The sequence below is a fragment of the Marinobacterium mangrovicola genome (assembly GCF_004339595.1).
Taxonomy (GTDB): Bacteria; Pseudomonadota; Gammaproteobacteria; order Pseudomonadales; family Balneatricaceae; genus Marinobacterium_D; species Marinobacterium_D mangrovicola.
This window is the reverse complement of sequence record NZ_SMFU01000009.1, coordinates 400,118-455,449: the sequence shown is the minus strand read 5'-3', so window position 1 is coordinate 455,449 and position 55,332 is coordinate 400,118. Positions and strand designations below refer to the sequence as shown.

General features: G+C 55.8%; 65 protein-coding genes (2 of these 65 only partly in view). 59 read left to right on the top strand and 6 right to left on the bottom strand.

All coding sequences use genetic code 11. The features are described 5' to 3' along the window. The 34 genes from rpoB to rplQ form a co-directional block, all read left to right on the top strand. Positions 1-1,634 carry the 3' end of a DNA-directed RNA polymerase subunit beta gene (rpoB, locus tag CLV83_RS14565; protein ID WP_132293786.1) on the top strand. 2,470 nt of this gene lie to the left of the window's left edge, so the window shows 1,634 of its 4,104 coding nt (coding positions 2,471-4,104); its start codon lies beyond the left edge, outside the window; it ends in the stop codon at positions 1,632-1,634. 79 nt (positions 1,635-1,713) lie between these two features. Continuing rightward, complete coding sequence (gene rpoC, locus CLV83_RS14560; RefSeq protein ID WP_132293783.1) at positions 1,714-5,940, top strand: DNA-directed RNA polymerase subunit beta'; 4,227 nt, start codon at positions 1,714-1,716, stop codon at positions 5,938-5,940. 126 nt (positions 5,941-6,066) lie between these two features. Continuing rightward, complete coding sequence (rpsL, locus tag CLV83_RS14555; RefSeq protein WP_027855536.1) at positions 6,067-6,441, top strand: 30S ribosomal protein S12; 375 nt, start codon at positions 6,067-6,069, stop codon at positions 6,439-6,441. Positions 6,442-6,595: 154 nt separating this feature from the next. Beyond that, a complete protein-coding gene (rpsG, locus tag CLV83_RS14550) occupies positions 6,596-7,066 on the top strand; it encodes a 30S ribosomal protein S7 (RefSeq protein WP_132293780.1) in 471 nt (156 codons plus the stop codon). Between the two features lie 18 nt (positions 7,067-7,084). Then, complete coding sequence (gene fusA / locus CLV83_RS14545; protein ID WP_132293777.1) at positions 7,085-9,178, top strand: elongation factor G; 2,094 nt, start codon at positions 7,085-7,087, stop codon at positions 9,176-9,178. A 36-nt stretch (positions 9,179-9,214) separates the two neighbouring features. Continuing rightward, a complete protein-coding gene (tuf, locus tag CLV83_RS14540) occupies positions 9,215-10,408 on the top strand; it encodes an elongation factor Tu (RefSeq protein WP_132293774.1) in 1,194 nt (397 codons plus the stop codon). Positions 10,409-10,617: 209 nt separating this feature from the next. Beyond that, positions 10,618-10,929 carry a 30S ribosomal protein S10 gene (gene rpsJ, locus CLV83_RS14535; protein ID WP_132293771.1) on the top strand — a complete coding sequence of 104 codons (312 nt, stop codon included), beginning with the start codon at positions 10,618-10,620 and terminating at the stop codon, positions 10,927-10,929. A 111-nt stretch (positions 10,930-11,040) separates the two neighbouring features. Continuing rightward, positions 11,041-11,679, top strand: a complete 639-nt coding sequence (gene rplC, locus CLV83_RS14530; RefSeq protein WP_132293768.1) for a 50S ribosomal protein L3 — start codon at positions 11,041-11,043, stop codon at positions 11,677-11,679. Positions 11,680-11,690: 11 nt separating this feature from the next. Next, positions 11,691-12,296: a 50S ribosomal protein L4 gene (gene rplD, locus CLV83_RS14525; protein ID WP_132293765.1), complete on the top strand. Its 606-nt coding sequence runs from the start codon at positions 11,691-11,693 to the stop codon at positions 12,294-12,296. Further along, positions 12,293-12,589 carry a 50S ribosomal protein L23 gene (gene rplW, locus CLV83_RS14520; protein WP_104004647.1) on the top strand — a complete coding sequence of 99 codons (297 nt, stop codon included), beginning with the start codon at positions 12,293-12,295 and terminating at the stop codon, positions 12,587-12,589. The genes rplD and rplW overlap by 4 nt, the downstream gene beginning before the upstream one ends. A gap of 14 nt (positions 12,590-12,603) precedes the next feature. After that, positions 12,604-13,431, top strand: a complete 828-nt coding sequence (rplB, locus tag CLV83_RS14515) for a 50S ribosomal protein L2 (protein ID WP_132293762.1) — start codon at positions 12,604-12,606, stop codon at positions 13,429-13,431. A gap of 12 nt (positions 13,432-13,443) precedes the next feature. Further along, positions 13,444-13,722 carry a 30S ribosomal protein S19 gene (gene rpsS, locus CLV83_RS14510; RefSeq protein WP_104004645.1) on the top strand — a complete coding sequence of 93 codons (279 nt, stop codon included), beginning with the start codon at positions 13,444-13,446 and terminating at the stop codon, positions 13,720-13,722. 7 nt (positions 13,723-13,729) lie between these two features. Then, entirely contained in the window at positions 13,730-14,062 is a 333-nt protein-coding gene (gene rplV / locus CLV83_RS14505; protein WP_456085546.1) for a 50S ribosomal protein L22, read from the top strand. Between the two features lie 25 nt (positions 14,063-14,087). Further along, positions 14,088-14,768: a 30S ribosomal protein S3 gene (rpsC, locus tag CLV83_RS14500; RefSeq protein ID WP_104004643.1), complete on the top strand. Its 681-nt coding sequence runs from the start codon at positions 14,088-14,090 to the stop codon at positions 14,766-14,768. Positions 14,769-14,779: 11 nt separating this feature from the next. Continuing rightward, complete coding sequence (gene rplP, locus CLV83_RS14495) at positions 14,780-15,193, top strand: 50S ribosomal protein L16 (protein WP_104004642.1); 414 nt, start codon at positions 14,780-14,782, stop codon at positions 15,191-15,193. After that, complete coding sequence (gene rpmC, locus CLV83_RS14490) at positions 15,193-15,387, top strand: 50S ribosomal protein L29 (protein WP_104004641.1); 195 nt, start codon at positions 15,193-15,195, stop codon at positions 15,385-15,387. Before rplP ends, rpmC begins: the two co-directional genes overlap by 1 nt. After that, a complete protein-coding gene (gene rpsQ / locus CLV83_RS14485) occupies positions 15,384-15,647 on the top strand; it encodes a 30S ribosomal protein S17 (RefSeq protein WP_132293759.1) in 264 nt (87 codons plus the stop codon). The genes rpmC and rpsQ overlap by 4 nt, the downstream gene beginning before the upstream one ends. A gap of 80 nt (positions 15,648-15,727) precedes the next feature. Then, on the top strand, positions 15,728-16,096 hold the full coding sequence (gene rplN, locus CLV83_RS14480; protein WP_132293756.1) for a 50S ribosomal protein L14: 369 nt from the start codon (positions 15,728-15,730) through the stop codon (positions 16,094-16,096). Positions 16,097-16,196: 100 nt separating this feature from the next. Then, positions 16,197-16,520, top strand: coding sequence for a 50S ribosomal protein L24 (gene rplX, locus CLV83_RS14475; protein WP_104004639.1), 324 nt, complete (start codon positions 16,197-16,199; stop codon positions 16,518-16,520). 15 nt (positions 16,521-16,535) lie between these two features. Then, entirely contained in the window at positions 16,536-17,075 is a 540-nt protein-coding gene (gene rplE / locus CLV83_RS14470) for a 50S ribosomal protein L5 (RefSeq protein ID WP_104004638.1), read from the top strand. Positions 17,076-17,090: 15 nt separating this feature from the next. After that, positions 17,091-17,396: a 30S ribosomal protein S14 gene (gene rpsN / locus CLV83_RS14465; protein ID WP_132293753.1), complete on the top strand. Its 306-nt coding sequence runs from the start codon at positions 17,091-17,093 to the stop codon at positions 17,394-17,396. A gap of 92 nt (positions 17,397-17,488) precedes the next feature. Continuing rightward, positions 17,489-17,881: a 30S ribosomal protein S8 gene (rpsH, locus tag CLV83_RS14460; RefSeq protein ID WP_132293750.1), complete on the top strand. Its 393-nt coding sequence runs from the start codon at positions 17,489-17,491 to the stop codon at positions 17,879-17,881. 11 nt (positions 17,882-17,892) lie between these two features. After that, positions 17,893-18,426, top strand: a complete 534-nt coding sequence (gene rplF / locus CLV83_RS14455) for a 50S ribosomal protein L6 (protein WP_132293747.1) — start codon at positions 17,893-17,895, stop codon at positions 18,424-18,426. Positions 18,427-18,435: 9 nt separating this feature from the next. Next, a complete protein-coding gene (gene rplR, locus CLV83_RS14450) occupies positions 18,436-18,786 on the top strand; it encodes a 50S ribosomal protein L18 (RefSeq protein ID WP_132293744.1) in 351 nt (116 codons plus the stop codon). A gap of 11 nt (positions 18,787-18,797) precedes the next feature. Then, entirely contained in the window at positions 18,798-19,301 is a 504-nt protein-coding gene (gene rpsE / locus CLV83_RS14445; RefSeq protein ID WP_104004633.1) for a 30S ribosomal protein S5, read from the top strand. Between the two features lie 3 nt (positions 19,302-19,304). Next, positions 19,305-19,487, top strand: a complete 183-nt coding sequence (rpmD, locus tag CLV83_RS14440; RefSeq protein ID WP_132293741.1) for a 50S ribosomal protein L30 — start codon at positions 19,305-19,307, stop codon at positions 19,485-19,487. Positions 19,488-19,500: 13 nt separating this feature from the next. After that, a complete protein-coding gene (rplO, locus tag CLV83_RS14435; protein WP_132293738.1) occupies positions 19,501-19,935 on the top strand; it encodes a 50S ribosomal protein L15 in 435 nt (144 codons plus the stop codon). Beyond that, entirely contained in the window at positions 19,936-21,261 is a 1,326-nt protein-coding gene (gene secY, locus CLV83_RS14430; RefSeq protein ID WP_104004630.1) for a preprotein translocase subunit SecY, read from the top strand. Between the two features lie 17 nt (positions 21,262-21,278). Further along, complete coding sequence (gene rpmJ, locus CLV83_RS14425; protein ID WP_027853981.1) at positions 21,279-21,395, top strand: 50S ribosomal protein L36; 117 nt, start codon at positions 21,279-21,281, stop codon at positions 21,393-21,395. Between the two features lie 148 nt (positions 21,396-21,543). Further along, a complete protein-coding gene (rpsM, locus tag CLV83_RS14420) occupies positions 21,544-21,900 on the top strand; it encodes a 30S ribosomal protein S13 (protein WP_104004629.1) in 357 nt (118 codons plus the stop codon). A 19-nt stretch (positions 21,901-21,919) separates the two neighbouring features. Beyond that, entirely contained in the window at positions 21,920-22,309 is a 390-nt protein-coding gene (rpsK, locus tag CLV83_RS14415; RefSeq protein ID WP_027853983.1) for a 30S ribosomal protein S11, read from the top strand. Positions 22,310-22,324: 15 nt separating this feature from the next. Next, positions 22,325-22,945, top strand: a complete 621-nt coding sequence (gene rpsD / locus CLV83_RS14410; protein ID WP_132293735.1) for a 30S ribosomal protein S4 — start codon at positions 22,325-22,327, stop codon at positions 22,943-22,945. A 27-nt stretch (positions 22,946-22,972) separates the two neighbouring features. Beyond that, a complete protein-coding gene (locus tag CLV83_RS14405) occupies positions 22,973-23,977 on the top strand; it encodes a DNA-directed RNA polymerase subunit alpha (protein ID WP_132293732.1) in 1,005 nt (334 codons plus the stop codon). Positions 23,978-24,016: 39 nt separating this feature from the next. Further along, entirely contained in the window at positions 24,017-24,409 is a 393-nt protein-coding gene (rplQ, locus tag CLV83_RS14400) for a 50S ribosomal protein L17 (RefSeq protein ID WP_104004626.1), read from the top strand. Positions 24,410-24,544: 135 nt separating this feature from the next. Here rplQ and uvrA read toward each other — a convergent pair whose 3' ends face one another. Beyond that, complete coding sequence (uvrA, locus tag CLV83_RS14395; RefSeq protein WP_132293729.1) at positions 24,545-27,364, bottom strand: excinuclease ABC subunit UvrA; 2,820 nt, start codon at positions 27,362-27,364, stop codon at positions 24,545-24,547. A gap of 162 nt (positions 27,365-27,526) precedes the next feature. Here uvrA and ssb point away from each other — a divergent pair, with 162 nt between their 5' ends. The 3 genes from ssb (at position 27,527) to rfbD (ending at position 30,649) form a co-directional block, all read left to right on the top strand. Continuing rightward, entirely contained in the window at positions 27,527-28,039 is a 513-nt protein-coding gene (ssb, locus tag CLV83_RS14390) for a single-stranded DNA-binding protein (protein WP_132293726.1), read from the top strand. A gap of 255 nt (positions 28,040-28,294) precedes the next feature. Further along, entirely contained in the window at positions 28,295-29,491 is a 1,197-nt protein-coding gene (locus tag CLV83_RS14385; protein WP_132294385.1) for an MFS transporter, read from the top strand. Positions 29,492-29,674: 183 nt separating this feature from the next. Further along, a complete protein-coding gene (rfbD, locus tag CLV83_RS14380; RefSeq protein ID WP_243642404.1) occupies positions 29,675-30,649 on the top strand; it encodes a dTDP-4-dehydrorhamnose reductase in 975 nt (324 codons plus the stop codon). On the opposite strand, the gene CLV83_RS14375 is transcribed toward rfbD, so the two are convergent. Continuing rightward, on the bottom strand, positions 30,587-30,976 hold the full coding sequence (locus CLV83_RS14375) for a SirB2 family protein (protein ID WP_132293708.1): 390 nt from the start codon (positions 30,974-30,976) through the stop codon (positions 30,587-30,589). The two genes, rfbD and CLV83_RS14375, sit on opposite strands and share 63 nt — an antisense overlap. 92 nt (positions 30,977-31,068) lie before the next feature. Between CLV83_RS14375 and moaA the strand changes: the two genes are divergently transcribed. The 7 genes from moaA to CLV83_RS14340 all read left to right on the top strand — a co-directional run bounded on the left by moaA (position 31,069) and on the right by CLV83_RS14340 (position 36,542). Next, positions 31,069-32,067 (top strand): GTP 3',8-cyclase MoaA, encoded by a 999-nt coding sequence (gene moaA, locus CLV83_RS14370; RefSeq protein ID WP_132293705.1) that lies wholly within the window; start codon positions 31,069-31,071, stop codon positions 32,065-32,067. A 41-nt stretch (positions 32,068-32,108) separates the two neighbouring features. Continuing rightward, complete coding sequence (gene moaB, locus CLV83_RS14365; RefSeq protein ID WP_132293702.1) at positions 32,109-32,651, top strand: molybdenum cofactor biosynthesis protein B; 543 nt, start codon at positions 32,109-32,111, stop codon at positions 32,649-32,651. Then, positions 32,648-33,862, top strand: coding sequence for a molybdopterin molybdotransferase MoeA (locus CLV83_RS14360; protein ID WP_207894905.1), 1,215 nt, complete (start codon positions 32,648-32,650; stop codon positions 33,860-33,862). Before moaB ends, CLV83_RS14360 begins: the two co-directional genes overlap by 4 nt. Positions 33,863-33,946: 84 nt before the next feature. After that, a complete protein-coding gene (locus CLV83_RS14355) occupies positions 33,947-35,068 on the top strand; it encodes a 1-acyl-sn-glycerol-3-phosphate acyltransferase (protein WP_132293699.1) in 1,122 nt (373 codons plus the stop codon). Further along, entirely contained in the window at positions 35,065-35,547 is a 483-nt protein-coding gene (gene moaC / locus CLV83_RS14350; RefSeq protein ID WP_132293696.1) for a cyclic pyranopterin monophosphate synthase MoaC, read from the top strand. The genes CLV83_RS14355 and moaC overlap by 4 nt, the downstream gene beginning before the upstream one ends. Then, positions 35,547-35,798 carry a molybdopterin converting factor subunit 1 gene (gene moaD / locus CLV83_RS14345; protein WP_132293693.1) on the top strand — a complete coding sequence of 84 codons (252 nt, stop codon included), beginning with the start codon at positions 35,547-35,549 and terminating at the stop codon, positions 35,796-35,798. The genes moaC and moaD overlap by 1 nt, the downstream gene beginning before the upstream one ends. 6 nt (positions 35,799-35,804) lie before the next feature. Then, entirely contained in the window at positions 35,805-36,542 is a 738-nt protein-coding gene (locus CLV83_RS14340) for a lysophospholipid acyltransferase family protein (RefSeq protein ID WP_132293690.1), read from the top strand. Positions 36,543-36,627: 85 nt separating this feature from the next. Here CLV83_RS14340 and fabB read toward each other — a convergent pair whose 3' ends face one another. Beyond that, entirely contained in the window at positions 36,628-37,845 is a 1,218-nt protein-coding gene (fabB, locus tag CLV83_RS14335; protein ID WP_132293687.1) for a beta-ketoacyl-ACP synthase I, read from the bottom strand. Between the two features lie 108 nt (positions 37,846-37,953). Beyond that, positions 37,954-38,469: a 3-hydroxyacyl-[acyl-carrier-protein] dehydratase FabA gene (fabA, locus tag CLV83_RS14330; protein ID WP_132293684.1), complete on the bottom strand. Its 516-nt coding sequence runs from the start codon at positions 38,467-38,469 to the stop codon at positions 37,954-37,956. 166 nt (positions 38,470-38,635) lie between these two features. Between fabA and CLV83_RS14325 the strand changes: the two genes are divergently transcribed. Further along, positions 38,636-39,268, top strand: coding sequence for a thiopurine S-methyltransferase (locus CLV83_RS14325; RefSeq protein WP_132293681.1), 633 nt, complete (start codon positions 38,636-38,638; stop codon positions 39,266-39,268). Between the two features lie 140 nt (positions 39,269-39,408). Here the strand turns inward: CLV83_RS14325 and ispB are convergent, their stop codons facing one another. Next, positions 39,409-40,377 (bottom strand): octaprenyl diphosphate synthase, encoded by a 969-nt coding sequence (gene ispB / locus CLV83_RS14320; RefSeq protein WP_132293678.1) that lies wholly within the window; start codon positions 40,375-40,377, stop codon positions 39,409-39,411. Between the two features lie 274 nt (positions 40,378-40,651). Here ispB and rplU point away from each other — a divergent pair, with 274 nt between their 5' ends. The 4 genes from rplU to proB all read left to right on the top strand — a co-directional run bounded on the left by rplU (position 40,652) and on the right by proB (position 43,700). Further along, complete coding sequence (gene rplU, locus CLV83_RS14315) at positions 40,652-40,963, top strand: 50S ribosomal protein L21 (RefSeq protein ID WP_104004598.1); 312 nt, start codon at positions 40,652-40,654, stop codon at positions 40,961-40,963. Between the two features lie 18 nt (positions 40,964-40,981). After that, the gene (gene rpmA, locus CLV83_RS14310) at positions 40,982-41,239 is read left to right on the top strand and encodes a 50S ribosomal protein L27 (protein ID WP_132293675.1); all 258 of its coding nucleotides are present in this window, start codon (positions 40,982-40,984) and stop codon (positions 41,237-41,239) included. 97 nt (positions 41,240-41,336) lie between these two features. Continuing rightward, positions 41,337-42,542 carry an Obg family GTPase CgtA gene (cgtA, locus tag CLV83_RS14305; protein ID WP_132293672.1) on the top strand — a complete coding sequence of 402 codons (1,206 nt, stop codon included), beginning with the start codon at positions 41,337-41,339 and terminating at the stop codon, positions 42,540-42,542. 33 nt (positions 42,543-42,575) lie between these two features. After that, positions 42,576-43,700, top strand: a complete 1,125-nt coding sequence (gene proB / locus CLV83_RS14300) for a glutamate 5-kinase (protein ID WP_132293669.1) — start codon at positions 42,576-42,578, stop codon at positions 43,698-43,700. Between the two features lie 200 nt (positions 43,701-43,900). Here proB and rpsT read toward each other — a convergent pair whose 3' ends face one another. Further along, positions 43,901-44,164, bottom strand: a complete 264-nt coding sequence (gene rpsT, locus CLV83_RS14295; protein ID WP_132293666.1) for a 30S ribosomal protein S20 — start codon at positions 44,162-44,164, stop codon at positions 43,901-43,903. A 276-nt stretch (positions 44,165-44,440) separates the two neighbouring features. On the opposite strand from rpsT, the gene murJ reads away from it, so the two are divergent. From murJ to CLV83_RS14245, 10 genes are all read left to right on the top strand, one after another. Continuing rightward, the gene (murJ, locus tag CLV83_RS14290) at positions 44,441-45,934 is read left to right on the top strand and encodes a murein biosynthesis integral membrane protein MurJ (RefSeq protein WP_132294376.1); all 1,494 of its coding nucleotides are present in this window, start codon (positions 44,441-44,443) and stop codon (positions 45,932-45,934) included. A 114-nt stretch (positions 45,935-46,048) separates the two neighbouring features. After that, complete coding sequence (gene ribF / locus CLV83_RS14285) at positions 46,049-46,978, top strand: bifunctional riboflavin kinase/FAD synthetase (RefSeq protein ID WP_132293663.1); 930 nt, start codon at positions 46,049-46,051, stop codon at positions 46,976-46,978. 28 nt (positions 46,979-47,006) lie between these two features. Then, positions 47,007-49,823, top strand: a complete 2,817-nt coding sequence (ileS, locus tag CLV83_RS14280) for an isoleucine--tRNA ligase (protein ID WP_132293660.1) — start codon at positions 47,007-47,009, stop codon at positions 49,821-49,823. Next, positions 49,823-50,332 carry a signal peptidase II gene (lspA, locus tag CLV83_RS14275; RefSeq protein WP_132293657.1) on the top strand — a complete coding sequence of 170 codons (510 nt, stop codon included), beginning with the start codon at positions 49,823-49,825 and terminating at the stop codon, positions 50,330-50,332. Before ileS ends, lspA begins: the two co-directional genes overlap by 1 nt. Then, positions 50,329-50,757 carry an FKBP-type peptidyl-prolyl cis-trans isomerase gene (locus CLV83_RS14270; protein WP_132293654.1) on the top strand — a complete coding sequence of 143 codons (429 nt, stop codon included), beginning with the start codon at positions 50,329-50,331 and terminating at the stop codon, positions 50,755-50,757. The genes lspA and CLV83_RS14270 overlap by 4 nt, the downstream gene beginning before the upstream one ends. A gap of 64 nt (positions 50,758-50,821) precedes the next feature. Next, positions 50,822-51,241 (top strand): type IV pilin protein, encoded by a 420-nt coding sequence (locus CLV83_RS14265; protein WP_207894901.1) that lies wholly within the window; start codon positions 50,822-50,824, stop codon positions 51,239-51,241. A gap of 5 nt (positions 51,242-51,246) precedes the next feature. Continuing rightward, positions 51,247-51,759 carry a GspH/FimT family pseudopilin gene (locus CLV83_RS14260; RefSeq protein WP_132293648.1) on the top strand — a complete coding sequence of 171 codons (513 nt, stop codon included), beginning with the start codon at positions 51,247-51,249 and terminating at the stop codon, positions 51,757-51,759. 10 nt (positions 51,760-51,769) lie between these two features. Then, positions 51,770-52,504, top strand: coding sequence for a PilW family protein (locus CLV83_RS14255; RefSeq protein ID WP_165900319.1), 735 nt, complete (start codon positions 51,770-51,772; stop codon positions 52,502-52,504). Positions 52,505-52,515: 11 nt separating this feature from the next. Beyond that, on the top strand, positions 52,516-53,616 hold the full coding sequence (locus CLV83_RS14250) for a hypothetical protein (protein ID WP_132293642.1): 1,101 nt from the start codon (positions 52,516-52,518) through the stop codon (positions 53,614-53,616). A gap of 1 nt (position 53,617) precedes the next feature. Beyond that, on the top strand, positions 53,618-55,332 hold the 5' portion of the coding sequence (locus CLV83_RS14245) for a type IV pilus modification PilV family protein (protein ID WP_132293639.1). 82 nt of this gene lie beyond the right edge of the window; the window shows 1,715 of its 1,797 coding nt (coding positions 1-1,715); it begins with the start codon at positions 53,618-53,620; the stop codon falls past the right edge of the window.

Here is a 55,332-nt window from a genome sequence, read left to right as displayed (position 1 = left end):
TCTCTGAGCGTGTGGTTCAGGAAGATCGTTTCACCACCATCCACATTCAGGAACTGACCTGTGTGGCGCGTGACACCAAGCTGGGGCCTGAGGAAATTACTTCCGATATCCCGAACGTGGGTGAAGCCGCTCTGGCGAAGCTGGATGAGTCCGGTATCGTTCACATCGGTGCTGAAGTAGGCCCGGGTGACATCCTGGTTGGTAAGGTAACGCCGAAGGGCGAAACCCAGCTGACCCCGGAAGAGAAGCTGCTGCGTGCGATCTTCGGTGAGAAGGCGTCCGACGTTAAGGACACCTCCCTGCGCGTTAAGACCGGTACCCTGGGTAAGGTTATCGACGTTCAGGTCTTCACCCGTGACGGTGTTGCCAAGGATGAGCGTGCGCTCTCCATCGAGAAGTCCGAGCTGGATGCTATCCGCAAGGACCTCAACGAAGAGCTGCGTATCGTTGAGCAGGCAGTGTTCGAGCGTCTCGAACGCACCCTGGTTGGTCTGAAGGCTGACGGCGGCGCAGGTCTGAAGAAGGGTGACGAGATCACCTCCGAGTTCCTGCACACCCTGAAGAAGTCTGACTGGTTCAAGATCCGTGTAGCGGACGAGGCCGCTCAGGAGATGCTGGAACTGGCACAGAAGCAGCTGGAAGAGCGTAGCGAGAATCTGGACAAGCGTTTCGAAGACAAGAAACGCAAGCTGCAGACTGGTGACGATCTGGCGCCGGGCGTACTGAAGATCGTCAAGGTTTACGTGGCTACCAAGCGTCGCGTACAGCCGGGTGACAAGATGGCCGGTCGTCACGGTAACAAGGGTGTTATCTCCGTTATCATGCCGGTCGAAGACATGCCGTACGACGAGCATGGCGAGCCTGTGGATATCGTGCTGAACCCGCTGGGTGTACCGTCGCGTATGAACGTCGGTCAGATCCTCGAAACCCACCTGGGTATGGCTGCTACCGGTCTGGGTCGCAAGATCAACGTGATGCTGGACAAAGAGCGCGCCAAGGCTGAAACCGTGCAGGAAGTGCGTGGTTTCCTCGGCGAGATCTACAACGGTGTTCACGGTGAACTGGAGTGCTCCCGTAAGGAAGCGCTGGACAGCTTCAGCGATGATGAAGTTATCGAACTGGCCAATAACCTGAAGCGCGGCGTACCGCTGGCAACACCGGTATTCGACGGTGCCAAGGAAGCCGAGATCAAGGCGCTGCTGCGTCTGGCAGATCTCGACGACTCCGGTCAGTTCACTCTGTACGACGGCCGTACCGGCGATCAATTCGACCGTTCGGTGACTGTCGGCTACATGTATATGCTGAAACTGAACCACCTGGTCGACGACAAGATGCACGCGCGTTCTACCGGTTCCTACAGTCTGGTTACTCAGCAGCCGCTGGGTGGTAAGGCGCAGTTCGGTGGCCAGCGCTTCGGTGAGATGGAGGTCTGGGCGCTGGAAGCATACGGCGCAGCCTACACTCTGCAGGAGATGCTGACCGTTAAGTCGGACGACGTGAACGGCCGTACGAAGATGTACAAGAACATCGTCGATGGCGATCACAGAATGGAACCGGGTATGCCGGAATCGTTCAACGTGTTGATCAAGGAGATCCGCTCTCTCGGTATCGATATCGAGCTCGAGAGCGAGTAAGTCCCTAACGATCACCAGCCGATGTTCCCTAGTCGCGGGGGACATCGGCGCTGAGAACTCCGCGTAGGAGCTATAGACAATGAAAGATCTGCTGAATCTGCTGAAGTCCCAGGGCCCGTCCGACGAGTTTGATTCCATTCGAATCTCGCTGGCCTCGCCGGAGATGATCCGTTCCTGGTCTTACGGTGAAGTGAAAAAGCCGGAGACCATCAACTACCGTACGTTCAAGCCTGAGCGTGACGGTCTGTTCTGTGCCAAGATCTTTGGCCCGATCAAGGACTACGAGTGCCTGTGCGGTAAGTACAAGCGCATGAAGCACCGTGGTGTTATCTGTGAGAAGTGTGGCGTCGAAGTCACCATGACCAAGGTGCGTCGTGAGCGCATGGGTCATATCGAGCTGGCTTCTCCGGTTGCGCATATCTGGTTCCTGAAGTCGCTGCCGTCCCGCATCGGTCTGATGCTGGATATGACGCTGCGCGATATCGAGCGCGTGCTGTATTTCGAATCTTTCGTCGTGATCGATCCGGGTATGACTACGCTTGAACGTGGCCAGATGCTCAACGACGAACAGTACTTCGAAGCGCTGGAAGAGTTCGGTGACGAATTCGACGCGCGTATGGGTGCTGAAGCTGTCAAAGAGCTGCTCGTATCCATCGACCTGGAAGAAGAGATCCAGCGTCTGCGTGAAGAGATCCCGCAGACCAACTCTGAAACCAAGCTGAAGAAGCTGTCCAAGCGTCTTAAGCTGATCGAAGCGTTCCACAAGTCCGGTAACGATCCGCAGTGGATGATCATGGAAGTACTGCCGGTACTGCCGCCTGATCTGCGTCCGCTGGTACCGCTGGACGGCGGTCGGTTTGCGACTTCTGACCTGAACGACCTGTACCGCCGCGTTATCAACCGTAACAACCGTCTGAAGCGTCTGCTGGACCTCAATGCGCCGGATATCATCGTGCGCAACGAGAAGCGCATGCTGCAGGAATCCGTTGATGCGCTGCTGGATAACGGTCGTCGCGGTCGTGCGATCACCGGTTCCAACAAGCGCCCGCTGAAATCCCTGGCTGACATGATCAAGGGTAAGCAGGGTCGTTTCCGTCAGAACCTGCTCGGTAAGCGTGTCGACTACTCCGGTCGTTCCGTTATCGTGGTCGGTCCGTACCTGCGTCTGCATCAGTGCGGTCTGCCGAAGAAAATGGCGCTGGAACTGTTCAAGCCGTTCATCTTCTCCAAGCTTGAGCTGCGTGGCTATGCCACCACCATCAAAGCTGCCAAGAAGATGGTCGAGCGCGAAGAGCCGCTGGTCTGGGATATCCTCGACGAAGTGATTCGTGAGCACCCGGTTCTGCTGAACCGTGCACCGACGCTGCACCGTCTCGGTATCCAGGCATTTGAGCCGGTACTGATCGAAGGTAAGGCGATCCAGCTGCACCCGCTGGTGTGTGCTGCGTACAACGCCGACTTTGACGGTGACCAGATGGCTGTTCACGTACCGCTGACGCTGGAAGCCCAGCTGGAAGCGCGTGCGCTGATGATGTCCACCAACAACATCCTGTCACCGGCGAACGGTGAGCCTATCATCGTACCGTCTCAGGACGTGGTACTGGGTCTGTACTACATGACCCGTGAGCGCGTTGCTGCTCAGGGTGAAGGCATGATGTTCTCCGACATCAAGGAAGTGCAGCGTGCATATGGTGCTGGCCAGGTTCACCTTCAGGCTCGTATCAAGGTACGTATCCACGAAACTATTCGTGATATCGAAGGTAACGTAGAGAAGCGTTACGGACTGCAGGAGACCACCGTTGGTCGTGCCATGCTGTTCGATATCGTGCCGGCTGGCCTGCCGTTCGAGCTGGTTAACCAGGCAATGAAGAAAAAGGCGATCTCTCGCCTGTTGAACGAGGCTTATCGTCGCTGTGGTCTGAAAGATACCGTTATCTTCGCTGACCAGCTGATGTACATGGGCTTCCGTCAGGCAACCGTGTCCGGCGCTTCCATCGGTGTTAACGACTTCGTTATCCCGGACGAGAAGGTTGGCATCATCGCCGAAGCCGACGCAGAAGTTAAAGAGATCGAGCGTCAGTTCGGTGACGGCCTGGTAACTCAGGGCGAGAAGTACAACAAGGTTGTGGATATCTGGTCCCGCGCTAACGAAGTGCTGGCCAAGAAGATGATGGACAACCTGAAGGTCGATCTGGTCACCAACTCTGAAGGCGTTGCTGTAGAGCAGGAGTCTTTCAACTCCGTCTACATGATGGCCGACTCCGGTGCGCGTGGTAGCGCCGCTCAGATCCGTCAGCTGGCGGGTATGCGTGGTCTGATGGCGAAGCCGGATGGCTCTATCATCGAAACGCCGATCGTGGCGAACTTCCGTGAAGGTCTGAACGTACTCCAGTACTTCATCTCGACCCACGGTGCTCGTAAAGGTCTGGCGGATACCGCACTAAAAACTGCGAACTCCGGTTACCTGACTCGTCGTCTGGTCGACGTGGCGCAGGACGTGGTGATCACCGAAAACGATTGTGGCACCGACGAAGGTATGGTCGTGCAGCCGATGATCGAAGGCGGCGATATCGTTGTACCGCTGGGTGAGCGAGTGCTGGGTCGTGTCGTAGCCGATGACGTCCTCAACCCTGCGGGTGACGATGTACTGATTCCGTCTGGAACGCTGATCGATGAAGCCTGGGTTGCGCGCCTCGAAAACGAAGAAGCGTACAGCAGCATCGATGAGATCAAGGTGCGCTCTCCGATCACCTGTCAGTCCCGTCACGGTATCTGTTCGTCCTGTTACGGTCGTGACCTGGGTCGCGGTCATCAGGTGAACATCGGTGAATCTGTCGGTGTTATCGCTGCGCAGTCCATCGGTGAGCCGGGTACACAGCTGACCATGCGTACGTTCCACATCGGTGGTGCGGCATCCCGAGCTGCGGCGGTGGATAGCATCCAGGTTAAGAACGGCGGTACCGTACGTCTGCATAACCTGAAGTACGTAGAACGTACAGACAGCACCATCGTGGCGACTTCTCGTTCCGGTGAGCTGGGTGTGACCGATGAGCACGGCCGTGAGCGCGAGCGCTACAAGCTGCCGTACGGCGCGATCATCAAGGTGCGCGACGGCGACTTCGTTGAGCCCGGCGCGATCGTTGCGAACTGGGACCCGCATACCCACCCGATCATCACCGAGGTGGCTGGTCGACTGCAGTTCGTGGGCATGGAAGACGGTATCACCATCAAGCGTCAGACAGATGAGCTGACCGGTCTGTCCACCATCGAGGTTCTCGATGCGAAGGATCGTCCGCAGGCGGGTAAAGATATCCGTCCGATGATCAAGCTGGTTGATGCCAACGGTAACGACGTGTTCCTCGCGGGCACCGAGATGCCTGCGCAGTACCTGCTGCCGGCCAAGTCCATCGTTACCTTGAACGATGCGTCCGAAGTACAGATCGGTGACATCCTGGCGCGTCTGCCGCAGGAAGGCACCGTCAACAAGGACATCACCGGTGGTCTGCCGCGCGTTGCCGACCTGTTCGAAGCGCGTAAGCCGAAAGAATCTGCAGTACTGGCTGAAGTCTCCGGTACCGTAACCTTCGGTAAGGAGACCAAGGGCAAGCGTCGTATCGTGATCACTCCGCAGGATGGTTCCGATCCGCACGAAACGATGATTCAGAAGTGGCGTAACCTGAACGTATTCGAAGGTGAAACCGTGGAGAAGGGTGAGGTTATCTCCGATGGCCCGTCCAACGCTCACGATATCCTGCGAGTACTGGGTGTACCTGCTCTGGCCAACTACATCGTCAGCGAGATCCAGGACGTTTACCGTCTGCAGGGTGTAGGTATCAACGATAAGCACATCGAGACCATCGTGCGTCAGATGCTGCGTAAGGTTGAGATTACCGAAACCGGCGATTCCAGCCTGATCCAGGGTGAGCAGGTCGAGTACGCCGCGGTTGTTGAAGAGAACGAACGACTGGAAGCTGAAGGCAAAATGCCGGCGAAGTTCGATCGTGTACTGCTGGGTATCACCAAGGCATCTCTGGCGACCGAGTCCTTCATCTCCGCGGCCTCCTTCCAGGAGACAACCCGCGTACTGACCGAAGGTGCGGTAACTGGCAAGAAAGACTACCTGCGTGGTCTGAAAGAAAACGTGGTCGTGGGTCGTCTGATCCCGGCCGGTACTGGTCTGGCGTATCACAACGAGCGTAAGCGCAAGCGTGCTACCCAGGGCGGTGAAGGCGTTACTGTCAGCGCAGAAGAAGTTCAGCAGGCTCTGACCGAGGCTCTGAACGCTTCTATCAACGACACTGAGTAAAAACTGCTCAAAATTTGACGTCTTGGGTCGGAATTGATTAAAATTCCGGCCCTTTCGCGACTGGGCTCGAAAACGGGCCCGGTCTTTTTAGTATGGTGCTAATAAACCAAACGTGGAGTTTGCTTAATGGCAACAATTAACCAGCTGGTGCGCAAGCCGCGCAAGCGTGCTGTACAGAAGAGCGACGTTCCGGCGCTCCAGGCATGCCCCCAGCGTCGTGGCGTATGTACTCGTGTGTACACCACTACCCCGAAGAAACCGAACTCGGCACTGCGTAAAGTCTGCCGTGTGCGTCTGACCAACGGTTACGAAGTATCTTCCTACATCGGTGGTGAAGGTCATAACCTGCAGGAGCACTCTGTAGTTCTGATCCGTGGCGGTCGTGTAAAGGACCTCCCGGGTGTGCGTTACCACACTGTTCGTGGTTCCCTGGACTGCTCCGGTGTTAACGGCCGTAAACAGGGTCGTTCCAAGTACGGTGCTAAACGTCCGAAGTCTTAATCCCTCGTTAGACGGCGAGGCTTTGCCAGTCAGGTGCCCGAAGAAACCGGCCCTAAGCTGTTTGGCTAACCCGAAAGACGATAAGAGTAAGGCCAGGTGTCATAAGACATCCTGATGAACCTGAAGACCTTTTACAATTTTAGAGGGCTTATCAATGCCTAGAAGACGCGTTGCTGCGAAGCGTGAAATCCTGCCGGATCCTAAATTCGGTAACATTACCCTGGCAAAATTTATCAACCATCTGATGGTCAGCGGCAAAAAGTCCGTCGCTGAACGCATCGTGTATGGCGCACTGAGCAAGGTCGAAGAGCGCACCAAAGGTGACGCACTCGAACTGTTTGACAAGGCGCTCGAAACTGTCCAGCCGGCTGTGGAAGTTAAGTCCCGCCGTGTTGGTGGTGCTACCTACCAGGTCCCCGTTGAAGTTCGCCCGTCCCGCCGCACAGCTCTGGCTATGCGCTGGCTGGTTGACGCTGCACGCAAGCGTGGTGAGAAATCCATGTCTCTGCGTCTGGCCGGTGAACTGATCGACGCGGCTGAAGGCCGTGGTGCTGCTGTCAAGAAACGCGAAGACGTGCATCGTATGGCTGAAGCCAACAAGGCTTTCGCCCACTATCGCTTCTAAACATCAGAGGAATCTGTCGTGGCTCGTAAAACTCCTATCGAGCGCTACCGTAATATCGGTATTTGCGCTCACGTAGACGCCGGCAAAACCACCACTACCGAGCGTGTCCTGTTCTACACAGGCCTGTCTCACAAGATCGGTGAAGTGCATGAAGGTGCGGCTACCATGGACTGGATGGAGCAGGAGCAGGAGCGTGGTATCACTATCACCTCCGCTGCCACCACCTGTTTCTGGCAGGGCATGAACCAGCAGTTCGACCAGCACCGCGTAAACATCATCGATACTCCGGGACACGTTGACTTCACTATCGAAGTAGAACGTTCCCTGCGTGTGCTTGATGGCGCCGTTGTTGTTCTGTGTGCTTCCTCTGGTGTTCAGCCGCAGACCGAGACTGTATGGCGTCAGGCCAACAAGTATGAAGTTCCCCGTATGGTATTCGTCAACAAGATGGACCGTGCCGGCGCTGACTTCTACATGGTTGAAAGCCAGCTGAAGAACCGTCTGGGTGCTACCGCTGTTCCGGTCAACCTGCCGATCGGTGCTGAAGACGACTTCAAAGGTGTTGTTGACCTGGTTGTCATGAAGGCGATCTGGTGGAACGAAGACGACATGGGTATGACCTACGAACTGGGTGATATTCCTGCCGAACTTCAGGCTAAAGCAGAAGAATACCGTGAGCACATGGTAGAAGCGGCTGCTGAAGCTAACGAAGAGCTGATGGAAAAATACCTCGAAGAGGGTGACCTCAGCGTTGAAGAGATCAAGGCTGGCCTGCGTGCCCGTACCCTGGCTAACGAAGTTGTTCTGATGCTGGCTGGTTCCGCATTCAAGAACAAAGGCGTTCAGGCAGTGCTGGATGCGGTTGTCGAATACCTGCCGTCGCCGGTAGAAGTTAAGGCGATCGAAGGTACTCTCGATGACGCGGCTGAAACTGTTGCGACTCGTGAAGCCGACGACAGCGCGCCGTTCTCGTCACTGGCGTTCAAGATCGCTACCGACCCGTTCGTTGGTACCCTGACCTTTATCCGTGTCTACTCTGGTGTGCTGAACTCCGGCGACAGCGTCTACAATTCTGTGAAGCAGAAGAAAGAACGCGTAGGTCGTATGGTTCAGATGCACGCTAACAGCCGTGAAGAGATCAAAGAAGTGCTGGCAGGCGACATCGCTGCACTGATCGGTCTGAAGGACGTCACCACTGGTGATACCCTGTGCGACCTGGATAACAAGATTGTCCTCGAGCGCATGGAATTCCCGGATCCGGTTATCTCCGTAGCGGTTGAGCCGAAGTCCAAAGCGGACCAGGAAAAAATGGGTATCGCTCTGGGCAAGCTGGCTCAGGAAGACCCCTCTTTCCGCGTTGAAACCGACGAGGAAACCGGCCAGACCATTATCTCTGGTATGGGTGAGCTTCACCTGGACATCATCGTCGACCGTATGCGTCGTGAGTTCAAGGTAGAAGCAAACATCGGTAAGCCGCAGGTTGCTTACCGCGAGAAGATCCGTAAGCCGGTTGTGGCTAACCACAAGTTTGCCCGTCAGTCCGGTGGTCGCGGTCAGTACGGCCACGTTGTCGTTGAGTTCTCTCCGTCCGATGAGGAAGGGTTGGAATTCGTCAGCGAAATCGTTGGTGGTTCTATTCCGAAGGAATACATCCCGGCGGTTCAGAAAGGTATCGAAGAACAGATGCAGAACGGCGTTATCGCGGGCTACCCGCTGATCGGCCTGAAAGCACGTCTGTACGACGGTTCTTTCCATGAAGTTGACTCCAACGAGATGGCGTTTAAAATCGCGGCATCCCAGGCGCTCAAGAAATACGCGATGGAAGCCAGCCCCTGTCTGCTGGAACCGATCATGAAGGTCGAAGTCGTGACACCTGAGGAATACATGGGTGACGTGATGGGTGACCTGAACCGTCGTCGTGGTCTGGTGCAGGGTATGGAAGACAGCACATCCGGTAAGGTGATTAACGCCGAAGTGCCGCTGGGTGAAATGTTCGGTTACGCAACCGATCTGCGCTCCGCGTCTCAGGGTCGTGCTACCTATTCTATGGAGTTCAAAGGCTATGCCGAAGCTCCGCAGAATATTGCCGAAGCTGTAACTAAGCAGAACTAATTTAAGCCTAATTGCTTGATTTAAGAGGATATACTCGTGGCTAAAGAAGCTTTTTCCCGTAGCAAGCCGCACGTAAACGTCGGCACTATCGGTCACGTTGACCATGGTAAAACCACTCTGACCGCTGCGCTGACTCGCGTGTGTGCAGAAGTTTGGGGCGGCGCTGCCGTTGCTTTTGACGGTATCGACAAGGCACCGGAAGAGCGTGATCGTGGTATCACCATCAACACTTCTCACGTTGAGTACGAGTCCCCGACTCGCCACTACGCGCACGTTGACTGCCCGGGACACGCCGACTACGTCAAGAACATGATCACCGGTGCTGCTCAGATGGACGGCGCTATCCTGGTATGTTCCGCAGCTGACGGCCCCATGCCGCAGACTCGTGAGCACATCCTGCTGTCCCGTCAGGTTGGCGTACCGTACATCGTTGTCTTCCTGAACAAGGCAGACATGGTTGATGACGAAGAGCTGCTCGAGCTGGTCGAAATGGAAGTCCGCGAACTTCTGGACAACTACGACTTCCCGGGTGACGACACTCCGATCATCACCGGTTCCGCACTGATGGCGCTGAACGGCGAAGACGACAAAGAAATGGGTACTACCGCTGTTAAGAAGCTGGTTGAAACCCTGGACGAATACATCCCGGAACCGGAGCGTGCGGTAGACCTGCCGTTCCTGATGCCGATCGAGGACGTATTCTCTATCTCTGGTCGTGGTACCGTTGTTACCGGTCGTATCGAGCGTGGCATCCTGAAAACTGGCGACGAAATCGAAATCGTTGGTATCAAGGACACCACCAAGACTACCTGTACTGGTGTTGAGATGTTCCGCAAGCTGCTGGACGAAGGTCGTGCAGGCGAGAATGTTGGTGCGCTGCTGCGTGGTACCAAGCGTGACGAAGTTGAGCGTGGTCAGGTCCTGGCTAAGCCGGGTTCCATCACTCCGCACACTGGCTTCGAAGGCGAAGTATACGTACTGAGCAAAGAAGAAGGCGGTCGTCACACTCCGTTCTTCAAAGGCTACCGTCCGCAGTTCTACTTCCGTACTACCGATATCACTGGTGCGGTTGAGCTGCCGGAAGGCGTTGAGATGGTAATGCCGGGCGACAACGTCCAGATGAACGTTACCCTGATCAACCCGATCGCGATGGAAGAAGGTCTGCGCTTCGCTATCCGTGAAGGCGGCCGTACTGTTGGTGCTGGCGTGGTTTCTAAAATCACTGCTTAATCCAATAAGCTGATCGCTTAGAAAAGGCCCTCATTCGAGGGCCTTTTTGTTGTCCCGCCGAAATCGCAGCGCTCTCTACTGCGTATTGATCAAAATTTGTACCTTTCTTGTTGACGCTGGCTCAGCCCCTGAGTAAAATTTGCGTCCCCTTTAACCGAGGGGAGGTCGGCTATTGCCGTAATGAAACTTACAGGAAATGCGTGATCAGAATGCAGAACCAAAAAATCAGAATTCGTCTGAAGGCTTTTGATCATCGCCTGATCGACTCATCCGCTCTGGAGATCGTTGAGACTGCAAAGCGGACTGGTGCTCAGGTGTGTGGTCCGATCCCACTTCCTACCCGCAAAGAGCGTTACACCGTCCTGATTTCTCCGCACGTCAACAAAGACGCGCGTGATCAGTACGAGATCCGTACGCACAAGCGAGTCCTCGACATCGTTGAGCCGACAGAAAAAACTGTCGACGCGCTGATGAAGCTGGATCTGGCTGCGGGTGTCGAAGTGCAGATCAGCCTCGGCTAATCAGCACTGCGCAGAATTATTAACTTAATGAAGCGCTATTTGTGGAATGCACCTGAAAAGGGCAGCCATAGCGGGTGACAGCCCCGTACACAACTGGCAAGAGGTAAAAAAATGTCTGTAGGACTTATCGGACGTAAAGCGGGTATGACTCGCATCTTCACAGATGAGGGCGTGTCCGTGCCAGTCACCGTCATCGAGGTGGAACCGAACCGTGTAACCAGCGTTAAGTCAGTTGATGCTGACGGCTACGCTGCTGTGCAGGTGACTACCGGTGCTAAGAAGGCTAACCGCCTGTCCAAGCCGGAAGCTGGTCACTTTGCCAAGGCTGGCGTCGAAGCCGGTCGCGGTTTGTGGGAGTTCCGCGTGAATGGTGATGAGGGAATCAACGTCGGCGACGCGCTGACAGTTGAGCGCTTCGAAGCAGGTCAGAAAGTTGACGTAACTGGTCAGTCTAAGGGTAAAGGTTTCCAGGGCGGCGTTAAGCGCTGGAACTTCCGTACCCAGGATATGACTCACGGTAACTCTCTTTCTCACCGTGCTCCGGGTTCCATTGGTCAGTGCCAGACCCCGGGTCGTGTCTTCAAAGGTAAAAAGATGGCAGGTCACATGGGCGCTGAGCGCTGCACAGTCCAGACTCTGGAAATCGTGCGCGTTGACGCTGAGCGTAATCTGCTGATCGTCAAGGGTGCCATTCCTGGTGCTCCGGGCGGTGACGTCATCGTTAAACCTGCTGTTAAAGCACGCGGCTGAGGGAGGTCTCCATGAATCTGAATCTGACTGGAGCCAACGGTTCGGTTGAAGTATCCGAACTGGCTTTTGGTAAAGAGTTCAATGAGGCACTGGTACACCAGGTCGTGACTGCTTACATGGCAGCCGGTCGTCAGGGTACCAAAGCCCAGAAAAACCGCTCTGCCGTCTCCGGCGGTGGTGCGAAGCCCTTCCGTCAGAAGGGTACCGGTCGTGCTCGTCAGGGTACTACCCGTTCGCCGATCTGGCGCACCGGTGGTGTTACTTTCGCTGCACAGCCGCGCGACTTCGCTCAGAAAGTGAACAAGAAGATGTACCGCGCTGCAATGCGTTGCATCCTGTCTGAGCTGGTGCGTCAAGAGCGTCTCGTTGTTGTAGAAGAGTTCGCTGTTGAAGCTCCGAAGACCAAGCCGTTTATCGCCAAGCTGAAAGAGCTTGAGCTGGATAACGCGCTGCTGATCACTGAAGACGTAGAGCAGAACCTGTATCTGGCTGCCCGTAACGTTCCGCACGTGGACGTTCGTGATGCGGCTGGTATCGACCCGGTTAGCCTGGTTGGTTTTGAAAAGGTTCTGATCACCGTGCCGGCACTCAAGAAGATCGAGGAGGTGTACGCATGAACCCGGAACGCATCTATAAAGTGCTGCTCGGTCCGCACATCTCTGAAAAGGCCACTATCGTCGCTGAGGGTACCCAGCAGGTAGTGTTCCGCGTTTCTTCAGACGCGACCAAGCCGGAAATCAAGAAAGCGGTTGAAGAGCTGTTCAACGTAAAAGTTGAAGGCGTCAACGTACTGAACATCAAGGGCAAAACCAAGCGCACTCAGCGTGGCATGGGTAAGCGCTCTGATGTTCGCAAAGCGTACGTTCGACTGGCCGACGGTTCTGAGATCGATTTCCTGGCTGGCGAATAAGAGGGGTTTGAATAATGGCAATCGTTAAAGCAAAGCCGACCTCTGCCGGACGTCGTCACGTCGTTAAGGTAAGCAGTGCTGACCTGTACAAGGGTAAGCCGCACGCTGCTCTGGTCGAAAAAAACTCGAAGTCCGGTGGTCGTAACAACAATGGACGGATCACTACCCGTCACATTGGCGGTGGTCACAAGCATCACTACCGCGTTATCGACTTCCGTCGTAACAAGGATGGTATCCCCGCTGTAATCGAGCGCGTGGAATACGATCCGAACCGTTCTGCGCACATTGCTCTGCTGAAATACGCTGATGGCGAGCGTCGCTACATCATCGCTCCCAAAGGCCTGAAAGCTGGTGCTGTCGTGCAGTCTGGTGAAATCGCCGACATCAAGCCGGGTAACTCTATGCCCCTGCGCAACGTGCCGCTGGGTAGTACCGTGCATTGTGTCGAACTGAAGCCTGGTAAAGGTGCACAGCTGGCTCGCTCTGCGGGTGCCTCTGCTCAGCTGGTCGCTCGCGAAGGCGCCTACGCAACTCTGCGTCTGCGTTCTGGCGAAATGCGCAAGGTTCTGACCGAGTGCCGCGCGACTCTGGGTGAAGTTAGCAACTCTGAACACAGCCTGCGTCAGCTGGGTAAAGCCGGTGCCAAGCGCTGGCGTGGTGTTCGTCCGACCGTTCGCGGTGTTGCGATGAACCCGGTTGATCACCCGCATGGTGGTGGTGAGGGTCGTACCTCTGGTGGTCGTCACCCGGTTACTCCGTGGGGCGTGCCGACCAAGGGTCAGAAAACCCGCAAGAACAAGCGTACCGATAAACTGATCGTACGCCGTCGTCAGGCTAAATAAGAGGAATCAGCTGTGCCACGTTCACTGAAGAAAGGTCCGTTTATCGACCTTCACCTGCTGAAAAAGGTAGAAGCTGCAATCGAAGCTAACGAGCGTCGTCCGATCAAGACCTGGTCACGTCGTTCTACTGTCTTCCCGAACTTTGTCGGGCTGACGATTGCAGTACATAACGGCCGTCAGCATGTCCCGGTGTTCATCACCGAAGACATGGTCGGTCATAAACTAGGTGAGTTCGCTGCTACTCGTACATACCGCGGTCATGCAGCCGACAAGAAGGCCAAGAAGAAGTAAGGGGTAGATGATGGAAGTTATCGCCAAGCATAAAGGCGCCCGCATCTCCGCCCAGAAGGCCCGTCTGGTCGCAGATCAGATCCGTGGTAAGTCTGTGGGCGAAGCTCTGAATATCCTGGCGTTCAGCAACAAGAAAGGTGCTGATCTCGTCAAGAAGGTGCTGGAGTCTGCAATTGCTAACGCAGAGCACAACGAAGGCGCTGATGTCGACGAACTGCGCGTGTCTGCAATCTTCGTTGATGAAGGTATGACCATGAAGCGCATCATGCCGCGTGCCAAAGGCCGCGCTGATCGCATCCTGAAGCGTACCTCACACATCACCGTCAAGGTCGCTGACTAAGCGCTGAAAGCCAGGAGAGTTTGATATGGGTCAGAAAGTAAACCCGACCGGTATTCGGCTTGGTGTCATCAAGGATCACACTTCTGTGTGGTACGCGGACAAAGCCGACTATGCCAACAAACTGCTGAACGATCTTCAGGTACGTAGCTACCTGGAAGGACAGCTGAAGAACGCGTCTGTAAGCCGTATCGAGATCGAGCGTCCGGCTCAGAACGCACGTATCACTATCCATACAGCCCGCCCGGGTATCGTTATCGGTAAGAAGGGTGAGGATGTCGAGAAGCTGCGTAATGCTGTTTCCGAGATGATGGGTGTGCCTGTTCACATCAACATCGAAGAAGTACGCAAGCCGGATCTGGATGCCAAGCTGGTCGCCCAGGGCGTCGCCAGCCAGCTCGAGCGCCGCGTAATGTTCCGTCGTGCCATGAAGCGCGCGGTTCAGAACGCTATGCGTATCGGCGCTAAAGGTATCAAGATTCAGCTGGGTGGCCGTCTCGGTGGTGCCGAAATCGCACGTACCGAATGGTACCGCGAAGGTCGTGTGCCCCTGCACACCCTGCGTGCTGATATCGACTACGCCACTTATGAAGCGCACACCACTTACGGTGTGATCGGCGTGAAAGTATGGATCTTCAAAGGCGAGATCCTCGGTGGCCTGGAACAGGTTCGTGCCGAGAAGAAAGCGCCTGCGAAGAAAGGTAAGTGAGGTAGACGTCAATGCTGCAACCGAAACGTCTCAAATTCCGCAAAATGCACAAAGGCCGCAACCGTGGTCTGGCGCAGCGCGGTAGCAAGGTCAGCTTTGGTGAATTCGCCCTGAAAGCGACTGATCGCGGTCGTATTACAGCGCGTCAGATCGAAGCTGCCCGTCGTACCATGACTCGTCACGTAAAGCGTGGTGGTAAGATCTGGATCCGCATTTTCCCGGACAAGCCGATCACTACCAAGCCGCTTGAAGTTCGTATGGGTAAAGGTAAGGGTAACGTCGAGTACTGGGTCGCTCAGATTCAGCCGGGTAAAGTACTGTTCGAAATGAGCGGTGTTCCGGAAGATCTGGCTCAGGAAGCCTTCGCCCTGGCGGCCGCCAAGCTGCCGGTTCAGACAACCTTTGTTAAGCGGACGGTGATGTGATGAAAGCACAAGAACTGCGTGACAAGTCCGTAGAAGAGCTTCAGCAGTCTCTGCTGGATCTTCTGAAGGACCAGTTCAACCTGCGTATGCAGAAGGCAACTGGCCAGCTGGCACAGACTCACCTGCTGGGTCAGGTTCGTCGCGACATCGCTCGCGTTAAGACAGTACTCACAGAAAAGCAGGTGGCTAAATGAGCGCTGAAAAACGTACTCGTACTGTGACCGGCAAGGTCGTCAGTGACAAGATGGATAAGACCATCACAGTTCTGGTCGAGCGTCGTGAGAAACACCCGATCTACGGCAAGTACATCAAACGCTCCACCAAACTGCACGCTCACGATGAGAAGAATGAGTGTCAGATGGGTGATCTGGTGACCATCGCCGAATCTCGCCCGCTGTCCAAGACCAAAACTTGGTCTCTGGTTCGCATTGAAGAGCGCGCAGCTAAGGTGTAATATATTGCGCCTTGCTGCTCCAAGTTGCCGGTTCGCCTGCTGTGAGGCAGGCGACGGGAAAAAAGTTTGTGGAGTAGACCATGATTCAGACTGAAACGATGCTTGATGTGGCTGACAACAGCGGCGCCAAGCGTGTGCAGTGTATTAAGGTCCTGGGTGGTTCTCACCGTCGTTACGCTTCTGTTGGTGACATCATCAAGGTCACCGTCAAAGAAGCGATTCCGCGCGGTAAGGTCAAGAAAGGCCAGGTCCTTAAGGCTGTCGTAGTGCGTACCCGTAAAGGTGTTCGTCGTCCTGACGGTTCACTGATCCGCTTTGATACTAACTCTGCGGTTCTGTTGAACACCAACGATGCACCTATCGGTACTCGTATCTTCGGCCCAGTAACGCGTGAACTTCGCTCTGAGAAGTTCATGAAGATCATTTCCCTGGCGCCTGAAGTGCTCTAAGACCCTGATTTAATTCAGGGCTCTTGCGAAAACGCCAATCCCGAGAGGGCTTGGCGTTTTTGAGCATGAGGAAGGTAGTAGGAAACGAAGGTAAATCTAAATGCGTAAGATTCGTCGCGACGATGAAGTCATCGTGATCGCAGGAAAAGACAAGGGCAAGCGTGGCAAAGTCATGCGCGTCCTGGAAAACGATCGTCTGATCGTGTCTGGCATCAACATGATTAAGAAACACCAGAAGCCGAACCCGATGCTGCAGCAGCAGGGTGGCATTGTTGAGAAGGAAGCGGCTATCGCTACCTCCAACGTTGCTATCTTCAACGCTCAGACCGGCAAGGGTGATCGTGTAGGCTTCAAGCTGCTTGAAGACGGCACCAAGGTACGTTTCTTCAAGTCCACCGGCGAGCTCGTCGCCGGAGATAAGTAAGAGAGGTTGGTGCAAATGTCCAGACTGAAAGCGCTTTACGAAAATGAAGTTAAGGGCCAGCTGAAAGAAGAGCTGAGCTCCCCGAACGTGATGGCAGTTCCCCGCATCACCAAAATCACCCTGAACATGGGTGTTGGTGAAGCCCTGGGTGACAAGAAGCAGCTCGAAAACGCAGTTGCTGACATGACCGCCATCGCTGGTCAGAAGCCGATCGTTACCAAAGCACGCAAATCCATCGCGGGCTTCAAGGTACGTGAAGGCTGGCCGATTGGCTGCAAAGTTACTCTGCGCGGCGAGCGTATGTGGGAATTCCTCGACCGTCTGGTCGATATCTCCATTCCGCGTATCCGCGACTTCCGTGGTCTCAGCTCCAAGTCGTTCGACGGCCGCGGTAACTACAGCATGGGTGTGAAAGAGCAGATCATCTTCCCGGAAATCGACTACGACAAAGTCGATAAGCTGCGTGGTCTCGATATCACTATTACCACTACGGCGAAGAACAACGACGAAGGTCGTGCTCTTCTGGCTGCGCTGCAGTTCCCGTTCAAGAAATAAGACAGGGATTGAACCATGGCTAAAGTTTCTATGATCAATCGTGAGCTCAAGCGTGAGAAGCTGGTGAACAAATTCGCCGCTAAACGCGCTCAGCTCAAAGCAATTGTTGCTAGCCCGAACAGCTCAGAAGATGAGGTTTGGGAAGCACAGATCGCGCTGCAGAAGCTGCCGCGTGATGCTAGCCCGGTACGCAAACAGCGTCGTTGCCAGGTGACCGGTCGTCCGCACGGTGTATACCGTAAGTTCGGACTGTGCCGTAACAAACTGCGCGAAGCTGCTATGCGTGGCGATGTCCCGGGCCTGAAGAAGGCGAGCTGGTAAGTCCACTCGCTTAACGGTAAGCACGGCGGTCTGGGCGAAACCCGTGAGGGCTTCGCTACCGCGCCGCGCTGCACTAAGAGGATGTTAAAAGCATGAGTATGCAAGACACACTCGCGGATATGTTCACCCGTATCCGTAACGGACACATGGCTGAGAAACAGGCTGTGTCCCTGCCGTCCTCCAAGCAGAAGCTGGCTGTTGCCCAGGTTCTGAAAGAGGAAGGTTACATTGCTGACTACGCAGTAGAAGGCGATGTTAAGCCGGTGCTGACCATCGAACTGAAATACTTCGAAGGTAAGCCGGTTATCGAAAGCATTAAGCGTGTTAGCCGCCCCAGTCTGCGTGTGTACAAAAACGCAGGTGAGCTGCCGAAAGTCGCTGATGGTCTCGGTGTCGCAATTATCTCAACCAGCAAAGGCGTCATGACCGATCGCGCCGCTCGTGAAGCGGGAATCGGTGGTGAAGTTGTCTGCACGGTCTTCTAAGAGGTATTCCGATGTCACGAATTGCGAAGAAACCCGTAGCAGTACCGTCAGGCGTTGAAATCAAGATCGATGGCCAGGCTGTTACCGCTAAGGGTAAAAATGGCCAGCTCGTTCTGGACGTACATCCGGTTGTCTCTGTTGAGCAGGCTGAAGGCGAACTGACGTTCGCGCCGCGCGACGGCTCTAAGACCTCTATGGCTCTGACCGGCACCGTACGCTCACTGGTTAACAACATGGTGGTCGGTGTAAGCGAAGGCTTTACTAAAACCCTGACGCTGCAGGGCGTGGGTTACCGTGCTGCAGCCAAAGGCAAGGTTCTGAACCTGACCCTGGGCTTCTCTCACCCGATCGATTACGAACTGCCTGAAGGTGTTTCTGCGGAAACTCCTAATCCGACCACAGTGATTATCAGCGGTGCTGATAAGCAGTCTGTTGGTCAGGTGGCTGCAGAAGTTCGCGGTTTCCGTCCGCCTGAGCCTTACAAAGGCAAGGGTGTTCGCTATGCCGACGAATATGTACGCCGCAAAGAGGCTAAGAAGAAGTAAGGCAGGGTCATGAACGTTAAGAAAGAAGCTCGTATCCGTCGTGCTCGCCGCGCTCGCGCAAATATGCGTGAACAGCGCGCTGTACGTCTGTGCGTCAACCGCACCCCGCGTCACATCTACGCTCAGGTCATCGCTGCTGACGGCAGCCAGGTGCTCGCTAGCGCCTCTACTGTTGAGAAAGATCTGCGCGAAGGTTTTACCGGTAACATCGAAGCGGCTAAGAAAGTCGGCGCCCTGATCGCATCCCGTGCGAAGGAAGCAGGTGTTACTCAGGTCGCGTTTGACCGCTCAGGTTTCAAATACCACGGTCGTGTAGCGGCTCTCGCTGATGCTGCTCGCGAAGGCGGCCTGGAATTCTAAAGGTTTCGAATATGGCAAATCACGAACAGAAAGACGGTGAACTGCAGGAGAAGCTTGTTCAGGTAAACCGTGTCGCCAAAGTGGTCAAAGGCGGTCGTATTTTCGGTTTTACCGCGCTGACTGTGGTCGGTGATGGCAACGGTCGTGTCGGTTTCGGACGTGGCAAGGCGCGCGAAGTGCCTGTCGCTATCCAGAAAGCGATGGAACAGGCTCGTCGCAACATGGTTAGCGTCAACCTGAACGGCCACACTCTGCAGTACCCGGTCAAAGCCAACCACGGCTCTGCCAAGGTCTACATGCAGCCGGCCTCTGAAGGTACCGGTATCATCGCTGGTGGCGCTATGCGTTCAGTTCTCGAACTGGCTGGCGTTCACAACGTACTGGCTAAGTGCTACGGCTCTACCAACCCGGTAAACGTTGTACGTGCGACAGTTAAAGGCCTGGCTTCCATGAAGTCACCGGAAGACGTTGCTGCCAAGCGTGGCAAGTCTGTTGACGAGATCCTGGGGAGCTAAGACATGGCTGACAAGATCAAGGTAACACTGGTACGCAGTCCGATCGGCACCCTGCCCAAGCACAAAGCTTGCGTACAGGGCCTGGGCCTGCGTCGCATCGGTCACGTTGTGGAAGTGGAAGACACTCCGGCAGTACGTGGCATGATCAACAAAGTTAACTACATGGTTCAGGTAGTTAGCGAGTAAGAGGAGTGACCCAATGCGTTTGAACTCTCTGCGCCCGGGCGCCGGCTCCAAACAGGCACCCAAGCGTGTCGGTCGTGGTATCGGCTCCGGTCTGGGTAAGACTGGTGGCCGTGGCCACAAGGGTTTGAAATCCCGCTCAGGCGGTAGTGTAAACCCGGGTTTTGAAGGCGGTCAGATGCCGATTCAGCGTCGTCTGCCGAAATTTGGTTTCAATTCCCGTAAAGCGCGTTACGTCGCTGAGATCCGCCTCAACGAGCTGGTTGCAGCTGGCGTTGAAGTGGTTGATCTGGACGCGCTGAAACAGGCAGACATCATCAGGCAGGAAATTAAATCTGCGCGTGTGATCCTGTCTGGTGAGATCACAAAGGCAGTCACCGTTAAAGGTCTTAAAGTGACCAAAGGTGCTCAGGCTGCGATCGAAGCTGCTGGCGGTAAAGTCGAGGCGTAAATGGCTAAGAAAGGACAAATACCAGCGGGAAATCAGAGCGGTCTTGGTGAGCTTTGGGCGCGCCTTCGCTTCGTTCTGATAGCGGTTATCGTATACCGGATCGGGGCTCATATCCCGGTTCCCGGTATCAACCCGGACCGACTCGCTGCGCTGTTTGATCAGAATCAGGGGACGATCCTGAGCCTGTTCAATATGTTCTCTGGTGGTGCGTTGGAGCGTATGTCGATCCTCGCACTGGGCATCATGCCGTACATCTCTGCATCTATTATTATGCAGTTGATGACGATTGTGAGTCCGACGCTGGAACAGTTGAAGAAAGAGGGCGAGGCGGGTCGTCGCAAGATCAACCAGTATACTCGTTACGCGACGGTGGTTTTGGCCACTGTGCAGTCGCTGGGTATGGCGGTGGGTCTGGCGAACCAGGGCGTGGCGTTCAGCGCCAGTATCAGCTTCTATTTTGTAGCGGTTGTAACTCTGGTGGCCGGCGCGGTCTTCCTGATGTGGCTTGGTGAACAGGTCACTGAAAAGGGGATCGGCAACGGTATCTCTATTCTGATCTTCGCAGGTATTGTGGCCGGGTTGCCAAGTGCAATCGGCCAGTCCTTTGAAGCAGCGCGTCAGGGTGATATGAACATCCTCGCGTTGCTGGCTATCGCTGTGATGGCGGTGGCTACTGTTGGCTTTGTGGTGTTTATGGAACGCGGTCAACGCCGCATTACCATCAACTACGCGAAACGTCAGCAGGGTCGCCGTGTGTACGCCGCACAGTCCAGCCACCTGCCGCTGAAAGTGAACATGGCCGGTGTTATTCCGCCGATCTTCGCTTCCAGTATTCTGCTGTTCCCGGCGTCAGTCGGGCAGTGGTTCGGTCAGGGTGAAGGCATGGGCTGGCTGCAGGATGTGGCTCTGGCTCTTGGGCCGGGACAGCCGTTGTACATCTTGCTGTTCGCAATTGCGATCGTATTCTTCTGCTACTTCTACACCGCGATTGTTTTCAATCCGCGTGACGTGGCAGATAACCTGAAAAAATCAGGTGCCTTTATCCCTGGGATCCGTCCTGGTGAACAGTCCGCACGTTATATCGACACGGTGTTGAGCCGCCTGACTCTGTTCGGCGCGCTATATATCACCGCCGTGTCACTGATGCCGCAGTTCCTGGTCGTGGCATGGAACGTACCCTTCTATTTTGGTGGTACGTCTCTGCTGATCGTGGTTGTTGTGGTGATGGACTTTATGGCTCAGGTGCAATCACACCTGATGTCTCATCAGTACGAATCACTGATGAAAAAATCGAATCTTAAAGGCGGCGCGGGTCTCCTGCGCTAAGCCTAATGAGGTGGATCATGAAAGTACGCGCATCTGTTAAAAAGATTTGCCGTCACTGCAAGATCGTACGTCGCAACGGTTCCGTGCGCGTGATCTGCAAAGTGGAACCCCGACACAAGCAGCGCCAGGGTTAATCCACGAATGGCTGGTTGTTGGGAGGCTGTGCTGCTCGACTTGATTTAAAAATGATCAAGGTGTAGTATTGCGCGCCTTCCACGAACTATTTGATTAAAACGGTTCCCGCAATTAGTCAGTCGGGGACAGAAACATGGAGTACATTGAATGGCCCGTATAGCTGGCGTCAATATTCCTGACAATAAGCATGCGGTAATTTCTCTGACTTACATTTACGGTATTGGCCGCACGACTGCTAAGCAGATCCTGGATGCTACTGGCATCGCCCCGACCACTAAGGTTGGTGATCTGTCCGAAGAGCAGCTCGATAATGTTCGTGGTGAAATTGCCAAGTTGACAGTTGAAGGCGACCTGCGTCGCGAAGTCAACATGAACATCAAGCGTCTTATGGACCTGGGTTGCTTCCGTGGCCTGCGTCACCGTCGTAACCTGCCGGTTCGCGGTCAGCGCAGCAAGACCAATGCTCGCACCCGTAAGGGCCCGCGCAAGCCGATCCGTAAGTAAGCGATAGGAATTTCCGAATATGGCAAAGCCAGGTAATCGCACACGTAAAAAGGTTAAAAAGCAGGTAGCGGATGGCCTCGCGCACATTCACGCCTCTTTTAACAACACCATTATCACCATAACCGATCGCCAGGGTAACGCACTGTCTTGGGCGACCTCCGGTGGTTCAGGTTTCCGTGGTTCCCGTAAGAGCACTCCGTTCGCTGCGCAGGTTGCTGCTGAGCGTGCCGGTAATGCTGCACTGGAATACGGTCTGAAAAACCTGGACGTGTTTGTGAAGGGCCCGGGTCCGGGTCGTGAGTCCGCTGTTCGCGCTCTGAACGGCTGTGGCTACAAAATCACAAACATCACCGATGTGACCCCGATTCCGCACAACGGCTGTCGCCCGCCGAAGAAGCGTCGCGTTTAATCTGGAGACAGTAATATGGCTCGTTATCTTGGACCTAAGTGCAAGCTGTCCCGTCGCGAAGGCACCGATCTCTTCCTGAAGAGCGGTGTTCGCGCACTCGACAGCAAGTGCAAAGCAGAAGCAGTGCCGGGCGTGCACGGCGCCCGTCGTGGTCGCCTGTCCGACTACGGTCTGCAGCTGCGTGAAAAACAGAAAGTACGTCGTACCTACGGTGTTCTGGAACGTCAGTTCCGTAGCTACTATAAAGAAGCGGCTCGTCAGAAAGGCTCAACAGGTGAAGTCCTGCTGCAGCTTCTGGAAAGCCGTCTGGACAACGTCGTCTACCGCATGGGTTACGGTTCTACCCGCGCGGAAGCTCGTCAGATCGTTTCTCACCGTCAGATCACCGTTAACGGTCAGTCTGTGAATGTACCCTCTTACCAGGTACAGGAAGGTGATGTGATCGCGGTACGTGAGAAGTCCAAAAACCAGCTGCGCATCAAAGCTGCACTGGAACTGGCTGCTCAGCGTGCACCGGTTGAGTGGGTTGAGGTAGATGCTGCGAAAATGGAAGGTGTCTTCAAGGCACGTCCTGAGCGTAGCGATCTGTCTGCCGATATCAACGAGCACCTGATCGTTGAGCTCTACTCGAAGTAATTCTTGAACTCTTGACTGGTGGAACTAATGCAGCGTTCAGTAAACGAGTTTCTTAGCCCACGTCACATCGACGTGCAGGAGATCAGTAAGACACGTGCCAAAGTGACTCTCGAGCCGCTTGAGCGTGGATTCGGTCATACTCTGGGCAATGCGCTGCGCCGTATTCTGCTCTCTTCCATGCCTGGCTGTGCCATCACGGAAGCAGAGATTGATGGTGTGCTGCACGAATACAGCAGCATCGAAGGGGTTCAGGAGGATGTCATTGAGATCCTGCTGAACCTCAAGGGTGTTGCCATTCTGCTGCACAATGCAGATGAAGCGGTGCTGACTCTTAGCAAGTCCGAGCCCGGTCCTGTGACAGCTGGTGATATCCAGCTGACTCAGGACGTTGAAGTTGCCAATCCGGATCACGTGATTGCTCACCTCAACACCGGCGCAAACCTGAATATGCACCTGACGGTTAGTCGCGGTCGCGGCTACGTGCCAGCAGATGCCCGTATCAGCGAGGACGATGAAACTCGTGCTATTGGTCGTCTGCAGCTCGACGCGACATACAGCCCTGTGCTGCGTGTTTCCTACGCGGTAGAGAGCGCACGTGTCGAGCAGCGTACCGACCTGGATAAACTCGTTATCGATATCGAGTCCAACGGTACGATCGATCCGGAAGAATGCATCCGTCGTGCGGCAACTATCCTGCAGCAGCAGCTGGCAGTGTTTGTTGACCTCGAAGATGCAAGCGAGCAGACCAAGTCCGAGCCGGCTGAGCCGGAAATCGACCCGGTTCTGCTGCGTCCGGTTGACGATCTTGAGCTGACCGTTCGTTCCGCTAACTGTCTGAAAGCAGAGCAGATCTATTACATCGGTGATCTGATCCAGCGCACCGAAGTAGAGCTGCTGAAGACTCCTAACTTGGGCAAGAAGTCCCTGACCGAGATCAAGGACGTGCTGGCGTCCAAAGGTCTGTCTCTGGGAATGCGTCTTGAGAACTGGCCGCCGGCCAGCCTCAAGGGCGACGACAAGGCGGCCTCTTAAGGTCTGGCTTCTAACCCTAAGTTGCAAAGGATTTAGAAAATGCGTCATCGTAAATCTGGTCGACACTTTAATCGTACAAGTGCGCACCGCAAGGCGATGTTCAAAAACATGGCAGTGTCTCTGTTCGAACACGAACTGATCAAGACTACTCTGCCTAAAGCTAAAGAACTGCGCCGCTTTGCTGAGCCGCTGATCACTCTGTCAAAGACTGATTCCGTAGCGAATCGTCGTCTGGCATTCTCGCGCACTCGCAGCCCTGAGGCTGTGGGCAAGCTGTTCAACGAACTGGGCCCGCGTTACGCGAACCGCCCGGGTGGTTATATCCGCATTCTGAAATGCGGTTACCGCGCCGGCGACAACGCGCCGATGGCTTATGTTGAGCTGGTTGATCGCGCTGCTGGTGCAGCTGTTGTGGAAGAGTCTGAAGACTAATCCCGCGGCCTAGCCACAAACAAAAAACCCGATCCTCACGGATCGGGTTTTTTTGTGTCTGAAATTAAGTGTTAGTTTATCGGTCGATAGAAAGGGCCGGGCAGCGGGTATGCGCTGAACCGGCCTCGATTAGCGTCACAGCATAGGTTTTAGGAATCGCCCGGTATGCGATCTTGGGTTCTGTGCCACTTCTTCCGGCGTGCCGGTGGCGATGATCTCACCACCGCCGCTGCCACCCTCGGGACCAAGGTCGATCAGCCAGTCGGCGGTTTTGATCACATCGAGGTTGTGTTCGATAACCACGATTGTATTGCCGTGGTCACGCAGGCGGTCAAGCACGCTAAGTAGCTGGGCGATATCGTAGAAATGCAGGCCGGTAGTCGGTTCATCAAGGATATAGAGTGTTTTTCCTGTATCCCGCTTGGAGAGCTCTCGCGCCAGTTTCACACGTTGTGCTTCACCACCGGACAGTGTCGTAGCCGCCTGACCCAGGCGGATGTAACTCAGACCCACATCGATCAGCGTCTGTAGTCTGCGTGCCAGCGCGGGTATCGCGTCGAAGAACTCGCGCGCGTCCTCGACGGTCAATTCGAGGACTTCGTTGATGTTCTTACCTTTGTACTTAACATCCAGGGTTTCACGGTTGTAGCGTTTTCCCTTGCACACGTCGCAGGGGACGTAGATATCCGGCAGGAAGTGCATCTCTACCTTTATTACGCCATCGCCCTGGCAGGCCTCGCAGCGACCGCCTTTCACGTTGAAACTGAAACGACCCGGCTTGTAGCCGCGGGAACGCGCTTCCTGGGTGCCGGCAAAGAGCTCGCGTACCTGGGTGAAGATGCCAGTGTAGGTCGCCGGGTTAGAGCGCGGTGTACGACCGATGGGGCTCTGGTCTATATCGATCACCTTGTCGAAATGATCCAGTCCCTCAATTTTTTTGTACGGCGCATGTTCGAGAGTAGTAGCTTTGTTGAGTTCGGTAGCAGCCACCGGGAACAGCGTATTATTGATCAGGGTAGACTTGCCTGAGCCAGATACGCCGGTGATACAGGTGAACAGACCGACCGGCAGTTCCAGGGTCACATCTTTCAAGTTGTTACCGCTGGCACCTTCCAGGCGCAGCATACGTGCTGCATCCACTGGGTTGCGCTCTTTCGGTACTTCAATGCGGCGGGTGCCGCTGAGGTACTGCCCGGTCATGGAATCTTCACACGCCATGATCTCCTTGGGTTCGCCATCGGCGATCACCCGGCCACCGTGTACACCCGCGCCCGGACCTATATCGATCACCCAGTCCGCCATTCGGATGGCATCTTCATCGTGTTCGACGACGATAACGGTATTGCCGAGATCGCGAAGATGTTCGAGCGTACCGAGGAGTCGCTCGTTGTCACGCTGATGCAGGCCGATGGAAGGCTCATCAAGTATATACATGACGCCAACCAGGCCTGCCCCGATTTGGCTTGCCAGGCGGATGCGCTGAGCCTCGCCGCCAGACAGGGTCTCTGCGCTGCGCTCCAGTGACAGGTAATCCAGGCCCACATTCACCAGGAAAGAGAGTCTCTCGCGGATCTCCTTGAGGATCTTCTCCGCGATCTCACCCTGCTTACCGGTGAGTTTCAGACTCTCGAAGTAGTCCGAGGCGGACCCGATGGGCAGGTGTACCAGGTCGGGCAAAGTACGTTCATCGATGTAGACGTGGCGAGCATCCCGGCGCAGGCGGGTGCCGTGGCAGCTCGGGCAGGGCTGCATGTTGAGGAATTTGGCCAGATCCTCCCGCACCATCTCAGATTCGGTCTCCCGGTAGCGGCGCTCCAGGTTGTTGAGAACGCCCTCGAACGCGTGAGATTTGGTGACCACAGTGCCGCGATCATTCACGTACTCAAACGGCACCTCTACCTTGCCGCTACCCTCAAGAATGATCTTGCGGTGCTTGGTGTCCAGCTCGCCGAACGGGGTATCCATATCGAAGCTGAAGTGCTTGGCCACGGCCTTGAGCTGCTGGTAGTAATAGAGCGAACGGCGGTCCCAGCCACGAATAGCGCCTTCTGAAAGCGTCAGGCTGGCGTCGTGTACCACTTTGGCAGGATCAAAGTACTGGCGAACACCCAGACCGTCACAGCTTGGGCAGGCGCCGTGGGGGTTGTTGAACGAGAACATGCGGGGTTCCAGTTCGTGGATGCTGTGACCACATTTGGGGCAGGCGAACCGGGAGGAGAACACCAGTTCCTCCTGATCCTCATCCATCCAGGCGACAGTGGCCATACCGTCAGTCAGATTCAGGGCGGTCTCGAATGACTCGGCGAGGCGTGTCTGCAGGTCATCACGTACTTTGAAGCGATCAACGACCACTTCGATGTTGTGTTTCTTGTTCTTATCCAGGCTGGGTGCTTCATCGAGATCGACGACGATGCCGTTAATACGGGCGCGAACAAATCCCTGGGCTCTGAGATCGGCGAGGGTGTGCAGGTGCTCCCCCTTGCGACCCTGGACGACGGGAGCCAGCAGCATCAGCTTGCTTCCCTCGGGCAGGCTCAGTACCTGGTCGACCATCTGGCTGATCGTCTGTGCCGACAGCGGTAGATCGTGGTCTGGGCAGCGTGGTTCACCGGCGCGGGCGAACAGGAGTCGCAGGTAGTCGTAGATCTCGGTAATGGTACCCACGGTGGAGCGCGGATTGTGCGAGGTGGATTTCTGCTCAATGGAGATAGCGGGTGAGAGCCCTTCGATATGGTCTACATCGGGCTTTTCCATCATCGACAGGAACTGCCGGGCGTAGGTCGAAAGTGATTCAACGTAACGGCGCTGTCCTTCCGCATAAAGCGTATCGAAAGCCAGCGAGGACTTGCCAGATCCAGACAAACCGGTGATGACGATCAGTTTGTCGCGGGGGATATCCAGATCGATGTTCTTCAGGTTGTGGGTGCGAGCCCCGCGTACCAGAATTTTGTCCATGAGCGCTCCGGCCAGATTGAGCAAAACCGCTATTATAGGCGTTCAGAGAGGGCGCCTTAAACCGCCTGGCTGTGTTATTCTGCGCATTGCGCGTTCTGTTCGGGAAACGGAGTTTCCGACGGACATGAGTTGAGAACAAATACCGCAAAATTGGAGATAGAGATGGCGCGTGGCATCAACAAAGTAATTCTGGTCGGTAATCTGGGGGGCGACCCTGAAGTACGCTACATGCCCTCAGGCAACGCGGTGACTAACGTAACCCTGGCGACCAGCGAGTCCTGGAAGGACCGTCAGTCCGGTCAGCAGCAGGAACGCACGGAATGGCACCGGGTCGTATTCTTCAACCGTCTGGCTGAAATCGCCGGTGAATACCTGCGCAAAGGCTCCAAAGTCTATGTTGAAGGCTCTCTGCGTACCCGCAAATGGCAGGGCCAGGACGGTCAGGATCGCTATACCACTGAGATCGTTGCCAGCGAAATGCAGATGCTCGATAGCCGTGGTGGTGACGCTGGTGGTGGTTACTCACAGCCAGATCCCATGGGCTATGGTCAGCCCCAGGGGCAGCCGCAAGGTCAGCCGCGTCAGCAGCAGCGTCCGGCTCCGGCACCTCAGCAGCAGCCCCAGCAGCCGTCTGCACCGGATATGGATTCGTTCGACGACGACATCCCCTTTTAAGACGTGTTCAGAGTCAGGTGGTGATCTTCCGCGGTGCTCGCACCGAAGCAAGATCCTGCCGTATCACTGGCGGAGCAGCCCGATCGGCGCTGCCCCGCCAGTTTGTTCTGCCCGATTTAACTCGCTGTTTCACGTTCCACCCTATTTATGAATTCGACTAATAGGTCGGATCAGTTCACGTTTATTCATCTCTAAAACCTGGCCTGCTACATTCTGTCTCTTTGTCCTGTTCACCGGGAGGTGGTCTTGTCACAGATGGAAGGTGCTGACTCGGAAAGTCGTATTTCAAGCCGCCTCGCTTTGCTCTTTGCCCTGGCGTCAGGAGCGGCGGTGGGGAACCTCTATTGGGCACAGCCCCTGCTCGATTACATAGGTGAAGCCTTTACCGTGTCTGCAGGTTCTGCCGGGCTCCTGGTGACGGCTACTCAGATTGGCTATGCACTGGGGATCTTTTTGCTTGTCCCCCTGGGGGATGTGATCGACAGACGCCGATTTATACCACTGGTCATGCTGTGTTCTGCGGCTGCTCTCACGCTGAGTGCGTTCGCACCGAGTTTTTCGATGCTGCTATCGGCGTTGATGCTGGTTGGGTTTACCACCGTATCAGGGCAACTGCTAATCCCCCTGGCAGGGGATCTGGCCGATAACAGAGATCGGGGGCGCTTGATTGGTATTATCGTTTCGGGAATTCTGATCGGTATTTTGGCTTCCCGCACTATCAGTGGCCTGATGGCGGACCTGCTTGGCTGGCGGGCTATCTATATTGCGGCAGCGCTACTGACCCTGATATTGGCGTTGATCATGAGTAAAGCCCTGCCGAAAGTAGAGCGCCGGGAGCCGGTGCGGTATCTGAGCCTGCTGAAATCGGTGTTTTCTATTGTGGCAAAGTATCCCGCGGTGCAGGTGACACTGGGGCTCGGAGCCATGATGTTTGCCGTATTTACGCTGTTTTGGACCGGGCTGACGTTTCTGCTCAGCAGTGAGCCTTTTAATTACAGTGCGAGTCAGATCGGGCTTGTGGGCCTGGCGGGTCTGACCGGCGCCGTGGCAGCACGACGCTGTGGCAGTCTGCATGACAAAGGGTTGTCGGTACCGGCGACCGGTATTTTCCTGCTGCTGTTGCTGGTGGCGCTAATCGTCGCCGATTTAGGTTCGGAATCGATACTGCTGATTTTGGTCGCCGTTATTCTGCTGGATGTGGCGATTCAGGGGATGAATGTACTGAATCAGTCCCGGCTGATGGCGGTGGATAGTGCATCCCGAAGCCGTTTGAACACCGCCTTTATCGTCAGTAACTTTGCCGGCGGCGCAATCGGTTCAGCTCTGGCCGGCTTGCTCTGGTCTCTGGGTGGCTGGCTAGCGATCTCCATGGGGGAGATTCTGCTTACACTCTGTGCGTTGGGTCTATGGTTTTACTGCCGCAACGGAGCGCTGAAACAGGGGCAGCATTAGTTTCATGCTGTCTGCTATTGTTGTGCAATACCGAGCCGATAGCAGCTGTTTATGCGGCGGTAAATTCGATGATCGAATCGATGCTTTCTAGTAGTATGAAATTCGGTGCCGGCAGCGTAGCTGGTCTTGTACCGTCTTTTCAGGTTGTATGGTTTTCAGGAGAGAGCAAACGTTTTGCAGAGCGTGTCTCAGTTTTACATGGAACCGACCCGGATCCTGATTACGGGAGCCGAGGGGCAGATCGGTCAGGCGTTGGTGCGTCTTACCCGCAATGATCCTCATTTCAGCGTGACGGCCCTCTCCAGGCGGCAGATGGATATTACCCGCCGTGAAAAGGTTAGCGAGGCGCTGGCCGCTGAGCTGCCTGACTATGTGGTTAACTGCGCCGGCTTTAACCGGGTTGATCCCGCCGAGCGGAATCCGCAATGGGCGTATGAGGCGAACCAGAAAGGGCCCGCCCTACTGGCGGAGATCTGCGGTGACATGTCGATTCCGCTGCTGCATCTCTCTTCCGATTACGTCTTTGATGGCCATTACGCCAGTGGATATACCGAGGCGGATGATGCCGCCCCACTGGGGATATACGGCGACAGCAAATGGCAGGGCGAGGAGCAGATCAGGCAGCAGTTGCCACGCCATATCATTCTCCGTGTCAGTTGGTTGTTCAGCGACAGCGGGAGCAACTTCCTGCTCAAAACTCTGCAGCAGGCGCGCAGTGAAACGCGCATGGTGGCTGCCGATGATCGTCGCGGCTGCCCAACCTCGGCAGATGATGTGGCGAGGGTGTTGATGGCCATACTCCAGCAGCTGGTCAACGGCGCTGAAGCCTGGGGTACCTATCATTACTGTGGCGCCGAGATAACAACGCGCTACGGTTTCAGTGAAGCGATTCTCGCGGCTGCGAGGCAGTATGAGCAGTTGAAGGTCAGTGAGCTGGTGCCGGTGTCGTCGAAGGATCTGCCAGACGAGGCTGCGGAACGTCCCGCCTCGTCTGTACTCAAATGTTCTAAGCTTTTAAATACCTTTGGTATACGTCAGCGCCCCTGGCGCAGCGAATTGCAGCGCCTGGTGCGCGAACTCTACGAGTCCGGCCGGTTAGAACAGGCCCAGAGTCGCGGAGTGGGTGCGGGCGACGCTGACCAGGTAGCCGAGGCTTAACAGGGCGCCGAGCAGGGCGACATAGCGGATTTTACGTGTACGTCCACGCTTGAGCGCCACCGTACCAAACAGAATATAGAGCAGCAGGCCTGCCACTTTAGCGGTCAGCCAGCCGTTGACCAACGGGTACTGCTGGATCAGGAACATCAGCCCGATGCCGCTTAACAGCAGCAGGGTATCGATGACATGAGGGACCACACGCACCCAGCGCCAGTTAAGGCCCTTGGAATACCAGAGCATCAGCGCCGAACGGAACAGGAACAGCAGGATGGTCAGGGCGACCGTCGTGAGATGGAAATGTTTCAGTGCGATGTAGAGAGTGGCCATTGCTGGGATATCTTGCGTAGTTAATTCGTCCAGAACCTTGCTTGAAAGGGTATGGCGAGTCAATTGGAAAACCGGAAGTAATAGGTGTTTCTATGAGTGCTAAAGGTCCTGCTCCGTTGATTGATCGTTTCGGGCGCCAGGTAACCTACCTGCGGATGTCGGTCACAGACCGCTGTGATTTCCGCTGCGTTTACTGCATGTCGGAAGACATGAAGTTTCTGCCCCGTTCGGAAGTGCTCTCCCTGGAGGAGCTTTACGATATCGGTGCAGCGTTCGTGCGTCTTGGCGTCAACAAGATCCGTCTTACTGGTGGCGAGCCGCTGGTGCGGCGTGATGTTCTGAGCCTGATTGAGCGCCTCGGACAGCTGCCCATCGAGCTGGTGATGACCACCAACGGTTCCCAGTTGCCAAATATGGCTCAGGATCTGGTCAAGGCGGGGATGCAGCGCATCAATATCAGCCTCGACTCGCTGCGTGCCGACCGCTTCTCGGAGCTGACCCGTACCGGCAAGCTCGACAAGGTGCTCAGCGGTATCGAAGCGGCCAAAAGCGCCGGTTTCAAACGTATCAAGCTCAACGCGGTGGTGCTGAAAGGACGTAACGACGATGAGGTGCTCGACCTGGTCGACTTCGCCCGTCGCGGCGGCCTGGATATCACCTTTATCGAAGAGATGCCGCTGGGCCAGATCAGCGAGCATGGCCGTGCCGAGTCTTACTGCTCCAGCGACGAGCTGCGTGAACTGATCGGCAGCCGCTATTCACTGCTCGATAGTACAGAGAATACCGGCGGTCCGTCGCGTTACTTCCGCATGGCCGATTCTGCTTCCCGCATCGGCTTTATCTCGCCGCACAGCCATAACTTCTGTGGCGACTGTAACCGTGTCCGTCTCACCGTCGAGGGGATGCTGCTGCTGTGCCTCGGTAACGAGCACTCCCTGGATCTGCGCGAGATCGTGCGCAGCTATCCCGGCGATGCGGATCAGCTCGAAGCGGCCTTGCGCCGGGCGATGGATATCAAGCCGGAGAAGCACGAATTCAATCTTGATGAAGAGCCGCAGATTCTGCGGTTCATGAATATGACCGGTGGCTGACAGCCGACTGATTCAGCCAAGAGCGACAAACAGGAGAGTCCATGTCACACGGCGCCGAAAAAGCGTTTATCCCCCTCGATATCGCGGTGCTTACCGTATCCGATACGCGCACAGCTGAAAACGATACCTCCGGCGATCTGCTGGCTGAGCGGGTAACCGGGGCCGGCCATCGCTTGGCCGACCGCGCCCTGATTGCTGACGATGTCTATCGTCTGAGGGCGAAAGTCTCCCAGTGGATTGCAGACCCCGAGATCCAGGTGGTGGTGTTGACCGGCGGTACCGGTTTTTCCCACCGTGACTCGACGCCGGAAGCGATCGCGCCGCTACTTGATAAAGAGGTGGAAGGCTTTGGTGAGCTGTTCCGCCATATCTCCTGGGAGGAGATTGGCAGCTCCACCGTGCAGTCCCGTGCGTTGGCGGGACTGGCCAATGGCACATTGATCTTCTGTCTGCCCGGTTCCACCGGTGCCTGCCGCACCGGTTGGGACAAGGTGATCAGCGAACAGCTCGACAGCCGTCATCGCCCCTGTAACTTTGTCGATACCCTGATCCGTGCCCGTGATCAGCGCAGGGCGCTTGCATGACGGATGCTATGAAGCCGGGGTTGATGCCGCTGGAACAGGCGATCGAGGAGCTGCTGGAACGCACCCGCTGCATCGTCGATGTGGAAACCTGTGCCCTGGCCGATGCGGTAGGGCGAGTGTTGGCTGAGCCGGTAATGGCACAGGTGAATGTTCCGCCTGCGGATAACAGCGCCATGGACGGTTATGCCGTCCGTGCAGCGGACCTGGAACAGGCCGATACGCTGAGGGTCAGTCAGCGTATCGCAGCAGGCAAGGCGCCGGATGCGTTGCAGCCGGGTACTGCTGCGCGGATTTTTACCGGCGCGGAGATTCCCGCCGGTGCCGATGCCGTGGTGATGCAGGAACAGACCGAGGTGGAAGACGACCAGGTACGTTTTACGCGCGAGGTTCAGCCCGGCCAGAATATCCGCCTGGCGGGGCAGGATATCCAGCTTGGCAGCGAAGTATTGCCGGCGGGAGCCGCATTAAGCCCGGTGGCACTGGGAGTGCTGGCGTCGGTGGGATTAGCCGAGGTGTCTGTGTACAGGCCCCTGCGGGTAGCGATTTTATCCACAGGTAGCGAGTTGGTGCAGCCTGGGCAGCCGCTGGCGCCGGGGCAGATCTATAACTCCAACCTCTATCTGCTGAAAGGCCTGATCGCCGAACTGGGCATGGAGTGCGTGGATCCGGGGGCTGTAGCCGATACCCGTTCGGCCACCGAAGCGGCGTTGACCCGTGCGGCCGATGAAGCGGACTTTATCATCACCACCGGCGGTGTCTCGGTGGGTGAAGAGGATCACGTCAAGGCGGCGATAGAGAGCCTGGGGCAGCTGGAGCTGTGGAAGGTGAATATCAAGCCGGGTAAACCCTTTGCCGCGGGTCGCATCGGCAATACGCAACTTTGCGCCCTGCCGGGAAACCCGGGCTCGGCGTTGATCACCTTTGCGCTGCTGGCACTGCCCTGTCTGCGTAAGGCGCGAGGAGAGAGGCCCCGAGTACCGCTGGCGCTGCCGGTGAAGGCCGGGTTCAGTCGCACCCGTACGCAGAGCCGTGATGAGTACCTCAGGGTAGAGTGTGATCCGCAGGGAATTGTTACGCCTTATGCAAACCAGAGTTCCGGAATGCTGTCATCGCTTCTCTATACCAACGGCCTGGCGCTGATACCTGCCGGGGAAACGGTGGAGCAGGGGCAGCCACTGCGCTACTACCCGTTTTCATCCTTATTGCGCTGAATTGTCGCCAGCACATGAAAACCGGGCAATTGTTGGCTAAAATGTGCGCCCTTTTGACGCGAAGTTCGAGGTTACCGCTGGCGCATGAGTGAAACAGATCTGGTGAACGATCCCTATCAGGCGATTCGTCCCTACCGTGACGATGAGGTCGGCGAGGTGCTGACCAGCCTGATTTATAACGATGAGTTCGTTCGCGCCATCACCCACTACCAATTTCCCCGCCTGTCCGAGTGGATGGGCTGGGTGCTGCGCCCTATTGTCCGCATAGCGCTGGCAGCACGTATCGGCGATGTGGCCGATGTGCACGACTTCCAGAAGCTGGTGGCCGATTACATGGCCAAGATGATCTCGCGTACCACCACACGGATGACCTGTTCCGGTATCGAACAGTTTGATGAAGAGGAGGCTTATCTCTTCGTCTCCAACCATCGTGATATCGCCATGGACCCTGCTTTTGTGAACTGGGTGCGCTACCAGTACGGTATGAGCACGGTGAGGATCGCCATCGGCGACAACCTGCTGCGCAAACCGTACATCTCCGACCTGATGCGCCTGAACAAGAGCTTTATCGTTAACCGTTCCGCCCGTGGACGTGAAATGATGACGGCGCTGACCCAGCTCTCCAGCTATATAGACCACAGCATCCAGAACGGCCATTCGATCTGGATCGCCCAGCGAGAAGGGCGGGCCAAGGACGGTAACGACCGTACCGATCCTGCCCTGCTGAAGATGTTCTACATGTCCCAGCGCAAGCAGCGCAGTTTCTCCGAGGCGGTGGAGCGGCTCAATATCGTGCCGGTATCGATCTCCTACGAGTTCGACCCCTGCGATGCCAGCAAGGCGCGCGAGCTGGCCGCCAAGGCGACCTCCGGCGCTTATGAAAAGCAGGAGTTCGAGGATATCGACAGCATCGTCAAGGGAATCACCGGTAACAAGGGGCATGTCCATGTGGCTTTTGGCGAGCCTATCCGTGGTCAGTTCGACACCCCGGAAGAGCTGGCGCTGGAGATCGATCGCCAGATCTACACCAACTACCACCTGCATCCGTCCAACCTGGCGGCTGCCGGTGAAGAGGTGGAGCCGGCTGAGCAGGCCAAGTTCGATGCCCATCTGGCCCAGGTGGAAGAGGGGCCGGAGCGGGAGATCATGAAGCAGATGTACGCCAACCCGGTGTTCAATCGCCGTCGGGCGGAGGGCAAGGTGTGAGCAAACTGACCCATCTCGATGCCGATGGCCGGGCATCCATGGTCGATGTGACCGACAAGGATACGACCTTCCGTGAGGCGGTGGTTCGCGGTCGGGTGCGGATGCAACCGGAAACCCTGAAGCTGATTATCGAAGGCGGCCACAAAAAGGGTGACGTGCTGACCGTGGCGCGTATCGCCGGAATTCAGGCCGCCAAACGCACCCATGAGCTGATTCCGCTCTGTCACCCGCTGATGCTCACCGGCATCAAGGTCGAGCTGACGCCTAACGAAGCGGAGTCCTGCGTCGATATCGAGGCGCGCTGCAAGGTCAGCGGCCAGACCGGGGTAGAGATGGAAGCGCTGACCGCCGCATCGGTAGCGGGGCTCACCATCTATGACATGTGCAAGGCGGTTGATCGCGGCATGACAATCGATGCGATCCACCTGGTGGAAAAGAAAGGCGGTAAAAGCGGCCACTGGCAGTTGGGAGAGGATTGATGAAACTGGTCTATTTCGCCAGCGTGCGCGAACAACTCGGTACCGATGAGGAGCAGCTGGAGCTTCCTGCTGGTGTGGGTACCCTGGCGGATCTGATCGCCTGGCTCAGAAGTGAGCGTGGCGAGCCTTGGGAAAGCGTACTCGGCAACCCCCGTCTGCTGTGTGCCGTGAATCAGGAGATGAGCCCCCAGGATGCGGTGATTACCCAGAACGACGAAGTCGCGTTCTTCCCACCGGTGACAGGGGGCTGATCCTGCATGGCTAACCGCTCCACGTTCGTACCTGTCATTCGCTCCGGGCTTTACTATCTGCTGATGTACCCGGTCACTATTCTCTACGCCATCTTCTGCCTGATCGTCGGCCCTCTGCTACCGTTCCGGGCTCGTTTCTCGGTGCTGAGCAGCATCAACTATTTCTATATCGCCTGGCTGCGTATCAGCTGCGGTGTCAGGGTTGAAGTGCAGGGCCGTGAAAACCTACCCAAAGACCAGGCCTTTGTGGTGGTTGCCAACCACCAGAGCGAGTGGGAAACACTCTATCTGCAGCTGCTGGTACGGCCCCAGGTGGTGGTGCTCAAGCGTGAACTGTTGAAAATCCCGTTCTTTGGCTGGGCGCTGGCACTGTTGAAGCCGATCGCCCTGGATCGCTCCCAGCGCCGAGGTGCGTTAAAACAGCTGCTGGAGCAGGGTGTGGATCGTCTGCAGCAAGGGATCCCCGTGCTGATTTTCCCCCAGGGTACACGTCTGCCCGTGGGTGAGCTTGGCCGCATGAACAAGGGCGGATCCATGCTCGCCTGCAAGGCGGGCGTTCCCGTTGTCCCACTGGTTCACAATGCCGGCGTTTTCTGGCCGGGCAAGTCATTTATCAAATATCCGGGCACGGTGCAGGTGCGGGTCGGTAAGCCGGTTGAGGTTGCAGATCGCAGTGTCGATGAAGTGCAGAAGGATGCTGTCGAATGGATGGAGCAGCAGATGCGTGAGATCGGCGCTATTTGAATGCAGTCCAGTCACCTGTAGTGTTTTCTTCAGACACAAAAAAACCGCCCCGATGGGCGGTTTTTTTTATCAGTCACTGAATGACTCAGCCGTTGTACTTCTGGAATACCAGTGTGGAGTTGGTGCCGCCGAAGCCGAAGCTGTTGGACATCACACGCTCCAGATTCACACCGTCCTGACGCTCGGTAACGACCGGCAGGCCTTCCGCTTCCGGGTCCAGCTCTTCGATGTTGGCAGATGCACAGATAAAGTCGTTCTGCTGCATCAGCAGGCAGTAGATCGCTTCCTGCACGCCGGTGGCGCCCAGAGAGTGACCGGTTAGAGACTTGGTGGAGCTGACCGCAGGCATATCCTCACCGAAGGTAGTTTTCATCGCCTTCAGCTCCTGGATGTCACCCGCCGGAGTGGAGGTGCCGTGGGAGTTGATGTAGTCGATGCTGCCCTCGACGGTGGACATCGCCTGCTGCATGCAGCGCACCGCGCCTTCGCCAGACGGAGCGACCATGTCGTAGCCGTCAGAGGTAGCTCCATAGCCGACCAGCTCGCCATAGATCTTGGCGCCGCGGGCCTTGGCGTGTTCCAGTTCTTCCAGTACCAGCATGCCGGCACCGCCAGCGATGACGAAGCCGTCACGGTTGGCGTCGTAAGCGCGGGAGGCTTTCTCCGGCATATCGTTGTACTTGCTGGACAGGGCGCCCATGGCGTCGAACATGCAGGTCAGTGACCAGTGCAGCTCTTCACCGCCACCGGCAAAAATCACATCCTGTTTGCCCAGCTGGATCTGTTCCATCGCGTTACCGATGCAGTGCGCGCTGGTGGCGCAGGCAGAGGTGATGGAGTAGTTCACGCCCTTGATCTTGAACGGAGTGGCGAGGCAGGCAGAAACGGTGGAGCCCATGGTACGGGTTACGCGATAGGGGCCGACACGGCGAACGCCTTTGTCGCGCAGTACGTCGGCAGATTCGACGATATCCGCGGAGGATGCACCACCGGAACCGGCGATCAGGCCGGTACGTACGTTGGAAACCTGATCTTCGCTCAGACCGGAGTCTTTAACCGCCTGATCCATCGCAATGTAGGCGTAGGCTGCAGCCTTGCCCATAAAGCGGCGCAGTTTGCGGTCGATCAGTGCGTCGAGATCGATATCTACGCTACCGGCTACATGGCTGCGGAAACCGAGTTCAGCATATTCCGGCTGGAAACTGATGCCTGAACGGCCCTGTTTCAGGGATTCCAGAACGCTTTCCTTGTCGTTACCAAGGCAGGATACGATCCCCATACCGGTCACTACGACACGTCGCATGTGTGGCCTCTCTAAATTTGTCGAGTTCTGTTAGTTGGACCTGCAGTGCGCCGCCCGGTTGCATTAAAGCATTCATTCGCCGGGCTCGGCGTCCTGCGCGTAAGTGGTTTAGAAGCTGTCAGTGCTCTTGAACAGACCCACTCTCAGATCCTTTGCAGTGTAGATCTCTCTGCCATCCACGGACAGGGAGCCATCAGCAATCCCCATCACCAGCTTGCGTTCGATAACGCGCTTCAGGTTGATGTGGTAGGTCACTTTGCTGGCGGTCGGCAGTACCTGGCCGGTGAATTTGACTTCACCGGAGCCCAGCGCGCGACCGCGGCCTTCGTTGCCACGCCAGCCGAGGAAAAATCCTACCAGCTGCCACATGGCATCAAGTCCGAGACAGCCCGGCATCACCGGGTCACCCGGGAAATGGCAGTCGAAGAACCAGAGATCAGGCCGGATATCCAGTTCGGCAATGATCTCACCCTTGCCGTATTCACCGCCCTCGGCACTGATCCGAGTGATGCGGTCCATCATCAGCATGTTGTCGACTGGCAGCTGGGCGTTGCCCGGGCCAAACATCTCGCCGTGACCGCACTTGAGCAGGTCTTCGCGTTCAAAGGAAGAAGGTCTTGTCATGAGAAAACTGTTTATCCACATACAAAATTGTTCAGAATAGCGGCACATTATACCGGTTAGCAGCTTGTGAGGCACGGGCTGTGTCAGCTAATTTCCATAAGGAGCGCTGTGACATACGTGAATGGCGCTCTACTTAAAGTGTGGGTCCAGCTGGGATAAATAAAAAATGGAACATGATTTCTGGCATCAGCGTTGGCAGGAAAACCGCATCGGCTTTCATCAGCAGGAAGTTAATCCCTGGTTGCAACAGTATTGGTCAAAGCTGCGTTTTGAGCCGGGAACCCGGGTATTGGTGCCCCTGTGTGGTAAATCCAGGGATATGCTCTGGCTGCGGGAGCAGGGCCATGAGGTACTCGGTGTAGAGCTCAGTGATATCGCCTGCCGGGATTTCTTCCATGAACAGGGCGCCGATGTGGCGGCGGTGACTGTGGATACCTATCACCGGCGCGAACGTGATGGCATCGTATTGCTGACCGCCGACCTGTTTGCTCTGCCCTGGGAAGTCTTTCGTGGTGTCGGCGCCGTTTATGACCGGGCCGCACTGATCGCACTGCCGCCCACCATGCGCAGGCGCTATGCCGAACGCCTGGCGCAGCGGCTGGAGCCTGGCGTGGAAGTGCTGCTGATCTCCCTGGAGTTTGGCGGCGATGGTGGCCCGCCTTTTTCCGTGCCTGAAAACGAGGTGCGTGAACTGTTCGAGCCGGCATTCACCGTCATCCGTTTGGCAGACGCAGAAACGACAAAAAGCCAAAGTGATGTGGCGGTGCGTGAAGTAGCCTATCTGCTGCATCGGCAGTAGGCGGTCCGCCCTTGGGCCGATTAAACCTTGCTCGGCGGTAATCTCAAGCGGAGGAGGTCGAGCGCGACGGGGTTGTTGCTCCTACCTGAAACGAACCAGGCAGGAGGCGTCCCCGCGTCGATAAGATCGCCGCAAACGCTTCAGCTGGTGCGCTGCACGGCCATGCCGGCGATCTGCGCCAGAGTGTCGCGGAAGCTGGTTTCCGGCAGGGTGTCGAGAGCCGCCAGAGCAAGATCGACCTGTTCCTGGGCCTTGTCGCGGGTGTAATCGATGGCGCCCGTTTTGCGCACGATTTCAAGGATCGGTGTCAGGTCATCGAGTCCGCCCTTGCGGATCGCTTCGCGAACCTGCTTGCGCTCTTCTTCGTTGCCGGCACGCATGGCGTAGATCAGCGGCAGGGTGGCCTTGCCTTCGGCCAGATCGTCGCCGACGTTCTTACCCATCTCTTCGCTGCTCGACAGATAATCCATCACGTCATCGACCAGCTGGAAGGCAATGCCGAGGTGGCGGCCGTAAAGACGTAGCGCCTCACGTGATTCGTCATTGCTACCGGCGAGAATGGCGCCGCACTCGGTGGCCGCTTCGAACAGCATGGCGGTCTTGCCGAGAATCACGTTCATGTAAGATTCTTCGGTGGTGTCCGGGTTGCGCTGGTTCAGAAGCTGCAGCACCTCGCCCTCGGCGATCACGGTGGTGGCGTTGGAGATCACTTTCATGATCGCCATTTCGCCGATCTCCACCATTACCTGGAAGGAGCGGGAGTAGAGAAAGTCGCCGACCAGAACGCTGGGGGCGTTGCCCCATTTGGCATTGGCGGTGGCATTGCCGCGGCGCAGGTCGGAGTTATCGACCACGTCGTCATGCAGCAGCGTCGCGGTGTGGATAAACTCGATCACTGCCGCCAGCGGGATATGCTGTTTACCTTCGTAGCCACAGGCGTTGGCCGCCAGCAGCACCAGCAGAGGGCGCAGGCGTTTACCGCCGCTCTCCACGATATAGTGGCCGATACTTTCAACCAGAGGGACGTTGGAACCCAGGTGGTTGAGAATGTACTCGGTGACCGCATCAAACTGCGGTTCTATCAACGGGTTAAGCTGGTGTGGCTGCATGGGCGAGAGAGGTAACTTGTCGACAGAATAGTTGGCCGAATGCTAGGGAGAAGCTTTCGAGGTGTCAAGAAATGCACAGGCTGGTGGTTTTTTGTCCGGGTTATCTATTGAGCGACACCTGGGGTTTGTGTAAAATTGCGCGCCCTAAGCCTGTCCATCTTTGCTCCCTACCATAGGGTGCCGTGGTTCAGCGGATCAGTAATGATCCTGAGCTGCTCCCTTAGAAGTAGGTTTGTGTCCTAGTAGCCGGGCAGGCAAAACACTGGAGAAATACATGTTTGCAGTTATTGTTAGCGGTGGTAAGCAGTACCGCGTACAGGAAGGCCAGACGCTGAAGCTGGAAAAGCTGACCGCTGAAGCCGGTTCCAACGTTGAATTCGATCGTGTGCTGCTGGTCGGCAACGGCGACGACATCAAAGTCGGCGCGCCGGTTGTTGAAGGTGCCAAGGTTGCGGCTGAAGTCGTTTCCCACGGCCGCGGCGAGAAAGTGAACATCATCAAGTTCCGTCGTCGTAAGCACCACATGAAGCGTCAGGGCCACCGTCAGTGGTTCACTGAGGTTAAAATCACTGGTATCAGTGGCTAATCAGACAGGAGATTTATAATGGCTCATAAGAAGGCTGGTGGTTCTACGCGTAACGGACGCGACTCACAGTCCAAGCGCCTTGGTGTTAAGCGCTTTGGTGGTCAGAACGTTATCGCTGGAAACATCCTGATTCGTCAGCGCGGTACCAAGTTCCACGCTGGTGAAAACGTAGGTGTTGGTAAAGACTTCACCCTGTTCGCTAAAGCGGACGGTGTTGTTAAGTTCGAGGTTAAAGGCCCGAACAGCCGTAAATACGTCAGCGTGGTTCCTGCCTAAGCGGCACGCTGAAGTTGAAAAAAGCTCCGCTAAGGCGGGGCTTTTTTTGTTTTTAAGCCGGTCGTCTGCCGGCGTCAGCTCTTTCGGGAGGTAACAGATGAAATTTGTCGATGAGGCGATCATCACGGTTGAGGCCGGTAAAGGCGGCAACGGTTGCATGAGCTTCCGGCGCGAAAAGTTTATCCCGAAAGGGGGGCCGGACGGTGGTGACGGTGGTGATGGAGGCTCGATCTACGTTGAGGCTGACGAAGGTCTGAACACGCTGATCGATTACCGCTATACCCGCCAGTACAAAGCGCAGAATGGCGAGCAGGGCAGTGGTCGTAACTGTACCGGTGCCAAGGGCGAGGACATGGTGCTGAAGCTGCCGGTGGGTACCACGGTGGTGGATGTGGACACCGATGAGGTGCTGGCCGACCTGACCCAGATCGGTCAGATCGAAAAGATCGCCCAGGGCGGTTTCCATGGTCTGGGTAACACTCGCTACAAAAGCAGTGTGAACCGTGCGCCGCGCCAGACTACCAATGGTACGCCGGGTGAGCTGCGCAATTTGCGCCTGGAACTCAAGGTGATCGCCGATGTGGGGCTGCTCGGTCTGCCGAACGCGGGAAAATCCACGTTGATCCGTTCTGTATCAGCGGCCAAGCCCAAGGTGGCGGATTATCCGTTCACTACCCTGGTGCCGAACCTGGGTGTGGTGCGTACCGAGGCTCATCGCAGCTTCGTCGTGGCCGATATCCCCGGGATTATCGAAGGTGCAGCGGAAGGTGCCGGTCTTGGTATCCGCTTCCTTAAGCACCTGGCGCGTAACCGTGTGCTTTTGCACCTCGTTGATATGGCGCCCTGGGGTGAGACTACGCCTGCTGAGGCTGCGGTTACCGCGGTTGCCGAGCTACAGAAGTTCAGTCCGACTCTGGCGGAACAGCCGCGCTGGCTGGTGCTGAACAAGCTGGATCTGCTGCCGGAAGAAGAGCGTGAAGCCGCCTGTCAGGCGGTGCTGGATGCGCTGGAGTGGCAGGGTCCGGTGTACCGGATTTCGGCGCTCAATAAGGAAGGTCTGAAAGAGCTTGTGCATAACCTGCAGGACTTCCTCGACCAGCGTGCTGCAGCTGTGGCGGAAAATCCGGAGCTGCTGGATGAAGAGCGTGAAATTCGCGCCACCATCGATCAGGAAGCGCGCGAAAACCTCGAGCGCCTCAAGGCTGAAGCGCGTGCACGTCGCCAGGCTGCAAAAGATGGTCTGGATGACGATGATGACTTCGACGAAGACGATTATGATGTCGATGTTGAGTGGGTGCGCTAGTCAGGTCGCGCCCGTTTAGGTAGGGAGAAGCAGGTGGTAACCGGTCGTAAGGGGTTGGCCCGCAAAGGTCGCTGGGTGGTAAAAATCGGCAGTGCGCTGCTGACCAATGATGGTCAGGGTCTGGATCTGGAGGCTATCGGCCGCTGGGTTGCCCAGGTCGCCGAATTGCGCGCGCGCGGTATCGAGGTTGTGATGGTTTCCTCCGGCTCCATTGCTGAAGGGATGAAGCGTTTGGGCTGGACGTCGCGACCGCGTGAGATCTATCGCCAACAGGCCGCGGCAGCAGTAGGTCAGATGGGGCTGGTGCGTGCTTACGAGTCCGCCTTTGAGCGTCACAGCCTGCGTACCGCTCAGGTGCTGCTAACCCATGATGACCTGTCCAACCGCAAGCGCTACCTGAACGCCCGCTCCACGCTCTGCACGCTGATTGAGCTGGGTGTCATCGCCGTTGTGAATGAAAACGATACGGTGGTGACCAGTGAAATCCGTTTTGGTGACAACGATACCCTCGGCGCTTTGGTGGCCAATGCCATCGAAGCGGACGCTTTGATTCTGCTGACCGATCAGCAGGGGCTTTACGAGGCAGATCCGCGCTCCAATCCTGATGCGGCCTTTGTCCATGAAGCGCGGGCTGATGATAAGAGCCTGATCGCCATGGCGGGCGGTGGTGGCAAGCTGGGTCGTGGCGGTATGGCTACCAAGGTGCGTGCGGCCCGTCTGGCGGCCCGTTCGGGGGCGCAGACGGTTATCGCCAGCGGTCGCGAGGATGATGTCCTGCTGCGCCTGTTTGCCGGTGAGGCGCTGGGTACCTTGCTGGTACCGGAGAAAGAGCCGGTCGCGGCGCGCAAGCAGTGGATTGCTGGTCATCTGCAGGCCCGTGGCACGCTTACTCTGGATGCTGGGGCGGTTAAGGCTCTGGTGACCGGTGGTAAGAGTTTGCTACCTGCCGGTGTTAAAGCTGTGCAGGGTGATTTTTCCCGCGGGGAGATGGTGCTCATGCAGGATGAGGCGGGGGCAATCGTTGCTCGTGGCCTGGTCAATTATGGCACCGGCGCTGCGCGTCAGATTATCGGTCACGCCAGCGGTGAGATTGTGGATATCCTTGGTTTCGTGGGTGAGCCTGAGCTTGTCCACAGGGATAACCTGGTACTGGCCTAAAGATTCTGCCGGCGTTAATCGTCGCGAAGCGCGCCATTCTGTAATGGGAATGGCGCGCTTTTTTGTAGCGAGGCCCTTGTTGCGATTAACCCTGATCGGCTAAAAACAACCGTTGTACCCGCCCGATCGGCACGAGGGCGAATTTCAGGCACAAAAAAACCGGCTTACGCCGGTTTTTTTGGAGCTTCGATCAGCAGGCATTACGCCATTGCTTTGATCTTTGCATTCAGACGGCTCTTGGTGCGAGCTACCTTGTTCTTCGAGAAGATGCCCTTGTTAACAGCGCTGTCGAGCAGCGGCTGGGCAGTCTTGAAGGCTTCCTGTGCAGCAGCCTGGTCGCCGCTGGAGATTGCTTTCAGAACTTTCTTGAAGTAAGTGCGCACCATGGAGCGCAGGCTAGCGTTGTGCTTACGACGCTTCTCCGCCTGGCGAGCACGTTTACGGGATCCTGCGGAATTCGCCACGATCTGGCTCCTTAAAATTTGAGTTAATCAGGATCGGCGGTACGTAATGCCGAAAAATTAGACGCGAGATTATTCATGTTTGACGATTGAGTGTCAAGTAACCGATCCGCTTTTTGCCCGTTTCCCATGCAACCCTGTCGCTGTATGATCAGCCAGCCAGAACCTGACTATCATAGCTCCATTTAGCTGAACGGAATCCCTCTCTTGTCCAGTACTCAAACCCAGGCAGAAAAGTCGCCGCCGGGCCTGCTTAGATCCAGCGCTGTGGTTGGTGTGATGACCATGCTCTCGCGTGTGCTGGGGTTGGTGCGCGATGTGGTTATAGCCGGCTATTTTGGGGCTAGCGGCAGTGCTGACGCGTTTTTTGTCGCGTTCAAGATTCCTAACTTCTTGCGCCGGCTATTTGCCGAGGGCGCGTTTTCCCAGGCCTTTGTGCCGGTTCTGTCGGAATATCGCTCCCAGCGAGATCTGCAGGCTGTGCAGCAACTGGTTTACCGGGTCTCCGGAACGCTTGGATCGATTCTCGTTGCTGTCACCTTGCTGGGGGTGCTCGGGGCCCCGCTGCTGGCGGCGCTGTTTGCGCCCGGGTTTTACATGGATGCCGGGGATAAGTTTGATCTGGCCGCTGAGATGCTCAGAATCACCTTTCCCTATCTGGCGCTGATTTCATTGACCGCATTTTGTGGTGCGATTCTCAATGCGTATGGCCGCTTTGCCGTACCTGCGTTTACCCCGGTACTGCTGAACCTGACACTGATTTTCTCGGCGGTGGTGCTAAGCCCGCAGTTCGAGACGCCGATTATGGCGCTGGCCTGGGGTGTGTTTATGGCCGGTGCACTGCAGCTGCTGTTCCAGCTGCCGTTTCTGGCGCGTCTGCAGCTGGTGCCTGTGCCGCGGCGTGGATGGAAGGATGAGGGCGTGCAGCGGATTATGAAATTGATGCTGCCGGCGCTCTTTGGGGTCTCTGTGGCGCAGATCAATCTGTTGCTGGATACGGTATTGGCGTCCTTTCTGCAGACCGGTAGCGTGTCCTGGCTGTATTACTCGGACCGCCTCTCCGAGTTGCCGCTGGGTGTGTTCGGTATTGCGATCGCCACCGTTATTTTGCCCAGCCTTTCGCGCAAGCACGCCGAGCAGTCACCGGAGCATTTCCGTAAAACGCTGGACTGGGCGGTGCGCATGGTGCTGTTGATCGGCGTGCCCGCCGCCGTTGCGCTGGTGGTGTTGGCCGAAGAGCTGCTGACCACGCTGTTTCACTATGGCTCGATGACCGACCTGGATATCGAGATGTCGGCCCGCAGTTTGCGCGCCTATGCCATAGGCCTTGTAGCGTTCATGCTGATCAAGGTATTGGCCACCGGTTTCTTTGCCCGTCAGGATACCAAGACGCCGGTCAAGGTAGCGGTGCAGGCGATGGCAACGAATATGGTGTTTAACCTGATTCTGATCTGGCCGCTGGCCCATGCGGGCCTGGCGTTGGCGACGGCTCTGTCGGCCTTTATGAACGCGGGGCTGTTGCTACGTGGTCTGATCAAGGATGGCGTTTTTAATCGGCAGCCGGGGTGGGGGATTTTTGCACTCAGGTTGCTGCTGGCCAATGCGGCTCTGGGCGGTTTGTTGTTCTGGTTGTCGCGACCCTCTTCCGACTGGCTGGCAGCGGACGTTTGGCAGCGTGGTGTCTGGATGGCAACGCTGGTTTTTGGTGGTCTTGCGGTCTATGTGATCGTTCTCGTGGTGGCTGGCGTGCGTCCACGTCATCTGAGAGGTTGATCAGGGCTTAATCAAACCCTGCTTTTCAGGCTATAATCCGGCGTTTTCGCAAGAACCGTTGCTGCGCCTTTGGCGCTGCTCATCTCGCTTTTATGGAGTCTCGTTTAGTCGCGTATGGAATTGATTCGCGGTTTACACAATCTGCGTGAGCGCCATCTCGGGTGTGTCGCGACCATTGGTAACTTCGATGGCGTACATCTGGGGCATCAGGCGGTATTGAATCAGTTGCATGCGAAGGCGGCGGAACTCGGCTTGCCCAGCGTGGTGATCATCTTTGAACCTCAGCCACGCGAGTTCTTTTCTCCCGAGGGCGCGCCACCCAGGCTGACCCGGTTTGGCGAGAAGGTGCGGTTTCTGGAGTTTGCCGGGGTCGAGCGTGTGCTCTGCCTGATGTTCAATACCCGTCTGCGCAGCATGTCGGCGGATGAGTTCGTCACCCAACTGCTGATCGACCGGTTGAATATCCGTCACCTGGTGGTGGGGGATGACTTCCGTTTTGGCTGCGACCGGCGCGGTGATTTTGAACTGCTGAAGAACGCCGGCGACAAGTACGGCTTCTCGGTTGAGGAAACCGCCACCTGTGAGGTGGACGGCGAGCGCATCAGCAGTTCCCGTATTCGCACCACTTTGCAGGCGCATGATTTTGAGTTGGCCGCCAGGCTGCTTGGGCGGCCTTACCGCGTCGCCGGTCGTGTGATGCATGGGCAGAAGCTGGGCCGGCAGCTGGGCTCGCCCACCGCTAATGTGCGTATGCACCGCTTTGCCTGCCCGTTGCGTGGCGTTTATGTGGTGGACGCACTGGTCAACGGCAAGCGCTATTCCGGCGTCTGCAACGTGGGTATGCGGCCTACGGTAAGCGGCAGACAGCCGGTGCTGGAAGTTCACCTGCTGAACTTCAGCGGCAACCTGTATGGCGAGTTGATGCAGGTGGAATTCAGACATTTCCTGCGCGACGAGCGCCGCTTTGACGGCCTCGACGCGCTGAAGACACAGATTCAGGACGATATCGAGGCCGCACGTGGCTGGCTCGAATCGCAATGCTGAAAAAGATAATCCTGGGACGTAATTTGTTATGACCGACTACAAACCGACGCTGAACCTGCCGGAAACGGCCTTCCCAATGAGAGGCAATCTGCCCAACCGTGAGCCCCAGTGGCTTGAGCGCTGGGCGCAGATCGACCTCTACGCGAAACTGCGCGAAGAGGGTAAAGGACGTCCGCAGTTCATCCTGCACGATGGCCCTCCCTACGCCAACGGCAATATTCATATCGGTCATGCGGTTAACAAGGTGATCAAGGACATGATCATCAAGTCGAAAACCCTGAGCGGTTTTGACGCGCCTTACGTGCCGGGCTGGGACTGCCACGGTCTGCCGATCGAACACAAGGTCGAGACCATGATCGGCAAGGCCGGTGACAAGGTCCCGTACCGTGAGTTTCGTCAGAAGTGCCGCGAATACGCCGCCGAGCAGGTAGAAGGCCAGAAGGCCGACTTCATCCGTCTGGGCGTGCTCGGTGACTGGGACAACCCCTACCTGACCATGAACTTCGATACCGAAGCCAACATCGTCCGTGCCCTCGGCAAGATCATCGAGAACGGTCACCTGGTGAAGGGCTACAAGCCGGTTTACTGGAGCGTGGTCGGTCAGTCCGCCCTGGCGGAAGCCGAGGTGGAGTATCAAGACAAGACCTCTACCTCCATCGACGTGCGCTTCACCTTCGCGGATCAGGCGAAAGTGCTGGCGCTGTTCGGCCAGGAAGCGACCGAGACACCAGTATCCCTGGTTATCTGGACCACAACCCCCTGGACCATTCCGGCCAACCAGGCCGTGTCGCTGAACGGCGAGCTGGACTACGCGCTGGTTGAAGCCCACACCGAGCAGGGGCTGGACCGCCAAGTGCTGGCCGCATCCATGGTTGATGATGTGATGGCGCGCTGGGGTGTGGATAAGTACGACGTGCTGGCGACCGTCAACGGTGCCGCACTGGAGCTGCTGCAGCTGAACCACCCGATCTATGCCAAGCAGGTGCCGGTGATCCTGGGTGATCACGTGACCACCGATGCGGGTACCGGTGCGGTGCACACCGCGCCTGATCACGGTATGGAAGACTTTGTCGTCGGCCAGAAATACGGCCTGAACACACTGAACCTGGTGCAGGCTAACGGTACCTACACCGGTGAGGCGGGCGAGTTCGCCGGCGTACACGTCTACAAAGCCGACGAGCCGGTCTGCGAAGCGCTGGAGCGCGAAGGCAAGCTGGTGCACAAGAAGCGCTTCCAGCACAGCTACCCGCACTGCTGGCGTACCAAGACGCCGCTGATCTACCGTGCGACCCCGCAGTGGTTCGTGTCTATGGAAGAAAAGGGGCTGAAAAAACACGCGCTGGAAGCGATCAAGGGCGTGCAGTGGTTCCCGGACTGGGGTCAGAACCGCATCGAAGCGATGGTGGATCAGAGCCCGGACTGGTGTGTCTCCCGCCAGCGTACCTGGGGCGTGCCGATCACCCTGTTTACCCACAAACAGAGCGGCGAACTGCATCCGCGCACCAAAGAGCTGATCGAGCAGGTGGCGCAGAAGATCGAAGTGGGTGGTATGGATGCCTGGTTCGAACTGGATGCCAAAGAGCTGCTGGGCAACGAAGCGGACGACTACGACAAGGTTACCGATACTCTGGATGTCTGGTTCGACTCCGGCGTGACTCACTACTCCGTGCTGAACCAGCGTGACGGTCTGCGTTTCCCGGCGGACATGTACCTGGAAGGCTCCGACCAGCACCGCGGCTGGTTCCAGTCATCGCTGAAGACCTCTATCGCGATCAACGACTGCGCGCCGTACAAGCAGGTGCTGACACACGGTTTCACCGTCGACGAGAAAGGCTACAAGATGTCCAAGTCGCTCGGTAACGTGATCGCACCGCAGGAAGTTACCGACTCCCTGGGCGCCGATATCCTGCGTCTGTGGGTGGCCTCCACCGATTACTCCGGTGAAATGGCCGTGTCCAAGCAGATCCTGCAGCGTACCGCCGACTCTTACCGCCGTATCCGTAACACCTCGCGCTTCCTGCTGGCTAACCTGAGCGGCTTCGATCCCGAGAAAGATAGGGTCGAGCCGGAACAGATGCTGGCGCTGGACCGCTGGGCGGTCGATGCCGCAGCGAAACTGCAGAAAAAAGTGATCGACGCCTACGACGGTTACCGTTTCCTGGATGTGTACCAGCAGGTGCACAATTTCTGTGTGCGTGAGCTGGGCGGTTTCTACCTGGATATCATCAAGGATCGCCAGTACACCACCAAGCCGGACAGCCTGGCGCGTCGCTCCTGCCAGAGCGCACTGTTCCATATCGCTGAAGCGCTGACCCGCTGGATCGCGCCGATCCTCAGCTTTACCGCTGAAGAGATCTACGAGGTGCTGCCGGGTGAGCGTCGCGAAAGTGTGCTGCTGACCACCTGGTATGAAGGTCTTACCACCGTCGCCTTCGATGACGAGTTCACGCCGGAGTTCTGGCAGCGTGTCATGGCGGTTAAAGATGCTGTGAACAAGTGTCTGGAAGATGCTCGTGGCGAGAAGCTGGTTAAAGCGTCTCTGGCTGCCGAAGTGACTCTGTATGCCGATGAAGCGCTGCAGCAGGATCTGGCGCGCCTCGGTGACGAGCTGCGTTTCGTACTGATCACCTCCGTGGCCCGCATCGCGCCGCTGGCGGAGGGCGAAGGCGCCCGCGATACAGACGTAGCAGGTCTCAAGGTGGCGGTTAAAGCCTCCGAACAGCCCAAATGTGCCCGTTGCTGGCACCACCGTGAAGATGTGGGTCAGCACGCTGAAGATCCGGAGCTTTGTGGTCGCTGTGTTGAAAACGTCAGCGGAGAAGGCGAACAGCGCCAGTACGCCTGATGGAGCCGCTCACAAATAAGGCCAGCGCACTGCGCTGGCTCTGGCTTAGCGCGGTCGTCATCCTGTTGGACCTGGGTACCAAGTACCTGGCCGATACCCGGCTGACCTATGCCGATCCCGTGTCGGTCCTGCCGGTGTTTGATCTGACGCTGCTCTATAACAAGGGAGCGGCGTTCAGCTTCCTGGCGGCAGAGGGCGGCTGGCAGCGCTGGCTGTTCATCCTGATCGCTCTGGGAGTGAGCCTGATGCTGCTGGTGTGGATGAAACGCACACCGGCTCGCGCCTGGTGGCTCGGCTCAGGCCTGTCTCTGCTGCTCGGTGGTGCTCTGGGTAACCTCTACGACCGTATAGTTCACGGTCATGTGGTCGATTTTATCTCCGTGCACTACGGCGGCTGGTACTTCCCGGCCTTCAACCTGGCGGACACCGCGATCACCTGTGGCGCGATTCTTCTGATTATCGATATGTTGTTTGCTGGCGATGAAAACGCCAAAGAGAGTGGAAAATGAGCCAAGCGACCATCGGTCCCGACACGCAGGTCACCCTGCACTTTGCCATCAAACTCCAGGATGGCCAGATTATTGATTCCAACTTTGAGGCCGAGCCGGCCACCTTTACCTTTGGCGATGGCAATATCCCTGAAGGTTTCGAACAGGCGCTGCTTGGTTTGAAAGAGGGCGATGAAGCCGAGCTGACCATCGCCCCCGAACGCGGATTCGGTCAGCATAACCCGAGCAACATCCAGGTGCTGTCACGCAAGGATTTCAAAGACATGGATCTTGAACCTGGTCTGGTGGTTTCCTTTCAGGAGCCAGGCGGTGAAATCCCCGGTGTCGTTACCGAGTTTAACGACGAACGCGTGTCAGTGGACTTCAATCATCCGCTGGCAGGAAAGACGTTACTGTTCGAGGTCAAAATTCTCTCAGTTAACTAACTTCTAATAGAAAGCCAGTCTGCTATAGTGCGGGAATGCAAACACTTGTATGGATACCGCACGGATGAAGAGACAGACTGGCTTTACTCTCATCGAACTGATGATCGTCGTTGCCGTAGTGGGCATCCTGGCGGCGATTGCATACCCCGCTTATCAGGATTACGTCAGAAAGGCGCGCAGGGCCGATGCTATGAATGCGTTGGCCGAAATTCGCATTGAGCAGGAAAAGTGGCGGGCTAACAACGTTAGCTTTACCTCTAATGCTGCGTCCTTGGGTGTGGATACTGTGTCTCCTGACGGTTATTACGATATTGAGATCACCGTTGAGGATGCAACAAAGTCAACTAACTACCTGGTAAAGGCTGAGCCTAACGGTGATCAGGTAAATGATTCCTGTGGCACTTTTGCAGTTGAACGTGACCCTCCGAGTCAAGACGGACCTCAGTATACGGGGTATGCAGATAAAGACTGCTGGTCGAGGTGATCCCGATGCGTCTAAAAGACTTTACTCCTCAAGCCTCAGGTCAGCTTGGCGTTACATTTATTGAGTTACTTATCTCCATTGCTGTTCTGGCAGTGCTGGTAGCTTTAGCTGCGCCCTACTTCGGGAACTATATCGAGCGGCAACGCCTTGTTGGCGCGACTGAAGCCTTACATGGGCAGATACAGCAAGCCAAACGTGCAGCAATATCCAACAATAAAACTATCTATCTGCAGGTTTCCAACGGAGCGAACTGGGCTTCGGTATATGGAGATACGAATCCTCCCGCAGGCGAGGTTAATGGGTTGCCAGTGCTTGATGTTGACTCTGAGGATTATCCGACGACAGAAGTGGCGACATCAGTAACGATTGCTTTTGAAAAGCCAGGCCTGAACACCAATGTTTCCGGCAGCTTGGCAGTTGGCTCTCCTTCAGGCTGGAAGGTCATCGTGTCGCTAAGCCCGATTGGGCGTGTAGAAATCTGTTCAGATGATGTTAGCCAATACCCAGACTGTCCGTGAGGAAGCGTACATGGAATTCGGTAAACAGTGCAGGCAAAGTGGCTATACTCTAATTGAGTTGATGGTGGGTCTGCTGGTCGGTTTGATCGTGCTATCGGGTGTGATCTACATCTTTCTGACTGCATTAAGGTCGAGTACCGATGTACTAAACAGTACCCGTCTTAATCAGGAGGTGGCGACTCTGAGTGATTTGATGACCGGCGAGCTGCGCAGGGCGGGGTATTGGAATGCCCAGGCGTCAGGGGCGGCCGGTACATCGCCTTATAGCGGGGACCCTGCGGGTGAAATGGCTCTGAATATTGTGAGCTCTACGTGCGTACTTTACAGCTATGACAAGCAAAGTGCGGGTTTAAGTACGGTAGCTGATACGGATCGGAGTGGCTTCAGGCTTTATCCTACTAGCGGAGACAACGGAGAACTTCAGTATAAAGCTAGTGCAGCCTCGATTTCAGACAGTAGTCAGTGTACGAATGATGCGGGCTGGGTCTCTCTTACAGATTCGTCTTTTATGTATGTAACGTCGCTTGCTATTACGGATACATCAGAGAGCCGTTGTTATTCACTGACATCGTCGGCGGCGTCTGAAGCTTTTATGTCGCCAGGGTGCACCAGCTTTGGTGCTGATCCTTACGTCACCGTAAGGGTTGTGAGTGTGGCGTTTTCGGCTGAGGTTTCCAGGGACGATAGTTGGCAAAACCGTGTAAGCGAAACTGTAAAAATCAGAAATAATACGCTGACCGACTAATGAGATCGTGTATGACTACCAAAGCTTTGGTTACCCCCAAATATCGGCAGCAGGGTATGGCTACCTTGGTGACGGCAGTCGTTTTGCTTATTGCAGTGCTTGGTGTCCTCTTCTACATGTCTGGTGTTGTAAATCGTGAGACGCAGCTTGTTGCAAATGAATACCGTGGTAAGCAGGCGTTTCATGCCGCACAGGGGGGCATTGATAGAGGGATATACGAAATACAGCTACAGCAAACTAGCGCTGCTTTCCCTGTATCGCGCTCATTCGATGTGGCTTCATACGGTTATATGGCGGATTTGGTTAGCGGAGCGGAAGCCGAGTTTTCGGTAATACGCTCTGAGGGGTATAGTGATGACTCGTCAACTCAGAGAATTCTCTATCAAGTATTGGCTAAAAATCCTCTATTCCCGTCAATGGCTACAATACCGCTTGTTGCAAAAGGTAATGCAACTTTATCAGGGACATTTGAACTCATTAATAACGATGAAAATATAAATGTCTGGACAGGTGGTGGCATCGATAAAAACGGGGCTTTTCAAACGAAGATAATGATCGATGGGCAGCCCAATCAAATTAGTACTACTAAAAATACAATTGGTCCTGATGTCATTCATAGCGATCCTGAGTTGGCTAGCGCTACGAAGGAAGAAATGCTCGTTAGCTTGGTTGGATATAGTCTCGCCGAATTAAAGGGTATGGCGGGATCTAATGTATACGCTGACGAAATGACAAGGGATGAATTTAATTCTGCGGTCGCAAATAGTAGTACAGGCGTTATTTATTACACTGATGATTCAGATCCCGATAAGGCGTATGGTCTTCCGTCAAATACAACAATAGGTACGGAAGATAGTCCCGTAATTTTAGTCGTTGATGGAAGTCTTGATATTCAAGCCAATAGCACATTTTATGGACTTATTATATCAACAAAAACCATAGAAAAGATTAATGGTGGTCCGTATATATATGGTGGAATTATTGGTTTAGAGGATGCAGATATAGGTAACGGTAATTTTACCATCGAGAATTCGCCCGGTGTGAGTGACGGGTTTAAAAATAGATTTGTCTTAAGTGCTGTCAACGGTGGATGGCGGGACTGGGAGTTATAATATGAACTCGTATCGTAGAAAACAGTCGGGTTTTACTTTAATTGAAGCAATTATAGCTTTTTTTGTGCTCACAGTAGGTTTGCTGGGTGCGGCACTTTTTCAAAGCTATTTGGTTGCTGAGAGCGGTAATTCGAAAGCTCGATCATACGCATTGAAGTTGGCTGAGAAACGCCTTGATGAACTCAGGGGCATCACCTTGCCTGCAGACTTTCAAGCTATTCCCAGCATCGCTTCGAGTACTGTTTCAGGTTCAAACGCAATTTTTTCAGTGCAGCAAATTGTGGGGCCGGCGAGCGGGGCAGGGGCCGACTTTAAGGAGGTTACTGTTGTTGTTAGTTGGAATGGAGGGGATGATTCGGTCCGCCTAACATCAGAGCTTCTTTGGATGCCCGTAGTCAATATAGTTGAGCCAGAAGATGCTGGAGAAGCTGGGGTCAGTAGTAATTTTGGTAGTATCGAAATTCCTACGGGTACTGCCTCGGCATTGAATCGTGAAGAGATGGCCGGTGTTTCTGGTGCCATTGGAACAGTTGTTACCTCAGGTGATACTGCAGGCGTGGTGATCGAAAGCGAAGATGGAACGCCGCAGGCCTATGAGCTGATTTCCCTCAATGGATCAACTAACGTTATGGAGATCGAGGGCAGGATCGTTAATTATCCGGATAATCCTTTACCAGATAGCCTATTCAATTATCACTATGAAAATGAAGACGATTATATTGATGTTTTGGCAACCGCTGGTGCTAATTGCGTAATTTATAAAATATATGATGAAGCCTATGAGTCGGGTAGTTATAAGGTGGCCGATTACAAGTGTCTAATGGGTGAAGGTTGGCGTGGTTCGGTCAATATATTCAGGTACCACTTGGGCGATGTGATCGAATTGGGCAAGAATGACTTGGTCTGCGAACCTCAGTCTAGGAGCTATCAATACCGTATTATTGATCAGTTTCCCTCTGGGTTTACCGTGTCAGGGGGGAATGTTTCTGATTTAAATGTAGTGGGTCAGTCAGGGATGGTTCGCTTTACCACAGAGGTTTCTGGCGCTACTCGCGCATTGGATGATGTTTATGTTAGTGATTACTTCTGGATAAATCCCAATGTTATTACGTCGGGGGCGGACTCCATTCTAGGTAACGTAATAAAACAACCGTATGTAGTGGCTAGTGGCAAGAGTGTGAGTTGTGGTGATATAAATACTGACTCCGATTTTGTTAACTCGTTAAGTGACCAGAATTTTGATATTTCAGGTTCTGATGAGATTTTAATGCCAGGCGTTATGGTTGATAGTTCTGACCGGAATAATGCCGAAGACTCGCTTTATCCGGATGAGCGAGGGGTTGTCGTTTTGGGCTACACTGTAGTACGAACCGCTATAAATGGCCGATTTTTTCTGGCTGATTCGCTTGGCTCGAATGACAGCGCGTTGAAAAATCCTTTAAATTACAACATTGTTGGTAATCCGCTTCCTGAGGTGTCAATTATTTGCCGCGTTAGCGAGGGTGACGGCACTTATAATTTGACTGACGGAGGTCACTACTATCCTTATAATTGTCAGATTCCCATTGGCTGGGAAGGTTATTTAACGGCAGAGCCAGATGATAGCCTGTCAGGGGAGACGGGAGTTGTCGGTTGCCCAAATATTGACGGCGGTGATAATACCTATTCTGGTGATAGTCTCTCAAATAACTTTGCTTATTATTGGATACCTGCGGC

Excerpts from the sequence above, each read along its gene's own strand:
- rpoC (WP_132293783.1), top strand. The coding sequence starts at position 1,714 with ATGAAAGATCTGCTGAATCTGCTGAAGTCCCAGGGCCCGTCCGACGAG.
- rpsL (WP_027855536.1), top strand. The coding sequence starts at position 6,067 with ATGGCAACAATTAACCAGCTGGTGCGCAAGCCGCGCAAGCGTGCTGTA.
- rpsG (WP_132293780.1), top strand. The coding sequence starts at position 6,596 with ATGCCTAGAAGACGCGTTGCTGCGAAGCGTGAAATCCTGCCGGATCCT.
- rpsJ (WP_132293771.1), top strand. The coding sequence starts at position 10,618 with ATGCAGAACCAAAAAATCAGAATTCGTCTGAAGGCTTTTGATCATCGC.
- rplC (WP_132293768.1), top strand. The coding sequence starts at position 11,041 with ATGTCTGTAGGACTTATCGGACGTAAAGCGGGTATGACTCGCATCTTC.
- rplD (WP_132293765.1), top strand. The coding sequence starts at position 11,691 with ATGAATCTGAATCTGACTGGAGCCAACGGTTCGGTTGAAGTATCCGAA.
- rplW (WP_104004647.1), top strand. The coding sequence starts at position 12,293 with ATGAACCCGGAACGCATCTATAAAGTGCTGCTCGGTCCGCACATCTCT.
- rplB (WP_132293762.1), top strand. The coding sequence starts at position 12,604 with ATGGCAATCGTTAAAGCAAAGCCGACCTCTGCCGGACGTCGTCACGTC.
- rplV (WP_456085546.1), top strand. The coding sequence starts at position 13,730 with ATGATGGAAGTTATCGCCAAGCATAAAGGCGCCCGCATCTCCGCCCAG.
- rpsC (WP_104004643.1), top strand. The coding sequence starts at position 14,088 with ATGGGTCAGAAAGTAAACCCGACCGGTATTCGGCTTGGTGTCATCAAG.
- rplP (WP_104004642.1), top strand. The coding sequence starts at position 14,780 with ATGCTGCAACCGAAACGTCTCAAATTCCGCAAAATGCACAAAGGCCGC.
- rpmC (WP_104004641.1), top strand. The coding sequence starts at position 15,193 with ATGAAAGCACAAGAACTGCGTGACAAGTCCGTAGAAGAGCTTCAGCAG.
- rpsQ (WP_132293759.1), top strand. The coding sequence starts at position 15,384 with ATGAGCGCTGAAAAACGTACTCGTACTGTGACCGGCAAGGTCGTCAGT.
- rplN (WP_132293756.1), top strand. The coding sequence starts at position 15,728 with ATGATTCAGACTGAAACGATGCTTGATGTGGCTGACAACAGCGGCGCC.
- rplX (WP_104004639.1), top strand. The coding sequence starts at position 16,197 with ATGCGTAAGATTCGTCGCGACGATGAAGTCATCGTGATCGCAGGAAAA.
- rplE (WP_104004638.1), top strand. The coding sequence starts at position 16,536 with ATGTCCAGACTGAAAGCGCTTTACGAAAATGAAGTTAAGGGCCAGCTG.
- rpsN (WP_132293753.1), top strand. The coding sequence starts at position 17,091 with ATGGCTAAAGTTTCTATGATCAATCGTGAGCTCAAGCGTGAGAAGCTG.
- rpsH (WP_132293750.1), top strand. The coding sequence starts at position 17,489 with ATGAGTATGCAAGACACACTCGCGGATATGTTCACCCGTATCCGTAAC.
- rplF (WP_132293747.1), top strand. The coding sequence starts at position 17,893 with ATGTCACGAATTGCGAAGAAACCCGTAGCAGTACCGTCAGGCGTTGAA.
- rplR (WP_132293744.1), top strand. The coding sequence starts at position 18,436 with ATGAACGTTAAGAAAGAAGCTCGTATCCGTCGTGCTCGCCGCGCTCGC.
- rpsE (WP_104004633.1), top strand. The coding sequence starts at position 18,798 with ATGGCAAATCACGAACAGAAAGACGGTGAACTGCAGGAGAAGCTTGTT.
- rpmD (WP_132293741.1), top strand. The coding sequence starts at position 19,305 with ATGGCTGACAAGATCAAGGTAACACTGGTACGCAGTCCGATCGGCACC.
- rplO (WP_132293738.1), top strand. The coding sequence starts at position 19,501 with ATGCGTTTGAACTCTCTGCGCCCGGGCGCCGGCTCCAAACAGGCACCC.
- secY (WP_104004630.1), top strand. The coding sequence starts at position 19,936 with ATGGCTAAGAAAGGACAAATACCAGCGGGAAATCAGAGCGGTCTTGGT.
- rpmJ (WP_027853981.1), top strand. The coding sequence starts at position 21,279 with ATGAAAGTACGCGCATCTGTTAAAAAGATTTGCCGTCACTGCAAGATC.
- rpsM (WP_104004629.1), top strand. The coding sequence starts at position 21,544 with ATGGCCCGTATAGCTGGCGTCAATATTCCTGACAATAAGCATGCGGTA.
- rpsK (WP_027853983.1), top strand. The coding sequence starts at position 21,920 with ATGGCAAAGCCAGGTAATCGCACACGTAAAAAGGTTAAAAAGCAGGTA.
- rpsD (WP_132293735.1), top strand. The coding sequence starts at position 22,325 with ATGGCTCGTTATCTTGGACCTAAGTGCAAGCTGTCCCGTCGCGAAGGC.
- CLV83_RS14405 (WP_132293732.1), top strand. The coding sequence starts at position 22,973 with ATGCAGCGTTCAGTAAACGAGTTTCTTAGCCCACGTCACATCGACGTG.
- rplQ (WP_104004626.1), top strand. The coding sequence starts at position 24,017 with ATGCGTCATCGTAAATCTGGTCGACACTTTAATCGTACAAGTGCGCAC.
- uvrA (WP_132293729.1), bottom strand. The coding sequence starts at position 27,364 with ATGGACAAAATTCTGGTACGCGGGGCTCGCACCCACAACCTGAAGAAC.
- ssb (WP_132293726.1), top strand. The coding sequence starts at position 27,527 with ATGGCGCGTGGCATCAACAAAGTAATTCTGGTCGGTAATCTGGGGGGC.
- CLV83_RS14385 (WP_132294385.1), top strand. The coding sequence starts at position 28,295 with ATGGAAGGTGCTGACTCGGAAAGTCGTATTTCAAGCCGCCTCGCTTTG.
- CLV83_RS14375 (WP_132293708.1), bottom strand. The coding sequence starts at position 30,976 with ATGGCCACTCTCTACATCGCACTGAAACATTTCCATCTCACGACGGTC.
- moaA (WP_132293705.1), top strand. The coding sequence starts at position 31,069 with ATGAGTGCTAAAGGTCCTGCTCCGTTGATTGATCGTTTCGGGCGCCAG.
- moaB (WP_132293702.1), top strand. The coding sequence starts at position 32,109 with ATGTCACACGGCGCCGAAAAAGCGTTTATCCCCCTCGATATCGCGGTG.
- CLV83_RS14360 (WP_207894905.1), top strand. The coding sequence starts at position 32,648 with ATGACGGATGCTATGAAGCCGGGGTTGATGCCGCTGGAACAGGCGATC.
- CLV83_RS14355 (WP_132293699.1), top strand. The coding sequence starts at position 33,947 with ATGAGTGAAACAGATCTGGTGAACGATCCCTATCAGGCGATTCGTCCC.
- moaD (WP_132293693.1), top strand. The coding sequence starts at position 35,547 with ATGAAACTGGTCTATTTCGCCAGCGTGCGCGAACAACTCGGTACCGAT.
- CLV83_RS14340 (WP_132293690.1), top strand. The coding sequence starts at position 35,805 with ATGGCTAACCGCTCCACGTTCGTACCTGTCATTCGCTCCGGGCTTTAC.
- fabB (WP_132293687.1), bottom strand. The coding sequence starts at position 37,845 with ATGCGACGTGTCGTAGTGACCGGTATGGGGATCGTATCCTGCCTTGGT.
- fabA (WP_132293684.1), bottom strand. The coding sequence starts at position 38,469 with ATGACAAGACCTTCTTCCTTTGAACGCGAAGACCTGCTCAAGTGCGGT.
- CLV83_RS14325 (WP_132293681.1), top strand. The coding sequence starts at position 38,636 with ATGGAACATGATTTCTGGCATCAGCGTTGGCAGGAAAACCGCATCGGC.
- ispB (WP_132293678.1), bottom strand. The coding sequence starts at position 40,377 with ATGCAGCCACACCAGCTTAACCCGTTGATAGAACCGCAGTTTGATGCG.
- rplU (WP_104004598.1), top strand. The coding sequence starts at position 40,652 with ATGTTTGCAGTTATTGTTAGCGGTGGTAAGCAGTACCGCGTACAGGAA.
- rpmA (WP_132293675.1), top strand. The coding sequence starts at position 40,982 with ATGGCTCATAAGAAGGCTGGTGGTTCTACGCGTAACGGACGCGACTCA.
- cgtA (WP_132293672.1), top strand. The coding sequence starts at position 41,337 with ATGAAATTTGTCGATGAGGCGATCATCACGGTTGAGGCCGGTAAAGGC.
- murJ (WP_132294376.1), top strand. The coding sequence starts at position 44,441 with ATGACCATGCTCTCGCGTGTGCTGGGGTTGGTGCGCGATGTGGTTATA.
- ribF (WP_132293663.1), top strand. The coding sequence starts at position 46,049 with ATGGAATTGATTCGCGGTTTACACAATCTGCGTGAGCGCCATCTCGGG.
- ileS (WP_132293660.1), top strand. The coding sequence starts at position 47,007 with ATGACCGACTACAAACCGACGCTGAACCTGCCGGAAACGGCCTTCCCA.
- lspA (WP_132293657.1), top strand. The coding sequence starts at position 49,823 with ATGGAGCCGCTCACAAATAAGGCCAGCGCACTGCGCTGGCTCTGGCTT.
- CLV83_RS14270 (WP_132293654.1), top strand. The coding sequence starts at position 50,329 with ATGAGCCAAGCGACCATCGGTCCCGACACGCAGGTCACCCTGCACTTT.
- CLV83_RS14265 (WP_207894901.1), top strand. The coding sequence starts at position 50,822 with ATGAAGAGACAGACTGGCTTTACTCTCATCGAACTGATGATCGTCGTT.
- CLV83_RS14260 (WP_132293648.1), top strand. The coding sequence starts at position 51,247 with ATGCGTCTAAAAGACTTTACTCCTCAAGCCTCAGGTCAGCTTGGCGTT.
- CLV83_RS14255 (WP_165900319.1), top strand. The coding sequence starts at position 51,770 with ATGGAATTCGGTAAACAGTGCAGGCAAAGTGGCTATACTCTAATTGAG.
- CLV83_RS14250 (WP_132293642.1), top strand. The coding sequence starts at position 52,516 with ATGACTACCAAAGCTTTGGTTACCCCCAAATATCGGCAGCAGGGTATG.